This window comes from Ornithinibacillus bavariensis (assembly GCF_018333235.1).
Lineage (GTDB): Bacteria > Bacillota > Bacilli > Bacillales > Amphibacillaceae > Ornithinibacillus > Ornithinibacillus bavariensis.
The window spans coordinates 173,015-230,685 of record NZ_BORP01000004.1; the positions used below are offsets into that span (position 1 = coordinate 173,015).

60 protein-coding genes and 2 other annotated features (2 of these 62 running past the window's edge) are annotated in these 57,671 nt (G+C 35.9%); of the genes, 8 read left to right on the top strand and 52 right to left on the bottom strand.

The features are described 5' to 3' along the window. The 17 genes from KI338_RS11485 to KI338_RS11565 form a co-directional block, all read right to left on the bottom strand. Positions 1 to 329, bottom strand: the 5' portion of a protein-coding gene (locus tag KI338_RS11485; RefSeq protein WP_212921143.1) for a Spo0B domain-containing protein. The gene continues 202 nt to the left of window position 1, outside the view; 329 of the gene's 531 nt are visible here — the first part of the coding sequence; the start codon lies at positions 327 to 329; its stop codon lies beyond the left edge, outside the window. 76 nt (positions 330 to 405) lie between these two features. Beyond that, positions 406 to 696 (bottom strand): 50S ribosomal protein L27, encoded by a 291-nt coding sequence (rpmA, locus tag KI338_RS11490; protein WP_010098994.1) that lies wholly within the window; start codon positions 694 to 696, stop codon positions 406 to 408. A gap of 11 nt (positions 697 to 707) precedes the next feature. Further along, positions 708 to 1,037, bottom strand: coding sequence for a ribosomal-processing cysteine protease Prp (locus tag KI338_RS11495; RefSeq protein ID WP_212921144.1), 330 nt, complete (start codon positions 1,035 to 1,037; stop codon positions 708 to 710). A gap of 11 nt (positions 1,038 to 1,048) precedes the next feature. Further along, positions 1,049 to 1,357, bottom strand: coding sequence for a 50S ribosomal protein L21 (gene rplU, locus KI338_RS11500; RefSeq protein ID WP_212921145.1), 309 nt, complete (start codon positions 1,355 to 1,357; stop codon positions 1,049 to 1,051). Positions 1,358 to 1,370: 13 nt separating this feature from the next. Beyond that, positions 1,371 to 1,445, bottom strand: a sequence feature (ribosomal protein L21 leader region). A 69-nt stretch (positions 1,446 to 1,514) separates the two neighbouring features. Further along, positions 1,515 to 2,381: a M50 family metallopeptidase gene (locus KI338_RS11505; RefSeq protein ID WP_212921146.1), complete on the bottom strand. Its 867-nt coding sequence runs from the start codon at positions 2,379 to 2,381 to the stop codon at positions 1,515 to 1,517. Continuing rightward, a complete protein-coding gene (locus KI338_RS11510; protein WP_212921147.1) occupies positions 2,368 to 3,141 on the bottom strand; it encodes a M23 family metallopeptidase in 774 nt (257 codons plus the stop codon). The genes KI338_RS11505 and KI338_RS11510 overlap by 14 nt, the downstream gene beginning before the upstream one ends. A gap of 140 nt (positions 3,142 to 3,281) precedes the next feature. Next, positions 3,282 to 3,506 (bottom strand): hypothetical protein, encoded by a 225-nt coding sequence (locus KI338_RS11515; RefSeq protein ID WP_212921148.1) that lies wholly within the window; start codon positions 3,504 to 3,506, stop codon positions 3,282 to 3,284. 100 nt (positions 3,507 to 3,606) lie between these two features. Continuing rightward, positions 3,607 to 3,978 carry a GNAT family N-acetyltransferase gene (locus KI338_RS11520; RefSeq protein ID WP_212921302.1) on the bottom strand — a complete coding sequence of 124 codons (372 nt, stop codon included), beginning with the start codon at positions 3,976 to 3,978 and terminating at the stop codon, positions 3,607 to 3,609. Positions 3,979 to 4,056: 78 nt separating this feature from the next. Further along, the gene (locus KI338_RS11525) at positions 4,057 to 4,479 is read right to left on the bottom strand and encodes a VOC family protein (protein ID WP_212921149.1); all 423 of its coding nucleotides are present in this window, start codon (positions 4,477 to 4,479) and stop codon (positions 4,057 to 4,059) included. A 1,220-nt stretch (positions 4,480 to 5,699) separates the two neighbouring features. Then, positions 5,700 to 6,497 carry a septum site-determining protein MinD gene (minD, locus tag KI338_RS11530; RefSeq protein WP_212921150.1) on the bottom strand — a complete coding sequence of 266 codons (798 nt, stop codon included), beginning with the start codon at positions 6,495 to 6,497 and terminating at the stop codon, positions 5,700 to 5,702. Next, on the bottom strand, positions 6,490 to 7,182 hold the full coding sequence (gene minC, locus KI338_RS11535) for a septum site-determining protein MinC (protein WP_212921151.1): 693 nt from the start codon (positions 7,180 to 7,182) through the stop codon (positions 6,490 to 6,492). Before minC ends, minD begins: the two co-directional genes overlap by 8 nt. A gap of 50 nt (positions 7,183 to 7,232) precedes the next feature. After that, positions 7,233 to 7,757, bottom strand: coding sequence for a rod shape-determining protein MreD (gene mreD / locus KI338_RS11540; protein WP_212921152.1), 525 nt, complete (start codon positions 7,755 to 7,757; stop codon positions 7,233 to 7,235). Then, positions 7,754 to 8,617: a rod shape-determining protein MreC gene (gene mreC, locus KI338_RS11545; protein WP_212921153.1), complete on the bottom strand. Its 864-nt coding sequence runs from the start codon at positions 8,615 to 8,617 to the stop codon at positions 7,754 to 7,756. The genes mreD and mreC overlap by 4 nt, the downstream gene beginning before the upstream one ends. A gap of 12 nt (positions 8,618 to 8,629) precedes the next feature. Then, positions 8,630 to 9,673, bottom strand: a complete 1,044-nt coding sequence (locus KI338_RS11550; protein WP_280530747.1) for a rod shape-determining protein — start codon at positions 9,671 to 9,673, stop codon at positions 8,630 to 8,632. A 234-nt stretch (positions 9,674 to 9,907) separates the two neighbouring features. Then, complete coding sequence (gene radC / locus KI338_RS11555; protein ID WP_212921304.1) at positions 9,908 to 10,579, bottom strand: RadC family protein; 672 nt, start codon at positions 10,577 to 10,579, stop codon at positions 9,908 to 9,910. A 181-nt stretch (positions 10,580 to 10,760) separates the two neighbouring features. Then, positions 10,761 to 11,681 carry a hypothetical protein gene (locus tag KI338_RS11560; protein ID WP_212921154.1) on the bottom strand — a complete coding sequence of 307 codons (921 nt, stop codon included), beginning with the start codon at positions 11,679 to 11,681 and terminating at the stop codon, positions 10,761 to 10,763. A 97-nt stretch (positions 11,682 to 11,778) separates the two neighbouring features. Next, complete coding sequence (locus KI338_RS11565; protein ID WP_212921155.1) at positions 11,779 to 13,092, bottom strand: bifunctional folylpolyglutamate synthase/dihydrofolate synthase; 1,314 nt, start codon at positions 13,090 to 13,092, stop codon at positions 11,779 to 11,781. A 62-nt stretch (positions 13,093 to 13,154) separates the two neighbouring features. Between KI338_RS11565 and KI338_RS11570 the strand changes: the two genes are divergently transcribed. Continuing rightward, positions 13,155 to 14,054 (top strand): ATP-grasp domain-containing protein, encoded by a 900-nt coding sequence (locus tag KI338_RS11570; RefSeq protein WP_212921156.1) that lies wholly within the window; start codon positions 13,155 to 13,157, stop codon positions 14,052 to 14,054. After that, positions 14,047 to 14,910 carry an ATP-grasp domain-containing protein gene (locus tag KI338_RS11575; RefSeq protein ID WP_212921157.1) on the top strand — a complete coding sequence of 288 codons (864 nt, stop codon included), beginning with the start codon at positions 14,047 to 14,049 and terminating at the stop codon, positions 14,908 to 14,910. The genes KI338_RS11570 and KI338_RS11575 overlap by 8 nt, the downstream gene beginning before the upstream one ends. Before the next feature lie 38 nt (positions 14,911 to 14,948). On the opposite strand, the gene KI338_RS11580 is transcribed toward KI338_RS11575, so the two are convergent. Continuing rightward, a complete protein-coding gene (locus KI338_RS11580) occupies positions 14,949 to 17,591 on the bottom strand; it encodes a valine--tRNA ligase (RefSeq protein WP_212921158.1) in 2,643 nt (880 codons plus the stop codon). Positions 17,592 to 17,638: 47 nt separating this feature from the next. Further along, positions 17,639 to 17,869: a binding site (T-box leader), on the bottom strand. Between the two features lie 161 nt (positions 17,870 to 18,030). On the opposite strand from KI338_RS11580, the gene KI338_RS11585 reads away from it, so the two are divergent. Beyond that, the gene (locus KI338_RS11585; protein ID WP_212921159.1) at positions 18,031 to 18,219 is read left to right on the top strand and encodes a YszA family small membrane protein; all 189 of its coding nucleotides are present in this window, start codon (positions 18,031 to 18,033) and stop codon (positions 18,217 to 18,219) included. Here KI338_RS11585 and KI338_RS11590 read toward each other — a convergent pair. The 8 genes from KI338_RS11590 to hemA all read right to left on the bottom strand — a co-directional run bounded on the left by KI338_RS11590 (position 18,216) and on the right by hemA (position 26,909). Continuing rightward, positions 18,216 to 19,232 (bottom strand): phosphotransferase, encoded by a 1,017-nt coding sequence (locus tag KI338_RS11590; protein WP_212921160.1) that lies wholly within the window; start codon positions 19,230 to 19,232, stop codon positions 18,216 to 18,218. The genes KI338_RS11585 and KI338_RS11590 overlap by 4 nt on opposite strands. 76 nt (positions 19,233 to 19,308) lie before the next feature. Then, entirely contained in the window at positions 19,309 to 20,304 is a 996-nt protein-coding gene (gene spoVID, locus KI338_RS11595; protein WP_212921161.1) for a stage VI sporulation protein D, read from the bottom strand. 376 nt (positions 20,305 to 20,680) lie between these two features. After that, entirely contained in the window at positions 20,681 to 22,015 is a 1,335-nt protein-coding gene (hemL, locus tag KI338_RS11600) for a glutamate-1-semialdehyde 2,1-aminomutase (protein WP_212921162.1), read from the bottom strand. After that, complete coding sequence (hemB, locus tag KI338_RS11605) at positions 21,984 to 22,970, bottom strand: porphobilinogen synthase (protein WP_212921163.1); 987 nt, start codon at positions 22,968 to 22,970, stop codon at positions 21,984 to 21,986. Before hemB ends, hemL begins: the two co-directional genes overlap by 32 nt. Before the next feature lie 15 nt (positions 22,971 to 22,985). Further along, positions 22,986 to 23,744, bottom strand: a complete 759-nt coding sequence (locus KI338_RS11610) for a uroporphyrinogen-III synthase (RefSeq protein WP_212921164.1) — start codon at positions 23,742 to 23,744, stop codon at positions 22,986 to 22,988. After that, entirely contained in the window at positions 23,744 to 24,673 is a 930-nt protein-coding gene (gene hemC / locus KI338_RS11615) for a hydroxymethylbilane synthase (protein WP_212921165.1), read from the bottom strand. Before hemC ends, KI338_RS11610 begins: the two co-directional genes overlap by 1 nt. Before the next feature lie 20 nt (positions 24,674 to 24,693). Then, positions 24,694 to 25,515 (bottom strand): cytochrome C assembly family protein, encoded by an 822-nt coding sequence (locus KI338_RS11620; RefSeq protein WP_212921166.1) that lies wholly within the window; start codon positions 25,513 to 25,515, stop codon positions 24,694 to 24,696. Between the two features lie 23 nt (positions 25,516 to 25,538). Beyond that, positions 25,539 to 26,909 (bottom strand): glutamyl-tRNA reductase, encoded by a 1,371-nt coding sequence (gene hemA / locus KI338_RS11625; protein WP_212921167.1) that lies wholly within the window; start codon positions 26,907 to 26,909, stop codon positions 25,539 to 25,541. A 241-nt stretch (positions 26,910 to 27,150) separates the two neighbouring features. Here hemA and KI338_RS11630 point away from each other — a divergent pair, with 241 nt between their 5' ends. Together KI338_RS11630 and KI338_RS11635 are read left to right on the top strand one after the other, a co-directional pair. After that, positions 27,151 to 27,630 (top strand): LiaI-LiaF-like domain-containing protein, encoded by a 480-nt coding sequence (locus KI338_RS11630; RefSeq protein ID WP_212921168.1) that lies wholly within the window; start codon positions 27,151 to 27,153, stop codon positions 27,628 to 27,630. Positions 27,631 to 28,072: 442 nt separating this feature from the next. Next, entirely contained in the window at positions 28,073 to 28,756 is a 684-nt protein-coding gene (locus KI338_RS11635) for a hypothetical protein (RefSeq protein ID WP_212921169.1), read from the top strand. 187 nt (positions 28,757 to 28,943) lie between these two features. Here KI338_RS11635 and yihA read toward each other — a convergent pair whose 3' ends face one another. The 7 genes from yihA to KI338_RS11670 form a co-directional block, all read right to left on the bottom strand. Further along, positions 28,944 to 29,525, bottom strand: coding sequence for a ribosome biogenesis GTP-binding protein YihA/YsxC (gene yihA, locus KI338_RS11640; protein WP_212921170.1), 582 nt, complete (start codon positions 29,523 to 29,525; stop codon positions 28,944 to 28,946). After that, a complete protein-coding gene (gene lon, locus KI338_RS11645) occupies positions 29,494 to 31,842 on the bottom strand; it encodes an endopeptidase La (protein WP_212921171.1) in 2,349 nt (782 codons plus the stop codon). The genes yihA and lon overlap by 32 nt, the downstream gene beginning before the upstream one ends. A gap of 250 nt (positions 31,843 to 32,092) precedes the next feature. Then, a complete protein-coding gene (gene clpX, locus KI338_RS11650; RefSeq protein ID WP_212921172.1) occupies positions 32,093 to 33,370 on the bottom strand; it encodes an ATP-dependent protease ATP-binding subunit ClpX in 1,278 nt (425 codons plus the stop codon). A gap of 349 nt (positions 33,371 to 33,719) precedes the next feature. Further along, complete coding sequence (gene tig, locus KI338_RS11655) at positions 33,720 to 35,009, bottom strand: trigger factor (protein WP_212921173.1); 1,290 nt, start codon at positions 35,007 to 35,009, stop codon at positions 33,720 to 33,722. A 157-nt stretch (positions 35,010 to 35,166) separates the two neighbouring features. Continuing rightward, entirely contained in the window at positions 35,167 to 36,150 is a 984-nt protein-coding gene (locus KI338_RS11660) for a tetratricopeptide repeat protein (protein ID WP_212921174.1), read from the bottom strand. Between the two features lie 196 nt (positions 36,151 to 36,346). Beyond that, positions 36,347 to 37,849 (bottom strand): pyruvate kinase, encoded by a 1,503-nt coding sequence (locus KI338_RS11665; protein ID WP_212921175.1) that lies wholly within the window; start codon positions 37,847 to 37,849, stop codon positions 36,347 to 36,349. A gap of 171 nt (positions 37,850 to 38,020) precedes the next feature. Next, positions 38,021 to 39,034, bottom strand: a complete 1,014-nt coding sequence (locus tag KI338_RS11670; RefSeq protein WP_212921176.1) for a S66 family peptidase — start codon at positions 39,032 to 39,034, stop codon at positions 38,021 to 38,023. Positions 39,035 to 39,414: 380 nt separating this feature from the next. On the opposite strand from KI338_RS11670, the gene KI338_RS11675 reads away from it, so the two are divergent. Together KI338_RS11675 and KI338_RS11680 are read left to right on the top strand one after the other, a co-directional pair. After that, positions 39,415 to 40,191 carry a hypothetical protein gene (locus tag KI338_RS11675; RefSeq protein WP_212921177.1) on the top strand — a complete coding sequence of 259 codons (777 nt, stop codon included), beginning with the start codon at positions 39,415 to 39,417 and terminating at the stop codon, positions 40,189 to 40,191. A gap of 14 nt (positions 40,192 to 40,205) precedes the next feature. After that, positions 40,206 to 40,685, top strand: coding sequence for a hypothetical protein (locus tag KI338_RS11680; protein ID WP_212921178.1), 480 nt, complete (start codon positions 40,206 to 40,208; stop codon positions 40,683 to 40,685). A 407-nt stretch (positions 40,686 to 41,092) separates the two neighbouring features. Here the strand turns inward: KI338_RS11680 and KI338_RS17775 are convergent, their stop codons facing one another. Both KI338_RS17775 and KI338_RS17780 read right to left on the bottom strand, forming a co-directional pair. Continuing rightward, positions 41,093 to 41,614, bottom strand: coding sequence for a DUF3231 family protein (locus tag KI338_RS17775; RefSeq protein WP_306345312.1), 522 nt, complete (start codon positions 41,612 to 41,614; stop codon positions 41,093 to 41,095). Next, positions 41,572 to 42,075, bottom strand: coding sequence for a DUF3231 family protein (locus KI338_RS17780; protein WP_244853573.1), 504 nt, complete (start codon positions 42,073 to 42,075; stop codon positions 41,572 to 41,574). Before KI338_RS17780 ends, KI338_RS17775 begins: the two co-directional genes overlap by 43 nt. A gap of 539 nt (positions 42,076 to 42,614) precedes the next feature. Here KI338_RS17780 and KI338_RS11690 point away from each other — a divergent pair. Further along, positions 42,615 to 43,151 (top strand): phosphotransferase-like protein, encoded by a 537-nt coding sequence (locus KI338_RS11690; protein ID WP_244853576.1) that lies wholly within the window; start codon positions 42,615 to 42,617, stop codon positions 43,149 to 43,151. 267 nt (positions 43,152 to 43,418) lie between these two features. Here KI338_RS11690 and KI338_RS11695 read toward each other — a convergent pair whose 3' ends face one another. The 17 genes from KI338_RS11695 to KI338_RS11775 all read right to left on the bottom strand — a co-directional run. Continuing rightward, positions 43,419 to 44,270, bottom strand: a complete 852-nt coding sequence (locus KI338_RS11695) for a peptidoglycan DD-metalloendopeptidase family protein (RefSeq protein ID WP_212921179.1) — start codon at positions 44,268 to 44,270, stop codon at positions 43,419 to 43,421. A 25-nt stretch (positions 44,271 to 44,295) separates the two neighbouring features. Beyond that, entirely contained in the window at positions 44,296 to 44,523 is a 228-nt protein-coding gene (locus tag KI338_RS11700) for a holin (RefSeq protein ID WP_212921180.1), read from the bottom strand. Positions 44,524 to 44,598: 75 nt separating this feature from the next. Next, positions 44,599 to 44,817 (bottom strand): BhlA/UviB family holin-like peptide, encoded by a 219-nt coding sequence (locus KI338_RS11705; protein WP_212921181.1) that lies wholly within the window; start codon positions 44,815 to 44,817, stop codon positions 44,599 to 44,601. Positions 44,818 to 45,175: 358 nt separating this feature from the next. Further along, positions 45,176 to 46,318: a siphovirus ReqiPepy6 Gp37-like family protein gene (locus KI338_RS11710; RefSeq protein WP_212921182.1), complete on the bottom strand. Its 1,143-nt coding sequence runs from the start codon at positions 46,316 to 46,318 to the stop codon at positions 45,176 to 45,178. Beyond that, entirely contained in the window at positions 46,305 to 46,451 is a 147-nt protein-coding gene (locus KI338_RS11715; RefSeq protein WP_212921183.1) for an XkdX family protein, read from the bottom strand. The genes KI338_RS11710 and KI338_RS11715 overlap by 14 nt, the downstream gene beginning before the upstream one ends. Position 46,452: 1 nt before the next feature. Next, complete coding sequence (locus KI338_RS11720; protein ID WP_212921184.1) at positions 46,453 to 46,629, bottom strand: hypothetical protein; 177 nt, start codon at positions 46,627 to 46,629, stop codon at positions 46,453 to 46,455. Next, positions 46,622 to 46,924, bottom strand: a complete 303-nt coding sequence (locus KI338_RS11725; RefSeq protein WP_212921185.1) for a hypothetical protein — start codon at positions 46,922 to 46,924, stop codon at positions 46,622 to 46,624. Before KI338_RS11725 ends, KI338_RS11720 begins: the two co-directional genes overlap by 8 nt. Then, on the bottom strand, positions 46,924 to 49,548 hold the full coding sequence (locus KI338_RS11730; protein WP_212921186.1) for a hypothetical protein: 2,625 nt from the start codon (positions 49,546 to 49,548) through the stop codon (positions 46,924 to 46,926). The genes KI338_RS11725 and KI338_RS11730 overlap by 1 nt, the downstream gene beginning before the upstream one ends. A gap of 4 nt (positions 49,549 to 49,552) precedes the next feature. After that, complete coding sequence (locus KI338_RS11735; protein ID WP_212921187.1) at positions 49,553 to 50,404, bottom strand: phage tail family protein; 852 nt, start codon at positions 50,402 to 50,404, stop codon at positions 49,553 to 49,555. Positions 50,405 to 50,407: 3 nt separating this feature from the next. Then, entirely contained in the window at positions 50,408 to 52,828 is a 2,421-nt protein-coding gene (locus KI338_RS11740) for a phage tail protein (RefSeq protein WP_212921188.1), read from the bottom strand. Continuing rightward, the gene (locus tag KI338_RS17925) at positions 52,829 to 53,050 is read right to left on the bottom strand and encodes a hypothetical protein (RefSeq protein WP_373306341.1); all 222 of its coding nucleotides are present in this window, start codon (positions 53,048 to 53,050) and stop codon (positions 52,829 to 52,831) included. Between the two features lie 227 nt (positions 53,051 to 53,277). Beyond that, positions 53,278 to 53,580 (bottom strand): segregation and condensation protein B, encoded by a 303-nt coding sequence (locus tag KI338_RS11750; protein ID WP_212921189.1) that lies wholly within the window; start codon positions 53,578 to 53,580, stop codon positions 53,278 to 53,280. A gap of 16 nt (positions 53,581 to 53,596) precedes the next feature. Beyond that, positions 53,597 to 54,076 (bottom strand): phage major tail protein, TP901-1 family, encoded by a 480-nt coding sequence (locus tag KI338_RS11755; RefSeq protein WP_212921190.1) that lies wholly within the window; start codon positions 54,074 to 54,076, stop codon positions 53,597 to 53,599. A 6-nt stretch (positions 54,077 to 54,082) separates the two neighbouring features. Next, positions 54,083 to 54,502, bottom strand: a complete 420-nt coding sequence (locus KI338_RS11760) for a DUF5072 family protein (RefSeq protein ID WP_212921191.1) — start codon at positions 54,500 to 54,502, stop codon at positions 54,083 to 54,085. Between the two features lie 29 nt (positions 54,503 to 54,531). Next, entirely contained in the window at positions 54,532 to 55,101 is a 570-nt protein-coding gene (locus tag KI338_RS11765; RefSeq protein ID WP_212921192.1) for a DUF4355 domain-containing protein, read from the bottom strand. 250 nt (positions 55,102 to 55,351) lie between these two features. Further along, a complete protein-coding gene (locus KI338_RS11770) occupies positions 55,352 to 56,479 on the bottom strand; it encodes a phage portal protein (RefSeq protein ID WP_212921193.1) in 1,128 nt (375 codons plus the stop codon). 101 nt (positions 56,480 to 56,580) lie between these two features. Then, positions 56,581 to 57,671, bottom strand: partial view of a phage tail spike protein gene (locus KI338_RS11775; RefSeq protein WP_306345315.1) — the 3' portion only. The gene runs 748 nt beyond the window's last position; the window shows 1,091 of its 1,839 coding nt (coding positions 749-1,839); its start codon lies off the right edge, out of view — the gene reads right to left on this strand; the stop codon is at positions 56,581 to 56,583.

Genomic DNA, 57,671 nt, shown 5'->3' on the forward strand with positions numbered 1-57,671 from the left:
ACTGCCATTGTTAGTATATCAATAAATGTCATACCAACTGAAGTCAATGTATTGTCAATATGAGATAAATCTAGATTTATACTATGTAAAAGATAATTAAAACGTATGTTGGGTTGTTTCCAGTTTAATTGCAAAAGCCATAATGCAAAATTGGGACAGTTCATATTCATAAGTAATCTTTCTTGATGAAAAGCTTCCAAAATATCATTTACCTTCATCTTAACTTTATCAATTTTACCCATACTTAAATAGCCATGAACTATTTGCAAATCATTCATTAAATCATGTCGTTGTAAACGTAATAGTTGAATGATATCTTTACTCTCCACAATATCCCCCCATTACCATGAATTATATCAAAAAAACTCCAACCACTAAATTGATTGGAGTTTTTGTTCGGTAATATTATGCTTCTTGAGCAACTGGGTAAACACTAACTTTTTTGCGGTCACGACCATAGCGTTCAAATTTTACAACACCGTCGATTTTTGCATAAAGCGTGTCATCTCCACCACGGCCAACGTTTTCACCTGGATAGATTTTAGTACCGCGTTGACGATATAAAATAGATCCACCAGTTACAAATTGTCCATCAGCACGTTTAGCACCAAGACGTTTGGACTCTGAGTCACGACCGTTCTTTGTACTACCAACACCTTTTTTAGATGCGAAGAACTGTAAATCTAGACGTAGCATAAGAGCACCTCCTATTTACTTTGAATTGTAATAAATTGATTATAGTCACGTTCAATAGTTTCCAGTGAAACAATCATACCCTCGAACAAGAGCTGTGCTTTTTCCATTAATCCTTCATCTACAGAATCTGGAATAGACACACGAAGATAACCACCCTCATGACCTTGTTCGATTTCTAATTCAATATCCGTCATCTTAAGTACAGCATTTACTGCGCCAAAGGAAACTGCGGATACTCCAGCACAAACTAAGTCATATCCATAGGGACCACTTTCTGCATGTCCAGATAACTCAAAGGACTTTATTTGATTATTATCTCGGTATACAGTAACCTTAATCATGGTTTAAACCCTTATTGGTTGATTTTTTCAATCACTAGTTTTGTGTATGGTTGACGATGACCTTGTTTCTTGTGGTAGTTTTTCTTAGCTTTAAACTTGAATACAGTAACTTTCTTTTGACGGCCGTGTTTTTCAACTTTAGCCGTAACAGTAGCACCTTCCACATAAGGAGAACCAACTTTAACGTCTGCTCCACCTACGAAAAGAACTTTGTCAAAAGTAACAGTTTCATTCACGTCAGCTGTAACTTTTTCCACGTAAACTACTTGGCCTTCTTCAACTTTAACTTGCTTACCACCTGTTTCGATAATAGCGTACATAACTGCACCTCCTTAATTAACTCAGACTCGCCATACAGGTAACTAACTTAGAGTTTTAAAAACCTGTTCTGTGCGGTTGTAGCACGGGTGCTACGATGAATAACATACAAATGTTATCATGTTCGATTACTATTTGTCAAGCTTCCTTGCTATTTTTCTAGCTAGCATGAAACATAGCAATCTCGCCGATTGTCAAATCATAATTTTTATCATAAAAATAGCTTTGCAAGCAATCCGCTTCATCAATGTAAAGACGTGTATTATTAGGCATTTGAACATAAATTGGGTGTTTATAATCCCGTTTAAATTGGATGAAAACATCCATGAGAGAATATTGTGCAGGTACCGTTATCGGTCTTACGTCTTTTATCCACTGTTCCCCCTTATATCTATTAAGCAGAAATCGAATAAAAACATAGTGCTTTTTTTTCCATTCTGAACGATTTTCCAATAACAAAAAGATCATCAACAAGAAAGCACTCAATGTGAATGAATAGAAAACGAACTGCAACAAAATAACAACTAATGTTAATACGATAGAAAGCATAATCATAATGTGATATGCCTTTCGAAATGGTAATTTAATTGAAAGCAAAAAAAATAACAGTTTTCCACCGTCTAATGGCCATATTGGCAGCAAATTAAATACCAAAATGATTGTATTATAAAATAATATCTTCTCCACCATTGTGGCTGGAACAAACGCTAGAGCTGAACCAATTAATACCATTCCATATATAACGAAATGCTGAAGAGGTCCTGCAATAGTTACGAAAAACTCTTCCTTTAGTGGCCTTGTTCCGTGTTCATCCGTGTCCATGACTCCACCAAAGATCCAAAGCATTACCTTTCTAATTCGCCATTTGAATAGAGCTGCTGCTATATAATGCCCAAGCTCATGGATTAGAACTATGGCTAGAATGATGAATAATTCTACAAAGGTACCCGTAAAAAACGAGATAACCATAAAAATAAGCAGGATTGGATGGATATGTATCGGTGGTAGCAGTTTACGGATTGTCATCGACTTCAACCACCTGAACTGGATCGATATATTCATTGTCTTTCTCAATTGCAAAATAAAGGGTTTCATTATCCTCAGATGGTGCAAATTCACCGATTCGCTGTTGCGCATCAATTATTTGATATAAATGAACATCAATGGAGCTTAAGTACCCATAGGTTGAAGTGGTTCCATCCGCATGTTGAACTACAACTGTTTTCTTGGTATTGCGATCCTTTCCTGCAAAAATAACAACACCATCCCTTAATGCAGAAACTGGAGCAGTATCAGCAGGAGCAATCTTAATCCCTCTCCCATTTGTTTGGAATGTCTCTGTAACATTACCTGATACTGGTAATACTAAAGCTACTTTCTCTGCTTCTTGCTTTTCATTATTTGGTGAAAATGCCAGCGGTGTTCCAAATGCATCCTTGTACCATTCATAAGTGGATGCAAATGGGAATTCTTCAGTTAGTGCGTGATATGCCCACTTCTTTGGCTTTGAAAGAAAATCCGCATCGTTTTGGAGAACAATTGCAACGGAAAAGAATAACATAACCGATAATATCCCTTTAAAAATAATACCAGTTACTACTTTACTATTTCTTTGATTAGATGCGGATGGATCAAGAAAGTCAGGATAATACCCATGTTTTTCTTCATCCTGCGGTAAAACTGGCATGATGGTACTAAAATTTTTATGTCTTGTTTTATTTGGTAGCCCGCGTGACTTCTTCCGTTCACTTATGGCACGGCGAACATCCTTAATATCTTTCTTCATACGCCCTCACATTCCTTCATTAAACGTTTATACAATTGTATGAAGAAAGCGGACAAGATATGTATTTAGTAGTATGAGAATAGTTAATAAACAATTAAACTTCATTTAATAAGAGGGCCCTTACTAACTTCTATCATTATTCAGTTAAATAACCAACTGTAAATAACTTGAAAAACAACAATTGTAACTGCTAATCCAGGACCTACAATACATACTCCTATTAACAAAGACCTTATAATTTCCCATAAATTAAAGGCTGGTTTACCGCCCTTATCAATAGCATCGATTTTCTCATTCATCGTATGTAATGATTTATTTATATTCTTTAGCTCACTTATTATTTGATGCTCTGTATTATATTCCATAATAGTTACTCCAATCAGAATTTAGATTTAGAATTCATTAAAAAAATATTTTCATTTAACGATTTACTTTTGTTTTTTAAAAGCTCCACCTTTTCAGAGTCTACTCGTTATTCCCCATGACGGTTAATGAGGCATTTCTATGCATGACAACTTGAGAATTGCTAAATTTAAACTGATTTTTCTCGTAAAACGGGATTAAATCCGCTTCACAAAACAAACTAATTACATCAATATGAGAAAGTTCCTTTAACAATTGCAATATTAACTTCTTACCAATACCAAGCTTTTGATATTCTGTTTGTATAACAACATCTTCAACATAAGCCCTAAATTTACCGTCCGAAATAGACCTGGCAAAACCCACTAGAACATCATCTTCCCATGCACCAACAGTTATTTCTCGTTTTAACATTTGTTCAATATCGTGTTCATTTCTATTTTCCCACCAACCAACATCTCGATAAAGTCTCATTAACTCTATTGCTTTTATTGGTCTATCTGTAGAAGTCTTAATTTCCACGCTCAAATGGAATCCCCCTTAATACTTTTCTCACTCAGTAATTTCCCAAGCTGGATTCCAAACTACTTCCCATAAATGTCCGTCAGGGTCTTGGAAATATCCAGAATATCCTCCCCAAAAGGTATCATGTGCTGGAACTGTAATATCTGCACCAGCCTTTCTAGCCTGTTCCATTACTAGATCAACCTCTTCTTTACTACCCACATTATGACCAATCGTAAATTCAGTTGGACTTTTCAGTGACTGATTTATACTTGTATCATGGGCTATGTCCTTACGCTTCCATATAGCTAGTTTTAGCCCTGATTGTAATTCAAAAAAAGCTACTGCACCGTGTTCAAACTCTTGACCTACTATCCCCTCTGTAGGTAATCCAAGTCCATCCTTGTAGAATTTCAATGACCTTTCTAAATCATCTACACCTAAAGTTAAAACTGAGATTCGCGGTTCCATTACATACCTCCTAATAATAATTTTATGTATCCCAAATAAGAAACCAATCAGAGACAAGCCAAGTAAAGCATTATACTTATGAACTCATTTATATAAATGGTATAAGGATTGCTTCATTCATGACTGGTTTTATAAAACTTATAATTAAAGATAAGACTAATAAACAGCAAAACTACTAAAAACAACAGCAATTCTTTTCTGTCTTTACTCGTTTATTCACCTTCTTTTGTGGAATAATCATTAGTTCCATTATATTACATAACGCCTAGTTATTTAACAATCTAGGCATTATGTTACAATTTTTGGAGTAAATGTAAAAAATGGTTCAGAAGTTTACTTTTAGGTGATAGCGATATCGAAGAAGAGCATGTTCGACTTTACAGATAATGATATGTTAAATAATTAAATGAAATAACTTGCCATTAAATATCTATAAGATAAAATAAAGACAAGCATGGTAGAGTTGTACGGGTGGGGTATATCGCTTCCCTCTGGAAACCGATTATGGTGAAAGGAGGGATGCCAATGGAGATAGAATTAGTATTGTTACTATTAACAGTACTTTTCGCAGCTGGAGGATTTTTGTTAAAGCTGTTAGACTTCATTAGACAATTAGTAAAAGACTTTACTGATAAACGATGAACCCCACCCTTTTGACCGCTAAATCAAAATAAGGGTGGGGTTCTTTCTGCTTCGTCCAGAGGGAAATCCACCTGAACATCTACTATCATGCTAACCGAGAATGTTGCTGCATTCTCGGTTATTTAATTAGTATGGCTTGTCTACTTTTATTATACCTATTCCATAAAAAAATGTCTATTGACTTTTCCTAGTTTGGTCATTGACCTATTTATATTTTACCCATAAAGTCAGTATAGTTAACCCTAATAATTGTAGTGTTGCAAGTAGTCTTAGAAGCAGCTAAAGCAATGTACATAGACAGCGATAAGGCCAATTCTAAATCCATCTGATTTCTTCATTTTTGCCCCTAGCTTGTTCTCTGCAGTCTGGACGATAGTGCTGGTGTAAGCACTATCGTATTTTGTAAGACTAATACATATCTCGTAATACATATACAAAAAAGCAGAAAACCGAAATATCCTCTTGTTAACAAACAAAAAACAGAGTTCTAAATCAATATCGTTTAGAACTCTGTTCATATAGTAATTTCTAATTATATCCAATAAAACGAAACTGTTAAGAAATACGCTATAATCCAACTAACTCCTAATCCCAAAAAATCTCTTAACCTTTTGGAACATACCAGTTTCGTCATCTAGAGACTGTAATGGCACGGATTCACCGAGGATTCTTCTAGCGATATTTCGGTAAGCAATGGATGCTTTCGTATTTGGTTGAAAGGCAACAGGCTCACCATGATTAGATGCTTTAATAACTTCATCATCGTCTAATACAATACCAATTAGGTCAATCGAAAGGATTTGAACGATTTCATCAATCTCTAACATATCCCCATTTTTCATCATATGCTTACGAATTCGGTTAATTATTAAAGTAGGTGCATCCATATCTTCCTTTTCTAATAAACCGATAATTCGATCGGCATCACGAACACTAGATTTCTCTGGGGTGGTAACTACGATTGCTTTATCTGCCCCTGCGACTGCATTTTGAAATCCCTGTTCAATACCAGCAGGACAATCGATAATAATATAATCATACTCTGTTTTCAACTCTTTTATGATTTCGCGCATTCCTTCTGGTGTAACAGCTGATTTATCACTTGTTTGCGCAGCAGGAAGCAGGGATAAATATTCAAAGCGCTTGTCCTTAATTAAGGCTTGCTTTAATTTGCAACGACCTTGTACTACGTCGACAATGTCGTATACAATACGGTTTTCTAGACCCATTACAACATCAAGATTTCGAAGACCGATATCTGTATCAATCAAACAAACCTTTTTATCCATTAAAGCTAATGAAGTTCCAATATTAGCAGTGGTAGTTGTTTTACCAACCCCGCCTTTACCTGATGTTATAACAATTGCCTCACCCATTGATTAGTCTCCTTTCAAACCGATTTAAGCTCTTACGCTTATGTGCCAAAACTTGTATTCTATCAATCACTATTTTATCTTTTTCATCATCAATGAGACCGCATTCCATATATACTCCATCAGACTCATAATCTGGTGCACGACTAATATGATCTGCAATTCGAAGCTGACTAGGATTCATATAGGAAGCAGCTATAATCGCGTTTCGGTCACCATTTACACCGGCATGAGCAACGCCATGTAAACTCCCCATAATATAAATGTTTCCTGTAGAAACTACGTTTCCACCAGGATTCACATCACCTATTAATAGCAAATCTCCCTTGATTTCTAATACTTGGCCAGAGCGAACTATACGGGTTATTACTTTAACTTCTGTGTCATCTAAAAAGGCTAGTGCCTCGTCACGTAATATAACATTTGAATCTAATGATTGGACGGTAAAATGATTATCTTTGGTGATAATTTCCTCTAATTGTTTCTTTTGATCTTCATATATAAAGCGATTACCAAGCTTCACGGTAACTGGCACAACGGGCTCGTCCTTTTGTACAATATTGACGGAAAGTTTATCAACTAATTCCCTACACGCATCTGTAAATGAACAGCGATCATCGATAAAAAGTGTAAGTCCATCTCTAGTTCCTTTAATCGTCACATAGTTTTTTTGTTTTGTTTCTTGCAATATGTTCACCTCATTAGTGCTAATTTCAGCGTGCAGGGTTGCTATTACTTTTACTTTATCTGCGTATTTTTCCACTTTTCTAATCGTTTTGCAAATATTGGATATAAAATAAGTATGAATATCGCATTAGCTAGAACCGACGGGATTAAACGATATATAAAATAATCTGTCCAGGTAGTATTCATAATTCCTACCACATAGTAAATAACATTTATGATTAACTCAGCAATCGTTATACTTATTATACCAAACAATAACGCGGAATAAATATTACTATGTAACATCTTCCTCAATTCAAGAATCACGTAAATAACTACAGCGTATGTAAACATATATACACCTAGAATCCCCGTGTAGGCGATATCAATCAATAATCCAAAAATAAAGGCATACATGATGGCATAGTAGGAATTTTGTCGATCATAGAAAATCGCAATTAATACCAGAAACATAAGGACCCAATGTGGAGTTATCATTAGATTACTGTCCAGCAGACTGCTCGGAAGAATATCTAAAGCTACCCCTTCTAGAGCAACAAGAATTAGCAGAATAAGGGGGAGGAATACATGCCTCATTCCTCATCCCCCTCTTCACCGCTTAAAACTCTATCAACTACAACAACGTTATTTATATCATACAGATTAGCTGCTGGCTCGACCAGTGCAGTTCTTGTTAGTCCGTATTGGTCTGGAATAACCTCTTTCACCTTTCCAATTGGTAATCCTGCTGGGAATACCCCACCCATTCCAGAGGAGACAACTAGCTCACCTTTCTTCAGATCTTGATCAGAGTCTTCTATTATTCGAAGAATAAGAGAATTAGATTCCCTGTCATATGCCTCGATCAAACCAAAAATATCATTTCCTTTTTCTCGAGAAATTGTTGCTGATATTCGGTTAAATTCATCAAAACCTGTTAATAGTTGAACAGTTGAGGTTTGTTGTGAAGCACGTTGGATTTTTCCAATCATTCCATCTGCGGTGATAACTGCCATATTCTCTTTTACCCCATCAAGCTTACCCTTATTAATGGTTACCTGTTCAATCCAACGCTCTGGTGACCTTGCTGTAACAGTCGCATGAATTGGATTATAGGAGCGTATAGAATCTGCTTTATCTAAAAGCTTTCTTAACTCTTCATTTTCTTCTTTAATTTCCTGTACTTCATAGATTAAACCTTTGTATTGTGCAAGCTTTTCTCGTAATACTTCATTTTCTTCGTATGTATCACGAACATCGCCTATATTCCCCACGATATTGGTAACAAATTTAACAGGAGCTGAAATGACATTTTGAACAGTTCCAATAACGTCGCTGACAAATTGTTCACCTATCGACAATTTAGAACGATTTCCTAGGGAATATCCTATCAGAACAACAAGTACAATAATCCCAATTAATATAATAAATAACCTCTTTTTACGAAATAAAGACATCAAAACACCCACTTATTCTACGGTTGGACGAGTAGATACATTCGGCTGCGCTTTGAAATGCTGAATATATTCCAAAGACTTGCCTGTTCCAATAACAACACTGTCCAGCGGACTTTCAGTTATAAAAACTGGCATTTTCGTCTCATCACTTAATACTCGATCAAGATTACGTAATAATGAACCACCACCAGATAAGACGATTCCACGATCCATTATATCAGCAGCTAACTCTGGTGGTGTTTTTTCTAAAGTTATCTTAACCGCATACACAATTGCATCTACTGTATCCTTTAGTGCCGTAGCTATTTCATTTTCATCTATTGCTATTGTTTTTGGTAGTCCAGTTAGTAAGTCCCGCCCACGAATCTCCATTGATAAATTTTCAATATTGGTATCACTGGCTGTTCCTATTTCCATTTTAATCTGTTCTGCAGTTCTTTCGCCAATTAATAAGTTATAGTTTTTGCGAATATGTTGAATAATGGCCTCGTCCATATCATCACCAGCAACACGAATTGACTCACTCGTTACAATACCACCTAGTGAAATGACTGCGACCTCTGTAGTGCCACCGCCAATATCAACAATCATGCTTCCAGTTGGCTCCCAAACCGGTAGACCAGCACCAATTGCTGCAGCAAAAGGCTCTGCTATAGGAAATGCATCCTTTGCTCCCGCTTGTTTCGTGGCGTCAATAACTGCTCGTTCTTCAACCATTGTAATTCCAGATGGTACACAGATCATAACATTTGGTTTTTTTGCAAAATAAGACCGATTACGCATCGCCCGTTTAATATAATATTGCATCATTGATGCTGTTGTATCATAATCTGCAATTACCCCATCTCTCATTGGGCGAATAACAGAAATATTCCCAGGGCTTCTGCCAATCATATTCTTAGCTGCGCTTCCGACCGCTTCAATTTCTCCAGTCTCCATATTCTTTGCAACAACAGAGGGTTCTCTTAATACCACACCCTTGCCTTTAATAAAAACCAATGTATTTGCAGTTCCTAAATCAATTCCCAAATCCTGAGATAGTCCAATAATCCCCAATAAAATCTCCCTCTCCAACACCAATTCGGTATTCATTAACAGTAGCATAACTAACTTCTATATATTTTATGTGAAGCCCTTCATAATATAATTCGAATAGTAATTGATTAAAAAACGATATGTATGGAAAGAACCTTTCCAATTCTAAGAGCGCCACCTTCAAGATGATATGAAAATGGCGCTAGCTTTTCATCTATACATAATTATACGAGAAAACCAAAAAAATTGATAGTACTATAGGTATCCTTTTTCCTTTAATGATACAAATTTACGATCACCAATAACTAAATGATCTAATAATTCTATTCCAATCATTTTACCTGATTCCGCTAAGCGCCTTGTAACGTGGATATCTTCTTGTGATGGTGTGGGGTCTCCTGAGGGGTGATTATGTGCAACAATGATTGATGCCGCGGAGCGCTTGACCGCTTCACGGAACACTTCTCTTGGATGAACAATCGAAGCATTTAGGCTACCAATGAAAATAGTTTGCCTGTGGATAATTTGATTTTTTGTATTTAAAAAAAGAACGACAAAATGCTCCTGATTCAAATTACGAAGTTCTTCCATAATATAATCAGCACCATCCTCTGGTGAACGTATGACGTATTTTTCACTTGCCTTGTATTGACTTAATCGTTTACCCAGTTCTAAGGCGGATAAAATTAATACTCCCTTCGCACTTCCTATTCCTTTAATTGCTGTAAGCTCCTCAATGGTAGCATCCTTCAATAGCTTGAGACCTTCAAAATGCATTAATAAGCGATTAGCAAGTGCCATAACGGATTCATCTTTTGTTCCACTGCCTAACAAAATGGCTAATAATTCTTGATTTGATAAATGACTTGCTCCTAAGCTTAACAGTCTTTCTCTCGGACGATCTTCCTTTGGAACATCCTTTATCATGATTGTTGAAGATTTCAATTGGTTTTCCTCCCTTCATTTTCTAAATAGAATAGCTTAGACTCAAGGGCGTGACAAATTGAAATAAAATTATTTTCTTTTCTTAAACGAACCATAAAATTCAAGAGACAGTATGAAAAATAATATTTTTCATACTGTCTCTACAATAAAAATAAAAAAATTACTACTCTTCTAATTTTATTTTTCCAGATTGTAACCAATCCTCATATGCACTCGCCATTTCCATTAATAATGTACCTGTTCCTTTCCCCTCTTGCTTTAATACCTCACGTAAACTTGCTGTAAAACTAGTTAAATGCTCTGTTTTGTTTGGTGCATCATCAATAAGTTTTTTCCAGGTTTCCTTATTGATACCGCCGTGTTTCAATGCATTATTCCAATCCTTTTGGAAAATAGTAATCCAGTTATACTCCTCTTCCGTAAGCTCAAGCTTTGACTCACTAATTTGCCATTCTTTCACATATACTTCAATATTGTTGTTTGCTAGTGATAATGCATCCTCTTGTAGGGAAACTTTGGAATCCGCGATATTAACTAGTAAATAAAATTGATTATCACGTTGCCATATAATTGGCGCATATCCTAAATCTGTATATTTACCTAATTCTGTTTCAGCATTTGCAGATTCAGAATATACCCCGCCCTGCAAGACATATGCAGATAATGCATCAAGTGTAAAAGAGGATAATTCAACAGAATCAGCCTTCTTATTTTCTTTACTGTCATCATCCTCTGCTGGTAAAACGTTTCCTGGTGTTGGGTTCAGCTCATTATCAAAGTTTACAATTATTTTGAGCATGACAAAACCCATGATAGAGCCTATTGCCAAAGCAGAAATGATTGCAATAAGTATTGGCTTAAACATGGAAAAGGTACTTTGTTTTTTCGTCTTAGATTTAGATATCATCAGTGACTTGTCATACTCTCTAGCAAAAGTATGAATGCGATCACTTGATTCTTCAGCAGCTGCTGCTTCTGTGTGAGCCAATGTTTCCATTTTTTTACGACCGTCATCACCCTTAGCAGAATTTATTTTCTTTTTGTGTCCATCAATCCTTACAACTATTGGTCCTTTAGCAGACATTTGCTGTTCCCCTCACTTTGCTAGATTAGTTTGTTTTACTCTAGCATAATTCTATTAAAAAGTAAGAGGAATATTGTCAGTCCTAAAATGTTTTTTTCTACATATACCGCGATAGTTTATCTCCTTTTGCACTATTAATAAATGATCTAATTAATCCTATAAAGTGTAATGATCCAGCGAAAAAGTATGCACTATTGCTCTCTTTATCCGAAAGAACCACCTTCTCGACAAGCTCTTTCCAATTTGAATTGATTTTTACATTATTAGCTTGAATCTGTCTTCCTAACTCATCTGCTTCTTCCGCTCTCGGACTATCAAAAGTTGTAAGAAATACAGTCTGAAAATAAGGAATTGCTTCCAGTATCATTTGCTTTAACTCTTTATCCCGGAAGCCTGCGAATATTAATATTTTCTCTCTATCTCCATATTCAGATTGAACGGTTTGTAAAAATGCATCCATTCCAGCTGGATTGTGAGCACCATCTACGATAATAGAAGGCTGTTCCATTAGCCTTTCAAACCTACCCTCAAGCTTAGCAAGTTGAAATGCCTTTTGTACCTTTACCCAATCTAAAGAAAATCCGGCATCTATTAATTGGTGAATAGCCATTAAGGCTGTTGAGGCATTTTCGATTTGATGGCGTCCCTTCATGTTTATTGTGATAGGAAGAGAGAAATCGTTATACTCCCATTGGAAGCTCTGCGAATTTTGTTGAATCATGATTTCACTAGCCTTATATTCCTGACTATACTGATATATTGTCGAATTTTTGGAGGTTGCCTCCTTTACAATAATTTCTAGAGAGGCATTATCTACTTTTCCTACAACAGTAGGTATTTGATCCTTGATAATTCCCGCTTTATGATAAGCAATTTTTTCTATGGTATCACCCAAAAAATAAGCATGGTCCATAGCAATATTTGTTATAATGGACAAAATAGGAGAGATACAGTTTGTAGCATCCTCTCTACCTCCCATACCACATTCAATAAGGGCAATATCAACAGATTCTGCAAAATACATAAAGGCGATTACCGTAATAATTTCAAACTCTGTTGGATACATTTCTTTTGTATCTAATCGTTCTATGGTAGGTAATAGCCTATTTAGGTAGGTTAAGAAGGACTCGGCACCAATAGGCATTTCGTTAATGTACATATGGCCAGTTATGCCTGTTAAACTAGGTGAGGTAAAAACACCGACTGTATAGTTATTCTGAATGAATGCTTCTTTTATATATGTTAGTGTTGAACCTTTTCCGTTTGTTCCTGCAATATGAATTGCTTTTATTTTATCTTGAGGATTGTTCTGTGATTCTAGTAACTGATACATGCGGTCAAGTCCAGGTTTAATCCCATAGTTTTTTCTATCCCGAAAGAACTGATTAACCTGCTCTATACTAGTAAACATTGCTTCACCATCTTTCTATTAATCGAAAAAATTATAGCACAAATAAGAAAGGAAAAGGTCAATTGAGTAAAACAGGTTGGATTATATACAATGGAAATTTGCCTGGTAATAAGTTTTTGGATTTTGCTGAAATGATTCGAGATGCTGCAAATAGACTTGGTTCAAATGCTCAAATTATTAAAAACAATGATCTCCTCACATTATTCGGAGACAAACAAATCGGCCTATTATCCGAAAGTGAATTACCGGATTATATTGTATTTACAGATAAAGATATCTATTTAGCTAGACAACTAGAATTATTAGGCGTTCCAGTTTTTAATTCTTCACATGTGATTGAGACTAGTGATGATAAAATTGCTACCTATCAGATTTTGGCAAAGCATCAGCTACCAATTCCAAAAACAATAGTAGCTCCTAAGGTTTTTTATAGTCGTAAAGAAAAGTATTTACCAGATCTTGACACAATTATTGAGCAGCTTGGTCTACCTATGATTGTGAAAGAAGCATTTGGATCATTTGGAGAACAGGTATACCTCGTCCATTCCAAGGAGGAGCTTAAAGAAAAAGTAATCGAGCTTTACGGAAAACCGTTTATGTTTCAAGAATTTGTCCATTCAAGCTTTGGAAAGGATCTTCGAATACAAGTGGTTGGTAATCGAGTAGTTGCTGCGATGAAACGTACTGCAAATCATGATTTTCGAGCTAATGTAACAGCTGGGGGAAATATAGAGGCATTCGAACCCTCTGAACAAGCAAAAAAGGTTGCCATTTCAGCAGCAAAAGCGATCGGGGCTGATTTTTGCGGAGTAGATTTACTTTATGGTTCTGACGGTGATTTTATCATTTGTGAAATTAATTCTAATGCACATATTCGTAATCTATATAACTGTTCAGGAATTAATGCAGCAGATGCAATAATGGAGCATATATTAAAAGCAGTGAGGGATAAAAATGATTAATGGTTGGCTTATTTATAATGGTCGAGATGCACTAGAAAATAAAGCTTATATCGAATGGTTTATCGAGGAAGGTAAAAAACAATCCTTACACATAGCGTTAATTCTTCGGGAACATCTATCCATAGGAATATACCAAAATATGCATTCTGTTTTTTATCATGGAGTTCAAGTTGATTTACCCAGATTTGCTATTGTTCGGACAGTAGAGCCTATGATGAATCGAATACTAGAGGAATTAGGTGTACCTGTCTTTAATTCCTCTACTTTATCAGAGATATGTAATGATAAAGCAAGAACCTATTTCGAAGTGGCAAAGCTTGGAATTCCAATGGTCGATACTGTCTTTATAAACAGAGAGAATATACTGGAGACACCTCCTATGTCTTATCCATTTGTTATAAAAGAAGTCACTGGTAGAGGTGGGAAAAACGTCTTTTTAATCAAGAATTTTGAGGAATGGGTTGCATATACCCAACAGCTAACCGCTTCAGATTATGTTATACAATCAACAGAAGTACAGCTAGGTAAAGATCTACGGGTTTTTGTTGTCGGTAGTGAGATTGTTGGAGCAGTTATGCGTATGAGTCAATCCGACTTTCGTGCTAATTATAAGCTTGGTGGTACGGCAACTTGGTATCCATTAAATAGCGATGAGAAGAAATTAATATTAAAAATAATTTCACAATTTGATTTTGGGATGGTTGGCATCGATTTTTTAATTGGACATCAAGGTGAATTATTATTTAATGAAATTGAAGATGTTGTTGGATCTAGAACACTTAGTGCTGTAAGTGATGTGAATATTTTAGAAAAATATGTCACATTCATAAAAGAAAGAGTAGCAAAGGATATATAGTGGTATATATCCCCTGCTACTCTTGATTCTATCTTAACCTATCCTTTTAACTCTTCAAGTCGTGCCTTTACAGCAGCTTGTTTTTCTAAATAGTCTTGTTCTTTTTTCTTTTCTTCATCAATTACGGCTTGTGGAGCTTTTGATATAAAGCCTTGATTTTGAAGCTTCTTCTGAACTCGTTCAACTTCTTTATTCCACTTATCAAGCTCTTTCTCTAAACGAGCAATCTCCTTATCAAAATCAATTAATCCCTCTAGCGGTAAGAAAATTTCAGCACCCGTTACGACAGCTGACATCGCCTTATCAGGAGCATCAATTGCAGTAGATATCGTTAATTCGCTTGGATTACAGAAGCGTTCCACATAATGACGATTGTTTTCAAGCTCAGCAACGATAGACTCATCCTTTGCTTGAATCAATAAGTTAATTTGCTTCGACATTGGTGTATCCACTTCAGCGCGAATATTTCTTACTGACTTGATAATAGCAACTAACCGTTTCATTTCTTCTGAAGCTTTTTCATCATGGAAATTAATATTAACTTCCGGCCATTTGGCAATAGTGATTGATTCACCTTCATGAGGAAGCTTTTGCCAGATTTCCTCTGTAACAAATGGCATAAATGGATGTAAGAGCCTCATGGTTTGATCTAGTACATGAGCAAGTACAGAGCGTGTAGTCTTTTTCGCATGTTCGTCTTCACCATATAGCGGAATCTTCGCCATCTCAATATACCAATCACATAATTCATCCCAAATGAAATTATGCAAATGACGACCTGCTTCACCAAATTCATATTTATTCGTATTTCTTGTTACTTGTTCAATCGTTTCATTTAATTGCGTTAATATCCATTTATCTGCGAGCGAGAGTTCACCTGTTAAATCAATGTCCTCATACGTAAAGCCTTCCATATTCATTAAAGAGAATCGTGAAGCATTCCAAATTTTATTAACAAAGTTCCAGGTGGATTCTACCTTTTCCCAATGGAAACGCATATCCTGACCTGGAGAAGTGCCGGTTAATAAGAAATATCGTAAAGAATCAGCACCATATTTTTCAATCACGTCCATAGGGTCAACACCATTACCTAGGGATTTACTAAATTTTCTTCCTTGCTCATCTCGAATTAATCCATGAAGTAATACGTCTTTAAAAGGTCGTTTTCCTGTAAATTCCTTTGATTGGAAGATCATTCGAGCTACCCAGAAGAAGATAATGTCATATCCAGTAATTAATACATCTGTAGGGAAGTAGCGTTTTAAGTCCTTTGAGTCTTCATTTGGCCAGCCCATCGTGGAAAATGGCCACAGTGCACTTGAGAACCATGTGTCTAATACATCCTCATCCTGATTCCAATTTTCAATATCTGCAGGTGCTTCTTTTCCTACATATATTTCCCCAGTCTCTTTATGATACCAAGCTGGAATACGGTGACCCCACCATAGTTGACGACTGATGCACCAATCTCGGATGTTCTCCATCCAGTTAAAATACGTATTCTCGAATCGTTTTGGAACAAAATTGATTTTATCATCTGTATCCTGCAATGCTAAAGCTGCATCAGCAAGTGGCTGCATTTTCACAAACCATTGTGTTGATAAATACGGTTCAACAACTGCCCCACTTCGCTCAGAATGTCCTACTTGGTGAATATGCTCTTCAATCTTAAATAAAACACCAAGCTCCTGAAGATCTTTAACGATTTGCTTTCGGCACTCAAATCTGTCCATATCCTTGTACTTACCTGCGTTATGATTCATTGTGCCGTCTTCATTCATAACTAAAACACGTTCTAAATCATGACGATTGCCAATCTCAAAGTCATTTGGATCATGTGCTGGGGTAATTTTCACTGCTCCAGATCCAAATTCCATATCAACATAGTCATCAGCAACAATCGGAATTTCACGTCCAGTTATTGGAAGAACAACCGTTTTACCTATCAAATGCTGATAGCGCTCGTCTTTTGGGTGTACTGCAACAGCAGTATCCCCTAGCATAGTTTCTGGTCTTGTCGTAGCAATCTCAATTGTTTCATCACTATCTTTAATTGGATATTTCATATGATAGAAATTGCCTTTAATTTCTTTGTAAATTACCTCAATATCCGATAATGCTGTTTTTGTTTCAGGATCCCAGTTGATGATGTATTCACCACGGTAAATTAACCCTTTTTCATATAGCGTTACAAAGACCTCTTTTACGGCTTCTGATAAACCTTCATCAAGCGTAAACCGCTCTCTGGAGTAATCTAACCCCAAACCAAGCTTTTCCCATTGTGAACGGATAAAATCTGCATACTCTTCCTTCCATTCCCAAGCTTTTTCAAGAAACTTATCTCTACCCAACTCGTAGCGGTTAGTACCTTCTTCTCTTAATCTTGCTTCAACTTTAGCCTGTGTTGCAATACCAGCATGGTCCATTCCTGGAAGCCACAATACATCATAGCCCTGCATCCGCTTCATTCGAGATACAGTATCCTGCATTGTAGTGTCCCAAGCGTGGCCGAGGTGAAGACGTCCAGTTACATTTGGTGGTGGAATAACGATAGAGAACGGCTCCTTATCTGGGTCACCTGTTGCTTCAAAGTACTTACCTTCTAGCCAGAATTTGTAGCGATTTTGTTCAACTGCATGATGATTATACTTCGGTGGAAGTGAATTGTTATTTTCCTGCATTTTTATCAGCCTCCTTATTAAATACAAAAAGCCCTTCTCATCCTTAATTAAAGGACGAAAAGGGCATTATTCCGTGGTACCACCTTTGTTTACAGGTCTTAAAAAACCTATACACTCATTACTTGATAACGGTCATTAACCGGCATACTCTTACTCTTAAATTCGGAGTAGCTGCATCAAGGGCGACCTTCCAAAAGGTAATTCCGAGAAAACTTTCACCAAATGTTTTCCTCTCTAAACGGTTACGCTTCTGTACTCTTCCCAATCATTTGCTTCATTTATAGTTTTATTTTCTTATTTTAGTCAATTTCTGTTCATAAATCAACTATTAAATGAATCATTGCACAAATCACCTTTGTTTATACATATAGTATTAAGAAAAGCGATGCTAAGTGAATACCAAATCATATAACGTGTTACCTTACGGAGGTGAATTTGCATGAGTAGATATTATCGATATCGATTACCACCTTGGGCATTAAAATGTTTAATTGTTGTTGAAAGCGTGACCTTACCAATACTAATCTTCCAGCTTATTCGGACTATTATTTTCCCAACTTCATTTGACGTATTGCTTACTCTGTTTTTAGCGTTTATATTTATTTCATTTTATCTTAAATGGATTTAAATTTCACTACTCTCATCAAGTGAAACCATTTCATACTCTGCCTCAATAAATTCAGAAAAACGGATACCAAATAATAGTTGTCGATGAAGCCTCTGAAGCTGGATTACCTGATTTATCGTACTGTCCTCGGAACTATCATTGACATATCGTTCAATTGCTTGGAGATATTGCGATGGATCCATTAAATAAATACAAAGTAGAATCAACTCATGAATTAAAAGCTTGTTCTCGTCCATGTAGTTGTGAAATTTACTCAGTAATGCTTCACCTTCATTGTCATAATGAAGCGTCCTATCCTTTAGAAAATGGGACAAATCTATAATAGGATTATCATACTTGGAACGCTCCCAATTGATGAAAAATGTTCGTTCCCCATGAAGGATATGGCTACCCGATAAGTTACCATGGCAGAGACAAACTTGCCACTCTGAAATAGTAGATTGATTCTCTAGATACTGCTCTAGCCTTCTATCCATTAAAAAGAAAGCCTTCAGTATATCACGGTATTGCGTGCAGACTAGTAGTTCTACCGGTGACATAAAATGTCTAGACTCGAATAATTCTACATGACCCAATAGTGCTTTTCGTAAATCATATATTTGTTTTTGGTAGATTAAAAAGCTTTCTCTTGATTGTTCTCGTGACGACTCTGTCAATGTATGGATTTTCCTTGTTTTAGCATGAATATAGCCTAAGGTTTGATAGACTTTATCAATAAATAATGACCTATGGTGAGATTCAATCCATGGTGTTAAGTAATATACCTCATTCTCATTCCCTGCATATAAATCTCCTCTATGGTTTATATACACAGGTATTATGTGCTGTAGATTCTCAGCTTGAGCAACACGATATACATCATGCCAGAATGGAAGTGTATCGTTATTAAGGATACTTTTCTTTAACGCATAGGTCTGATTATTACTTTTAACGTAATAAACTCTATCTGTGTACTTTTCAATTTCAACAGGATAGACACGAAAGGCTTCTAAAATACCTCGTACATTTTCCAAGCTACTCACCACCTAAAATAAGCTCCATTAATATACCCCTTGGCAAAAAAGACAAGGGGTTTCTAATTCGTTCCATTTACTTTTTTATGGGAATATAAAGTAGTTGACCTTCTGTTACATCATCTTCCTCTAATTGATTATAATTTCGAATTTGGAGGGTTGATGTTTCATATTTTTCAGCAATAGACTCTAATGTATCTCTATCCTGTACAATGCAGAGCTTCAGTTTAAAATATTCCTCTTCAGAACTTCGGAATATATCAGATAGATAAGTTAAATCAGTCTTTTCCTCCCTACTTTCATGACTTTCCATTTTGGAGCTAGAGCTAGAACTAGATTCCTTTATGGATGAAGATTCCTCCAAAACCTCTACTTCTGGCACTTTATTTTTGTTGAAAAATTGTTCGAAGGTCTGAGATTCCTTCTTAAACTTCCAGCGATCACTTTCCATTTCATCATCGAGCTCATTTTTTACATCTTCTTCTAATCCGACAGGCTCCTCAAAACTGGAAGACTCTAGCTCTGGCTTTACATCAAATTCAAAGGTATTACCAGAGTCTCTTGATTCGATTAGTTCCTCTTCTGATTCCTCAACTACGGATTCTGGATCCTCGTCCTCTACTTCTTCAACTCGATTATTTATACCATGAATTTCAATCGTGGATCGTAAGTTGAGATGGTTTGGTTCTGGTAATTCATAATCAAACTCTGAAATCGTAACTAACACATCATTCAAATTTTCAACACGGTAGGATGGAACCGTTATCTCAACTGGAAAACGATGCATAAATTCGGCACTCCCATAGGATGTATCAGTTACACGTTCCATATAACGCCTCGAATCATAGGATTCAAAATAGGAATCGGCTTCATCCTCCTCATCGAATAGTTCAAGCTTTTGATAGGAACCTTGTAATTCTACTACTCCCCTAATGGAGATATAATCCGTAAACTCTTGAATTGAAATCTCTGGGTCCAAGGATATCCCCATAATCTCTTCGACTTCTTGGCCCTTCTCAAAATACAGTGATTCATTTAAATCAAAGCGGAATACTGATTGTTCATTTGCCAAGTTGTTTCCTCCCTTCAACACATACATACCATATGCTCTATCTTTAATTATCTATATGAGTCAAGGTATAAGGATATGCTAACTAGGTAAAAAGTGTTTTGAGATAACGTACATGATAGTGGTATAGATAAACATCATATAGACTTGTGATAATAGATAAAATGAAGTACACGATAAGCTTCATTTTGATTATCTATGTGGTAATGAAATGATGTTTAGCGTTGCTCTAAACGTCATTTTAACGCATAAATGCTAAAACATTGATGCATAGAAACGTTATAGACATCATTTTTATATGTATTCGGATGTGAAATGATGTGTAAAAATGCTAAGAAAAGAAAAAGGCTATTCCAATTTTATTGGAACAGCCCTCCTATTATTTTAAGGTAGAAAAAGCTTTTCTCGCTGCTTTTATTGTTTTATCAATATCTTCTTCTGTATGTGCAGTTGATAAGAATAATCCCTCGAATTGTGACGGTGGTAAGAATACGCCCTCTTCAGCCATTGTTCGGTAGTATTTCTTGAAGTACTCCAAATTCGATTTTGATGCTGTTTCAAAGTTGACTACTGGGTCCTCAGCAAAGAATATGCCAACCATTGATCCTGCACGATTAATTTGAAGTGGTATTTCATAATCTTCTGCTGCTTGTTTATAGCCTTCAACAAGTTGATCTACTCGTTTATTAATATTTGAGTAGGACTCTTTCGTTAAAGCATGTAGTGTTTCATAGCCTGCTGTCATCGCTAATGGATTACCAGATAATGTACCTGCCTGATAGATTGGGCCTGATGGTGCAACTTGTTGCATAATTTCCCGTTTGCCACCATAAGCTCCAACTGGTAATCCCCCTCCAATAACTTTTCCTAAACAGGTCAAGTCTGGTGTTATGCCAAAATAACCCTGTGCACAATTATAGTCAACACGGAAACCAGTCATCACCTCGTCAAAAATAAGTAATGACCCATATTCTTCCGTAATCTTTCTTAAAAAGCTTAAGAAGTCATTTGTTGGTGGAACAACACCCATATTTCCACATACAGGTTCGGCTATAACAGCAGCAATGTTTTCACCATATCGTTCAAATGCTGCACGGACACCATCCTGGTCGTTATATGCTACAGTAATAGTATTTTGAGCAATTGATTTTGGTACACCAGGACTATCTGGTAAGCCTAATGTCGCGACTCCCGATCCCGCTTTAATTAATAATGAATCACCATGACCATGGTAGCTTCCTTCAAATTTCAAGATAATATCTCTACCAGTATATCCTCGTGCAAGTCTTAGTGCACTCATCGTTGCCTCTGTACCAGAGTTAACCATCCTCACAACCTCTATAGATGGTACACGCTCAATTACTAGTTTAGCAAGTTTATTTTCCAAAAGCGTAGGTGCTCCGAAGCTAGTCCCATTCGCTATCACTTCATGAAGCCCTTGAACAACTCTTTCATCCGCATGACCCAAAATTAATGGTCCCCAGCTTAACACATAATCAATGTACTCATTACCATCGATATCCTTTATTTTAGAACCTTTTCCACTTTCCATAAAAATCGGATCCATTCCGACTGACTTAAATGCACGTACAGGTGAATTCACCCCTCCAGGCATTAAATCTACTGCTTCTTTGTAAGCATCAATTGATCGATCATAACGATTCACACCAGTCACCTCACCATTAATTAGTTTCTTTAAGCCAAGCTGCTGCATCCTTTGCAAAATATGTGATGATTAAATCTGCTCCAGCACGTTTCATTGAGGTTAGCATTTCTAACACTAATTCTTTCTCATTAATCCATCCATTTTGTGCTGCTGCTTTTACCATCGAATACTCTCCACTTACATTGTATCCAACCACTGGAAGATTGAAGTTATTACGAACGTCACGTACAATGTCAAGGTATGAAAGTGTAGGCTTGACTATAAGAAAATCTGCGCCCTCTTCGACATCTGATTCAGCCTCTCTTAGTGCCTCAAGACGATTTGCCGGATCCATTTGATATGACCTACGATCCCCAAATTGTGGAGTACTATCGGCTGCATCACGGAATGGACCATAGAATGCTGATGCGTATTTTACTGCATATGACATAATTGGAATATTCGTAAAACCAGCTTCATCCAACGCCTGTCTGATTACCTTTACAAAACCATCCATCATGTTTGAAGGAGCAATAATATCTGCACCTGCTTTTGCCTGGGAAACAGCGGTTTTTGCTAATAATTCAAGTGATTCATCATTATCAACATCATGATTATGAATGACACCACAGTGACCATGTGAGGTGTACTCACATAGACAAGTATCTGCAACTATAAGTAGCTCAGGATATTCGCGTTTAATAAGTCTCGTTGCCTCTTGTACAATTCCTGTTTCGATATAAGCGCCTGTTCCAACCTCATCCTTTTCATTTGGAACACCAAAGAGAATGACAGATTTAATCCCAAGTTCATAGACTTCTTTAACTTCATTAGAAAGTAAATCAAGAGAAACTTGAAATACTCCTGGCATAGAAGGTACTTCCTTCTTCATATTACTTCCTTCTACTACAAACATAGGATAAATAAAATCATCTACTCGTAAATGATTTTCTCTTACCATATCTCGCATAGCCTTTGATGAACGTAAACGGCGATGACGTTTAAAATCAGTAACATATTCCATAAAACTTCAGTCCTCTCATTTCGTTGTCTCACACATAGCCTGTACCATTCCTTCAATCGTGTACATGCTTGGTGAAATAGTATTTGTTAGTCCCAGTTCCTTTGCTTTATCTTCTGTTGTCTTACCGATACAAACGAAAACAGGGTTAGTTTGTAACCGCAAGACTCCATCTTGATACATCATGAAAGCCTCCACAGAGGAAGGGCTCGTAAAAGTAATATAGTCAAAATGCTTTGTACGTAATAGCCTTTTCAGCGTCACTTTTGCATCATCATTAAAGGTATTTTCATAAACAATAATTACTTCATATGGTATTCCTGCTTCCTTAAGACCAAGTGCAATAATATCTCTCGCACGGCTTCCTTGGACTAATAAAACCTTACCATTTACCTTATATTTTGCTAGAAATTCTTGAACTAAATTTTCTCCATCGTAAATTTCTGGTACAAGTTCAGCATGGTAACCATATTGTTTTAAGGCTTCCTCTGTCTTATGACCTACAACTGCAATATGAAGATTCGGTAGTTCCAAGTTACATTGTGAAAGAAGTTTAAAAAAACAATGAACACCATTAGAGCTCGTGAATAATATCCATTCAAACCTGCTTAAATTCTGAATAAAGCTTTTGTTTTCATTGGTAATTTTACAAGAGATTTTAAGTAATGGTACTTCAAAAACTGCCCCACCGGACTCCTCTAGCATTTTAGTAAGTTTTCCGGCCTGTAACGCTTCTCTTGTATTTAATATTTTTTTACCGGAAAGTGGGAGTTGCATTACTTATCTAGCTCCTCTTTTACTTGCTCAATAATTTCTTTTGCACCTTGACCGAGAAGTTTTTCAGCGGCATCTTTTCCTACTTGTACAGGATCTATACCTCGAACAATCTCTTTTAATATCGTTTTCCCATCAGGTGTACCAACTAATGCAGTTAAAATAACTTCATCGTCTTCTAATTGTGCAAATCCACCTATAGGAATCTGACAGCCACCTTCAAGCAAGTTCAAATACGTTCTCTCAGCAGTAACAGTTTTCGTTGTATAAGCATCATTAATCTTAGCTAAAATGTTGTGAAGCTCTTGATCATCTTCGCGGCATTCAATTGCCAAAGCACCCTGCCCTACAGCAGGGACACAGACATCGATATCAAGATATTCAGTAATCAAGTCCTCACTAAGTCCTACACGTTTAAGCCCAGAAACAGCTAATATGATTGCATCATAATCCTCTTCCTGCAATTTTCGTATTCTTGTCTCAATATTTCCCCTAATCCACTTAATTTGGATATCAGGCCTTTCTGCTAAGAGCTGTGCAGCACGGCGAAGACTACTTGTTCCAACGATAGCTCCATGTGGTAAATCCTTAAAATTAATATTGTTTTTGGAAATTAGAGCATCACGGTGATCCTCTCTGATAGGAATAGCAGAGATAGCTAAACCATCCGGTAGAACTGCTGGCATATCCTTCATACTATGGACAGCAAAGTCGATTTCCTTATCATATAGAGCTTGTTCAATTTCTTTTACAAACAAACCCTTTCCTCCGACTTTTGATAGAGTCACATCCAGTATGCGGTCACCTTTGGTAACAATTTTTTTTACTTCAAAATCATTTTCAACTCCAGCTTTTTTTAGTTCATTGATTACCCAATTTGTTTGTGTAAGAGCTAGGTTACTCTGTCTCGATCCAACTATGATTTTTCGCATGTCGTATTCCTCCCACTGGTTCATAATAGATGAAAGCTTGAATAATGACTAAAGATAAAGAAATTCAAAAGCAGAAATAAAAAGGCCCATGTGTTATAGGTAGCCAAAGCTTTTCCCGAATAACGCTTCACAGTTCGTAAGCATAAATAACTAATATAAACAGATAGTACCACTAAAGATCCTATTGTCTTTAAATCATACCAATAGAATGTAGCATTTTCCGTATATGCCCATACAAAACCTAAAATAATGCCAATAAGTAAAGTTGGAACACCTATCGTTATCGTACGGAAGGTCATTAGCTCCAATCGTTCCAAATCACCAAGTCTCCATATCCATTTTATAGCTTTTTTCTCTTTTAAGAAATAATATTGGACCATGTACATAATAGATAAGAGAAAAGCAATAGTAAAAAACCCATATGAAATAATTGCTAAGGAAATATGCGCAATTAATATTTCGTTCACCAATTGGATTCCACTTGTTACCATATTGGTTTGCGCTATATGTGAAATATGCATAAGAAAGATTAAAAAACTAAATAGATTAATAAAAAATACGATAAACGATATTTTAAACAGCCAGTTCATTAGTATAGAAAATGTCACTAATATCCATGCATAGAAAAAGAAACTATCTGTCAAAGTGGCAATAGGAAAACGCCCTTCTGTTAGAACCCGATGAAACAAAAAAAAGGTTTGCAAGAGCCAAACCATACAAAGTAACCAGAAGGCTAATGTATTAGCCCTCCGGTTTTGCTGTACAAAATCAATGAAATAACCTATCAAACTCAATACATATAGAGATACTATTCCTTCATAAAGCCATCGTAAATCGACCATATGGATAGTTTCCTTTACCTTTACTAAATGAATTCACCTTTAAGCTTATCTGCTCTTGGGAATTCCTTTTGCAGTATTCGTATGAATCCTTCACTTTTTTCTGCTTGTTTTTCAAATTCTTTCTTTACTTCATTTTCAATACCGAAAATATCCACAAAAAGTTGTAATGCTTCAGTGGCTTTGTCTGTACCGGCTAATTCTTTCGCCTGGGTAATAGGCTCTTTTAACATTTGATTAATAATACTTTTCGTATGCTTACTTAGAACCTTTTTCTCCCGTTCTGTTAAATCAGGCATTTTTCTCTCTATACTCTTCATGGTTTCAGCTTGAATTGCTAAAGCTTTTTGTCTTAAAGCAGAAATTACTGGTACAACACCTAATGTGCGTAGCCACTCTTTGAATAGCATTATTTCCTTCTCTATTTCGATTTCGATTTGTTCAGCTGCCTTTTTACGTGCTTCTAAATTTTCATCTACAATATGTTGTAAATCATCGATATCATATAAAAAGACATTTTCTAATTTAGCTATTTCTGGATCCAGATCCCTAGGTACTGCAATATCCACTAAGAATAGTGGTTTGCCTTTTCGTGACTTTTGGACTTTTTCAACCATTTCCTTTGTTAATACAAAGCTATTTGAACCGGTTGAGCTTATGAGTATATCTGCATCCTTTAAACAATTCGCTAAATTTTCCATTTGTTCTGCAGTTGCTTGAAACTGTGCTGCTAATGCCTTTGCTTTCTCCAGTGTTCGGTTAACCACGGTAATTTTCGTAGCACCAGATCCCTGTAAGTTTTTAACTGCAAGTTCACCCATCTTACCAGCACCTAATATGACAACATGCTTATTGGATAAAGAGCCAAAAATTTTCTTAGAGAGTTCTACAGCTGCATAACTTACAGATACAGCATTTTCTCCAATACTTGTCTCATGTTGTGCTCTTTTTGCAAACGTAATGGCTTGCTTAAATAGTTCATTAAAAATAGTTCCTGTTGCTTGGACTTCTTGTGATGTTAGGAATGCTTGTTTTACTTGACCTAATATTTGTGTTTCCCCAAGAACCATAGAGTCAATTCCAGAAGAGACCTTAAATAAATGCTCTAAAGCCCCATCATCCTCACTAATTCGTAAAAACGAAGTAAATTCGTCCTTATCGATTTGAAACCAATCAGCCAGGAATTGTTTTATATAGTAACGCCCTGTATGTGCCTGATCAACTACTGCATAAATTTCAGTACGGTTACAGGTAGAAACGATAACATTTTCTAATATGCTTTTTTGTTTTTTTAGAGCTAACATGGCATCCTGAAGAGAGCTTTCAGCAAATGTAAGCTTTTCTCTGATTTCTACAGGAGCTGTCTTATAATTTAAACCTACTTTTAAAATGTGCACTTTTTTCTCTCCTCCATAATAAGAGGTTCAAATTGTCGCATTGAACTTATTTTTTCATACATTTTTTATTATATCATAGGAATTAAGTCATAAATTCTTGCTTTGTGAACAGTTTTTGAAACTATATGTGCTATGATAAAAACACGATAATATTAAACTCAGATGTACTCTAACACATCAAAAGTTCATAAGCAAGGAATCAACATTATATTCACCTAGTATGAGAAAGCGAGGTAATTCCATGAAAAAGAAAAATACATTCACAGCTTATGTGGTTATTGGAATAGGACTATTTTTCTTATTTAAGCAATTAAAGCTACCAATCTTCACAGACTTTTACTCGTGGCCTACTTTATTAATTATTATTGGCATTGCATTCTTAATCTATAGCTTCCAGGTTAAGGACTTTAATCAGCTATTTCCAGGTACATTGATCCTAGGTCTTGGCATCCATTTTCACGGAATGGAGCACTATACCTTCTGGATTGATCACTGGGCAATGTACCCACTAATTGTAGGAATAGCTTTTCTAGTACGTTACTTGAAAACAAAGGAAGGATTAATACCAGGACTAGTACTTATCATACTTTCTTGCGTATTCATCTTTTCCATTCAAATCCCGCATGAGCTTAACTGGATAAATGATGTATTTAATTTTATTAATATGTATTGGCCACTTGTCTTAATCGTAATTGGGGTTTATTTGTTAAAAAAGAAATGAGAAGATAGAGACTCCTTATCCTAAATATAGAAGAGAGTCTCTATTTTCATTTTCTAAAAATCTCCCTTGTTTTTGTGTACGTGGAATTAATTTACACCTAGTATTCAGTTATTTAGGGATGATGCATCGTAAATAGTAACGATAAAGAATTTCACAGGCTAATGCGCTTCCTTAGATGTAACAATCATTTTTATTATTTCCTCCAACGACTATTTTATTGTTAATTCATACTTCTCCACTCTATTTGGGTAATTTACTGAGGGTTTCTAGGGTAAATAGCATCGTGTCGAGGTTTTTGGTCTGTAATCCTTTTACAGCACCACTCCATTTGCGCTACTCATAGTACTGTTTTGGAAATTACTCGATATATGATAGGATTTTGACTTCAAGATTAGGTTAATTTCTAAATAATGAGGGGCAATATAAGTTTGGTTACCGTCTTTTGCTTTTCCTCGAAGATTTGGTAAGCAATACTGGTTTTAGTTACCGTTTTTTACTTTTCATCAAAGATTTGGTAAGCAATACTGGTTTTGGTTACCGTTTGTTACTTTTCATCGGAGATTTGGGAGCCAATACAGGGTTTGGTGACCGTTTTTTGCTTTTCATCGGAGATTTGGTAAGCAATACTGGTTTTAGTTACCGTTTTTTAGTGTCCATCAAAGATTTGGTAAGCAATACAGACTTTGATGACCGTTTTTTGCTTTTCATCGGAGATTTGGTAAGCAATACTGGTTTTAGTTACCGTTTTTTACTTTTCACCGGAGATTTGGTAAGCAATACAGACTTTGGTTACCGTTTTTTGCTTTTCATCGGAGATTTGGTAAGCAATACTGGCTTTGGTTACCGTTTTTTGCTTTTCATCGGAGATTTGGTAAGCAATACTGGCTTTGGTTACCGTTTTTTACTGTTCATCGGAGATCTGGGAGCCAAAACGAGGTTTGATGACCGTTTTTTAATTCTCCTCGGAGATTTGGTAAGCAATACTGGCTTTGGTGACTGTTTTTTGATTCTCCTCGGAGATTTGGTAAGCAATACTGGCTTTGATGACCGTTTTTTGCTCTACCTCGGAATTTCGGGAAGCTATATATGCCTTGGTTACTGGTCTTTATTTATTTCCGAAATATAAAGCAATATTGGTTTTGAGCAACTATTAAATATTGCTCAAAGTAGTAGTTCTAATATGACTCTGACTGCTGCTCCTTGGTGTTTTTCATAATAGACTAGTATTTGGGGACATCCTCAAGTCAGTGTATTGTTAACCAAAGCAGACAAAAAAAAGACCAAATCATTATTTGATCTGGTCTCCGTGTGACTTATAAAAAATTGTTTAATATTCCCCAAGCTTCATCTTTACCTTCACCAGTTTCTGATGAGAATGGTAAAATGATGTCACCTTTTTCTAGTTGTAATGTATTAATGGTTCTTTTTAGATGCTGGGCACGTTTTCCTTTTGGAATTTTATCTAACTTTGTTGCCACGACAATGACTGGTAATTCGTAGTATTTTAGGAACTCATACATCTGAATATCATCTTTCGTTGGCTCATGCCTGATGTCCGTTATGAGTAAGACAGCCTTTAATGTTTCACGAGTTTGGAAATATTCTTCCATCATCTTGCCCCATTTTTCACGCTCTGTCTTAGACACTTTCGCGTAGCCGTAGCCCGGAACATCCACGAAATAAAATGCATCATTAATACGATAGAAATTGAGTGTTTGTGTTTTACCAGGTTTTGATGATGTCCTTGCAAGGCTTTTACGGGCAATTAACTTATTGATAAATGATGATTTTCCCACATTGGACCTGCCCGCTAAAGCAATCTCTGGTAATTGATCATTGGGATATTGTTTTTTACTTACAGCACTAATTACGATCTCCGCGTTTGTTACTTTCATGTTTCTCCTCCACTAGGGCATGCTTTAATACTTGATCAAGATGGTTTACTGGAATGAATGTTAGTTGCTCTCGTACACTTTCCGGAATATCATCTAAATCTTTTTTATTATCCTCTGGAAAAATAATAGTTGTAATTCCTGCACGATGTGCACTTAATGTTTTTTCCTTTAGTCCTCCAATAGGGAGAACACGCCCTCTTAACGTTATTTCACCTGTCATGGCTACTTCTTTTTTTACTGCACGATTTGATAATGCTGAAACTAAAGCTGTAGCCATCGTTATTCCTGCAGAAGGGCCATCCTTAGGAGTTGCACCTTCTGGAACGTGAATATGGATATCATATTTCTCATGAAAATCCGATTCAATGCCGAGCTCTTCAGCTCTAGAACGAATATAGCTAAAAGCTGCCTGAGCTGATTCACGCATAACCTCTCCTAGTTTTCCAGTTAACGTTAATTTACCTTTACCTGGAAAATGCGTTACCTCAATCGATAAGGTATCACCACCAGCAGTCGTGTATGCTAAACCAGTCGCTGCACCGATTTGATCTTCTATTTCCATTTGTCCATATCGGAATATAGGTTTTCCTAGTAATTCTTCCAAACTCTTTTCAGTTACAATTACTCGTTTCTTCTCATTTGCTACAATCATTTTCGCTGCTTTTCTGCAGAGCTTGGCAATTTGTCTTTCAAGTGTACGAACGCCAGCTTCCCTTGTATAAACTCTTATTAAACGAAGTAATGCATCATCACGAATTTGTAGATTACTTTTCTTCAAGCCATTTTCTTTCATTTGTTTTGGTACTAAATGTTCTTTTGCAATATGCAACTTTTCTAGCTCTGTATATCCTGAGAGTGATATCAATTCCATTCTGTCCAATAGTGGTCCAGGAATGTTGTTCACATAGTTTGCAGTTGCAATAAATAGGACATTGGAAAGGTCATATGCTTCTTCAATAAAGTGGTCACTAAAATTGCTATTCTGCTCAGGGTCGAGCACCTCTAACATGGCGGAAGACGGATCTCCACGAAAATCATTAGACATTTTATCGATTTCATCTAATAAGAAGACTGGGTTAATCGTCTTCGCCTTTTTCATTCCTTGAATAATTCTGCCTGGCATTGCACCAATATAGGTACGACGGTGTCCACGGATTTCCGCTTCGTCTCTAACTCCACCAAGCGAGATTCGAACAAAATTTCGATTTACTGATTTAGCTATTGATTTTGCAAGGGATGTTTTACCAACACCTGGAGGACCTACTAAACATAAGATTGGACCTCTTAGTGACTTTGTCAATTTTTGTACAGCTAGGTACTCTAAAATTCGTTCTTTTACCTTGTCAAGACCATAATGTTCCTTATCTAAAATTTCTTTTGCACGTTCAATCTGAATGGCATCCTGAGACTTCTCGGTCCAAGGTAAGGCAAGTAGCCATTCGATATAATTCCGTATAACAGAGCTTTCCGCAGAGGACTGTGGAATCTTTTCGTATCGGTCTAATTCTTTAAGAGCAACTTCCATCACTCTCTCTGGCATACCGGACTTCTCAATTTTTGTTCTTAAATCGAGGACTTCTCCGGATTTCCCTTCTTTCTCACCTAGCTCTTTCTGAATGGCTTTTAACTGCTCCCGGAGATAGTATTCCTTTTGTGTTTTTTCCATGGAGGACTTAACTCGTTCCCCAATTTTCTTTTCTAAGTCTAAGACTTTCTTCTCATTAGAGATTAACTCCATTAAATGTTCTAATCTCTCTTGAGTATTTACTATTTCTAGCAGTTCTTGTTTGTCCTTTATTTTTAATGCTAAATGCGAAGTAATGATGTCGGCAAGTCTTCCTGACTCTTCTATATCCAAAACCGTATTTAGGGTTTCCTTGGATATTTTGCGTGAAACTTTAACATATTGTTCAAATTGTGTCAGCAAATTTCGCTTTAATGCTTCTTCCTCAACAGAATCACCAGGAACCTCTTCTAGCTCCTGTATTTCTACAACAAATTCTTCTTCTTCTTCAACAAAACGAATGATTTCACAACGATAGAGACCCTCTACCAGTACTCGAAATGTACCATTAGGAAGTTTTAGCATTTGATTAATTTTTGCTAATGTACCGATTCGATAAATTTCCTCTGGCTTTGGTTCGTCAATACTTACCATTTTCTGTGCAGCTAGGAATATCAGCTGATCATCAACCATCGCTTTTTCTAATGCTGCGACAGATTTATCACGTCCTACATCCAAGTGAAGAACCATAGTAGGAAACACTAATAAACCACGTAGCGGAAGGAGGGGAACTTGTTTTGTATCATGGGTCATTATGTAAAAACCTCCATTATTTCAGTAATAAATTATCCTATGTATTTAGTTCTCTTAAAGTTTATATAATATAAGGTCATTTTGTAAAATGATTGAGCATGGCTTTTCTTAGTTTACCCGCTAGATAATAACTAATTCTTTTAGATAATAGAATAAATAAAAAGCTGACTGAGAATGCTGGCACAGATTAATCAAACTCATTTAGTGCTACGCATCCCAGTCAGCTGTTTATAACAAATTGTTTTTTCACTTACGCACTTTCTTTTGGAAGTTTTTTAATACCTTCTGTTACCGTCCCATCCTTGTAAACGAGCTTAGGACTGCCATTTTCATTTATGATGGTATCTTTCGTAATGATACATTTTTGAATATCATCTCGAGAAGGCAGTTCAAACATAACTTCTAGCATGATCGTTTCTAGAATAGAACGTAATCCACGGGCACCAGTTTTTCTTTCAATCGCTTTTTTGGCAATTTCAATTAAGGCATTATCTTCGAATTCTAGTTCCACATTATCCATCTGGAATAGCTTCTCATATTGCTTCACAAGAGCATTCTTAGGCTTTGTAAGAATATCTACAAGTGCATCCTCATCTAGTGGTTCAAGACTACCAATTACAGGTAATCTTCCAATAAATTCTGGAATTAAGCCATAACGATGTAAATCCTCCGGTAATACCCTAGCAAGTAGTTTACCTTTATCAAGATCGTCATGTTTATCATTAATTCCAAAGCCAATTACTTTCTTACCAAGTCTTCTTTTAATAACTTGTTCAATTCCATCGAAAGCACCACCACAGATAAATAAGATATTCGTTGTATCAATTTGAATAAACTCTTGATGAGGATGTTTTCTTCCGCCCTGTGGAGGAACACTTGCAACTGTACCTTCTAATATTTTTAGAAGTGCTTGTTGTACACCTTCACCAGAAACATCTCGTGTAATGGATGGATTCTCAGATTTACGAGCAACCTTGTCTATTTCGTCAATATAGATAATTCCTTTTTCGGCTTTTTCGATATCATAATCGGCTGCTTGAATAAGCTTCAGTAGAATATTTTCTACATCCTCCCCGACATATCCAGCTTCTGTTAAGGAAGTTGCATCTGCCATTGCAAATGGAACATTCAAGATTCGCGCCAATGTTTGAGCTAGTAAAGTTTTACCGCTACCAGTTGGTCCAATCATCGCAATATTACTCTTTGATAATTCCACATCATCATTTGATTTTGGAGTATTAATACGTTTGTAATGATTATAAACAGCTACTGATAAATTCTTTTTAGCCTTCTCTTGACCAATAACATAGTCGTCTAAAATAGCACAAATTTCTTTTGGTTTTGGAATTTCCTTAAATTCCAACTCCTCTTCTGTTCCTAGCTCTTCTTCCACTATTTCCGTACATAATTCGATACACTCGTCACATATATAAACGCCAGGACCTGCAACTAACTTGCGAACTTGCTCTTGGCTTTTTCCACAAAATGAGCATTTTAGTTGCCCTTTTTCATCATTAAATTTAAACATTAAAATTTTCACCCCTAAAGTTTCAAATCACAACGCAAAACATTTAGTTATAGTAGTTATCATATCAGAACCCGTTTTGAAAACAAAATGATATACCTTTTCCATTCTCAAAATCACTATAACAATTTCATATTTACAGTTCTTCCCTTTTCCTAATTTGAACATCATCCATTTTAGTATATGTTACAACCCTATATATAATTGACTAAAAATCGATGACAAGGGTAGGTTATTTAATCATACTAGAAAATCATATAAATTACTAAAAAAAACCCTTTCCCTGAAAGAAGATATAAAAATACAAGGTACGAATATCGCACCTTGTATCCTAGTTTTCATTTACCTTATCTTATGCAACTACTTTACTGTTATCCACTAAATAATCAATTGCTTTTCTGAACAATAAATCTTCCTTGATTGCATCAGTATTTCCACCAAGCATTTGTGTTAACTGCTCAACATCAGTTCCATACATTGTTGCCATATTTTCAAGCTCAGCAGTTATATCTTCTTCAGATACTTCTAAACTCTCAGCTTTAATAATTGCTTCTAGTGTAAGGTTAGTTTTAACTCGTTTACCAGCATCTTCACGCATTTGCTCTTTTAATGCATCTTCATCCTGACCAGAGAATTGATAGTAAAGGTCTAATGTCATACCTTGCATTTGTAGACGCTGTTCAAATTCACGCATCATACGATCTAATTCAGTTTTTACCATTACATCAGGAATTTCAACTTCAGCATTTTCAGTTACTTTGTTAATTAATTCCTCACGTTTGGCATTTTCTGCATTTTGTTTTTTCTCAGTCTCAAGTTCTTCTCTTAATTTAGCTTTCAATGCGTCTAATGTTTCCACTTCATCATCAACATCTTTAGCAAATTCGTCATCTAGCTCAGGAAGTTCTTTTGATTTTATTTCATGAATTGTTACTTTAAATGTTGCCTCTTTACCAGCTAATTCTTCAGCATGGTAATCTTCAGGGAACGTAACATTAATTTCAGTTTCTACTCCAGCTTCTTTTCCTACAAGTTGTTCTTCAAATCCTGGAATGAACTGGCCAGAACCAATTTCTAATGAATGGTTCTCTCCTTTACCACCATCAAATGCTTCACCGTCAAGAAAACCTTCGAAATCCATTACAACAGTGTCACCTTCTTGGACTGTACCTTCTTCTTTCACAACTAATTCAGCATGACGCTCTCTTAATTGTTCAAGTTCTTTTTCAACATCTTCGTCTGAAACTGTACTGTCTTGTTCTTCCACTTCTAAACCTTTATAGTCTCCAAGTTTTACTTCTGGTTTAACAGTAACCTCTGCAGTGAAAATTAAAGTATTTCCTCTTTCAATTTGCTCAATATCAATACTTGGTTGATCAATTGGCTCAATACCAGTATCTTCTACAGCTTTTACGTAAGCATCTGGTAAAACAATGTCCACTGCATCTTGATATAATGCTTCAACACCGAAACGTTTTTCAAAAAGAGCACGTGGCATTTTACCTTTACGGAAGCCTGGAACTTGAACTGTTTTTACAACTTTTTTGAAGGCTTTATCTAATGCAGTTTCAAAATCCTCTGCAGAAACTTCAAATGTTAATACACCTTCATTACCTTCTTTTTTTTCCCATTTTGCTGACATAATTGTTCCCTCCAAAATCTATTATTTCCATTAACTACTTAATTTCATTAATAAGATTCATTTTTTACGTATTTGTTTAATGCCAATTCAAAATTGCAACCATCTTATTATACCATAATTACTAGCCCTTTCAAGGGTAAAGCATAAATGTTACTAGCTAATCTTCAATGATAGATAAGTATAGCTGCTCACATTGTACGATGTCTTCCATGAAGTGTAATACCTTCTCTATATTGGTATCTTCTTCTACTTCAAGCCTATGTGTTATCTGATTACTAATTTTTTGAAGACTTTTAGCAAGAAAAATACTGTCCTCCATAGGAGGAAGTATTGGGTATTTCACATAAAAATAGCGATACAGCGTTTTTTCTAGAAAAAGAAACAATGTTGGGTTTTCTTGTTCTAAATCGCTAAGATTCTGTATTGTTTTTACATACACAGGGTGAACAGTAATTTCGGAAACATCTATTGGAATTACTTGCATGTCTATCCCAAGCTTGACTATATGAACGCTACCAGAATATTTTTGATCCTGGAGCCAATGAAAAATATTTGTTTTGACAACCGGATGAACATCTTGGTTGGAAAGCAATTCAATAATAGTGTTATCAATCGCAATATTCATAGAACGAAGCTTAGAAATCGTTCTCCATTGTTTAAAGTTATCTCGATCTATGACCGATTGCTTTAATTCTTTACAATAAATATCGGAGTTCTTTCCAACGATATCCGACTCTAATTTAATGCTTAATTCGTATAATTGTTCGAACTGTTCCCTCATCACTAATGGTAATTCAGGAGATATCATTTCTTCTTCAATTCTTTCCATTAGTAAGCTGTATTTATTCGTTTGGAAGAGGATGGTTAAATAGATATGAAGGTATTGATAGTAGTTCTCATCCTGTCTATTTATAAGTACTTCCTCACAAACCTCTTCAGCTTCTTCAAATCGCCCTAACTCCATTAAACACATTATTTTACCTACGATAATTTCATGATCCTTCACATGATAATGAAGTAATCTATTTATTTTATCTAACGCAACCTCATAACGCCTTTCTTGAATTGCTTGAAGGCTTTCATTTTTTAACGTGTTTTGCCATCTGGGGAAGAGAATTATATTTTCATCATTTTGTTGCATATCTTCCCTCCTTTTAAAAGAGTAATATTTTTCATTATAGGGGCATTTTATTTTTTTTCCAAATTTATCAACAGAGTGGTTGAACGAAATTAGAAACCGATAAGCTGTGTTCCGAAAAAATATGTTATTTGTCTCGTAATCTATGTAATACTAAAAGACCTTGCTAAATAACTTAGCTCAATCTTTTAGTAGAGTATTAATCGAATTTAAAGCCATATTGAACAAAAGGAAGTAAGGAATCTCTGGATTGGAACATATTGTCCTTATTTATTTGATCAAGTTGGTGGATAAATTCGATAGAATACGGCACATAGGGACCTTTATTCAGCATTATACAGTCAGCTCTTAATCCCCAGTAGGCATCGGTAATTTCAGAAATAGATGGGATATTCTTTTTATTCATTCTGTCTAATACCCCAGTTGCCCATATAATCGGAACATGGCCTGCATCACATATTTCCATTATTCCCTCCTGAGCACTTGCTAACTGCTCCTTTCCAATTTCAACAGCTAAGTCTCCCCTAGCAATCATAACTCCAAAAGGCTGATGGTTTAGCCCCTCAAGAATAATTTGTGACAATGAAAATAGTGCTTGCTTTGTCTCGATTTTAGCAATTATCCCTATTTTTCCTGATGTTAGTTGTTCTATTTTTTCCTTAACGATCTGAATATCTTTTGGCTGATTAATGAAAGAAATACCAACCATATCAATTTCTTGATGCATGTTTTCCAGAATAGTTAAATCTTTTTCTGTTACAGTAGGTACACTTAAATGAACTAAAGAGTCCGGAAAGTTAATGCCTTTATTCGGTTTTAGCTTTTCTACTTTGTTTCTCGCTAAAACAATTTCAGAATCAATGTATTCCTTCTGTACCGACGTAACCTTTGCGAAAATCTTACCGTCATCAATAGATACTCGATCCCCGACACGTACATTTCGTAGAGCTTTTGGAATTGTTATCCCAATAGAAGCAGGTGTTTCATTAGAACTCGGGCTGCCTAAATAATGACAGTCTCGATAAATTCGAAGTGTATCTCCTTTTTTAACCTTTATATACTCTCCCTTTTGTTTACTCACTTTTAATTTCCCTATCCGTATTTTTGGACCTGGTAAATCAATATAAATTTTGCAAGATGAAATCGTAGCATCAGCTGTGTTATTCATTCTCTCTTCCGTGGCTCTTAACGTGTGAATTAAGGATTTCCATATGTCTAAATTATCATGTGCACAATTTATTCTTGCAATAGTCATGCCTCCAAGAATTAATTCTTCGAAGACCTTTGGATTCTCAAGCATTGAAGCATCCAATGTTACCATGATATTTGGGATGTTATCATTTCCACGACCAAATAATTCGATGGAACGCATTTCTCTGCGAACTATTGAATCCTTGACAGTGAGATAATCATTTTTATGACTATTGCCGCTTCCTTCAAGATGTTCAATAATTTTATTTATGGTATACATGATATGTGAGCTGCTCTTATTTAACGGTAAAAATCCTTCCTCGACTAAGATCGAATTAATTTCTGGTTTAACTATTGAATTCAAGGCTAGATAGGAACAGAGATTTTTTATGCTGGGATTAGCCCCATTAATTTGCTGTAATATCCTTTTCTGGATGCTATCTCGAATAGTGATCATATAATCTTTCAAGTCGAATTCATTCATATCGTGCCGTTCTCGCATAAATCCCATCACACCCCTTCCTAACTAATAGCATATGAAAAAGAGCTTATTGTGAGAGTTGTATAGATTATTTTAATGAAAGAAATAAAACCAAACACCTTAAAACCAGGCATTTGGTTTATCAATCTGTATTTACTACTATCCTCTATACGATTTAACAGACTTTATTCATTTATCAGTTTATCTAAATGTCTGAAGGAAATTCCAGCTTCCATCTCTTTTCTCCACTTCTGCATATGCTCCATTAATGAAAGTTATTTGCGGAGGTACGTGTCCACAATCAATATCATACACAACAGGAATACCTAGTTCATTTGAAAGGTCTTTATATACATCCACTATTTCATATCCTTCAATTGTGTGATTTGCAGCACTTCTACCAAATAAAATACCAGAACAGTTGTCAAACCAGCCAGCAAGCTTCATCTGAACAAGAGACCGACGTAAATCTGTTGTAGATAGTTCACAGTTTTCGAAATACCAAAGAATCGGTTCGTTTGCTATATAATGTTGTTGAAATGTCGCTACGTCACCATAAGGTGTTCCAATTAAATGACGGATGACATCTACACATCCACCCAATAATCTCCCTTTTATAGGTGAAATACCTTTTGGTACTGATTTCCATTCTGTTGGTTCTGTTAAATGGAATACCCATGGGGACGGATTGTCATGCTGCCATGCTTTTTGGTATAAAATAGAGGATTGTTGTAGTATAGATTCATCTGATTTAGTTGCTAGTACATTTCGCCACATGGCTGTTGTCTCGTCACTTTTCTCCCCTCGTAAATCCATTAGATTAACGCCATGTGCTGTAGCTATTCCTGTTTTTAATGTAAGTGCAAGCAGCAACACACTTGTGTCTGAATAGCCCATAATCCATTTTGGTTTAACCTCACTGTAATCGATATACTCTATCATTTCGATTAGGAGTTCTCCACCCCAAGGAGGGAAGATTAAATCAACCTTATCGTTTTGAAGCAACGCATTTAGTTCGTTTGCTCTTACTTGTGCAGGTGCAGATTTTGCCTTTTTTTGCGTCCAAACCGTATCTCCTACAATAGTTTGAAACCCCATGGACTCCATTCGGTGAATAGATTGTTTTACTAGATCATGTAATTCAGGTTCAACACCTGAAGACGGTGCCGTAATACCAATAATGCCACCTTCCGATAGATAAGGATAGCGAATCATAAAAAACCTCTCCCTCTTAACCAATTTTTTAACATACGTTTTCTCATAACAATTGATCAATTTTGGAAATTACATCGAAGTTATACTATTAGCGGGAAAAATCTATAGAAGTAGAACCAATATAATATAAATAGTTAAAAAGAAAAAGTGCTAAATTACTTTTTTAACAAGATTTAGCACTTTTTCGTTTACTTCCTGGAAAATCCGTGCTCCCCACTCTAAGCTAAAATAGCTGTTTAAATGCAAAAACATCATTAATAAACACAATTCAAACTACCATTTTTGTTATTTGGATATTCCATATGATAAATGTAAAACCTAAAGAAAGAGCCAATTATCAAATGAAATTTTAATGGAGTTCATTTATGTGGGATATCCGTATGAATAATTATGATAATAACAATACAGCAAGAAGATATGTTGGATACGTTAGTCAGCTGGGGACGACACAACTGCACTTACGTAACCCAATTATAATTGCATGGTGGTCTATTGCTTATCCAGGATTTGGTCATCTTTTGCTTTCGAAATATTTAAGAGGAATGGCGTTATTTATATGGGAAATGGTCATTAATTTAAATGCGCATTTAAATGAAGCGATAATTTATACATTCATAGGAGATTTTGAACAAGCGAAAGCCGTCTTGGATACTAGATGGCTCATGTTATATCTTCCTACCTACTTTTTTGCTACTTGGGATAGTTATCGAACAGCTGTTGATATGAATAAGATAACACTTTTAGCACAACGAGAAAAACATCGTTTCAACTCCTTTGTTCTTGGTGCGTTTGAAATTAACTATTTAGATAAGAGGAATCCCATAACTGCATTATTATGGTCTTTTATCATGCCGGGCTTGGGGCAACTGTATATTCATCGTATAGTTTTAGCAGGCTTTATTTTAATATGGATGGTAGTGATTACTTATTATTCCCATTTTGTAGAAGGGTTAAATTACATATTCATGGGGGAGATTCAAAAAGCAACCGAGGTATTCAATAAAGAATGGCTTTTATTCTTACCTTCGATTTATGGATTTTCTATGTATGATGCTTATGTGAATACAGTTGAAAATAATAAACTTTATATCAGAGAACAGCGATACTATCTTCAAGAAACTTATCAACACCCTAGTTTTAGGGTACGGAAAGAATAAGGTGGTAATAAACAATGCAGGTATTTTCTATTTTTGAACATTCTCCATCACTTGAGTTAGCAATCACAAAATTAGAACAAGAAGGAGTGACAAAGAAGAACATATTTGCTATCCCTATCAATGAATCAGATGAGACATTAAAAATTTTCGATTCGATTCATGATGCAGATGGTTTTTCATTTTTAGATAAATCACTAGCATTGGCAGTTGCTACTGGAGTTGTGGGAACTAGTTTAGGGTTTAATCTTACATGGGGGCCAATTATATGGGGGTTAATAGCAGCATTTATCGGATTCTCTATTGGCTTCTTATGGAATATATGTGTTATCAAGCTTACTAAAAATAGTCGACGAACAGAAAGGAAAATACTCCCTTTAGTAATTTTAGTAGTTGAGTGCGAGAAAGAAAATGTTAAAAGCGTCGAGTTTATTTTAAAAGAACATAAAGCATTAGGAGTTAATACTCCTCATTTAAACGATGATGAAAATTTTTGATTTTTTTGTTTTTCAAAAGTTAACATATTATTAAAGTAATTCTATTCAAGCTTCTACACTCTTTGTAGGGTTTACATCAGATAAATAATTTGAGATGTTTATTCGTTAGCAACCAATACCAAGGAGTGGAAAAAAGAACGTTCTTGGAAACATCCAAACTATTTTTTCTCTCCTACTGATCGAAAAAAGCGAATCCATTCAGATTCGCTCTCAGATTTGAATATAGAATAATATTGCCGCCCACCTATAATGGTAATCATTAATTCTGTGCAATTATATAGGACTACATTTCCGGATCTCGATGATAACCAAGATGTTCCTTTCCTAGTCGCGAAATCTATTAGGATGACATCGTTAAAGCTTATATAAAATTCTAACTCCGAATTCCAACTGGGAGGGTATATCGCTCAAAGATCCATTTTAGGTGGTTCCTCAATCCATCCTTTAGACATCAAGAGGGCAGCTCCTTCTCGTGTGTATTCAAATATATCTTTGGCTTGTACACCTATTTTTGTGATTAAGTCATTTCTCCACAAGAAAGTTGCACTAAATCCTTGACCTCCCAGACTAAAACTACCTAACAGATAATTGCAAAACAGCATAAGCCTATCAGAAAATGGAGCAATGGTTGAAGACGTAACTGTTCCACCAGGTGTTGAAGGAGGTTGAATATTACTTTCTATTAGTATACCTTCATTTTCAAGTATAATTTCTTTTGAAAGCTCCAAACCTTTTGAAAAGTACTTTTGCACATCCTTATCCTTTGCACATTGTGCAAAACCCTTCATTAATTGCATCCCTGTAATGTTGCTTTCGAACGCACGATATAATACACCGAATTCGATGGTATTTAATAATCTTTTTTGCCCTAAAATAGTACTGCCCTTCATGTACTGTTTATCATGTATAAAATCAATTGAACTTGGCATATTGACATAGTTTGGACGTGAAAGAATAGACTTTCCAAGAAGATATTGTGAAATTTATCATAATAATTCTCTGTTATTTCAGTAAGTTGCTTATAAAGTTTTATGATGTCTTCTCTATATGAAATGGTTAAATGCAATGCATACATTCCTGTACTTATTTCCTTTAAAATCCTGCTAAACATAATATCAAAACCATTTTCCCATAGCTTTGGTGCTTCTAAATTGACATCCACTTTTGTAAAGCCTTTTGGAGGTACTGCACCTTCATTTATAAACATAGACTCCATTTCAATAATCTTTGGATGAAGCTGCTCCCACAAGCCTGACATTAGATTTTTAGCTTCTTCATCATCAGCTTTTTCAATAAAGTACTCTAATATTCTCAAAATCATTGTCTTTTTATGATATGTCATCCATAATGCACCTAGTTCTGTGGAGCTCATTTTATATTTATTAGACATATATAAACCTCCAATTAATAATTCTAGACATATTCTTTCCTACCAGATGACAAATATGTATCTTTCAATCAATAATATAGACATTTGTATAGAAGAGGATGCCCATTTTCTTTCTAGGACTTTTCTTCTGTATAGTGAAGTGCTATTTTCGGTTTAATATGCCATAAACTTATAGGCTGAACTGATTATTCTTATGTTTAAGTTTTTTATTTGCTCCTCGAAAGTTTACGTTTTATAATTTCAATAATATTTAAAGCTAGATTTGAATCGAAAAACAAAATGTAAATGGTGGAAATTAATATGAACGTGGTAAAATCGAATGGACACTTGCTTTATCCATATTCGTGACTGAAAGAAAACCGTACTATTTATGAAGGATAAAGATGTGAATCAAGCACGGGTTGAGAGAATAGTTTGTCATAAGTATTATCCAACTCTATTCTTTCAATAAAAGTACTTTACAAAATACATGCAGTTAGCTTTTAAGATATCTGTTTTTAAATTGTAAAAGCTTGAGTAGGCGATTGGAGGGTAGAACTGTGACGCTTGAAAGAGGAATTTATATTATAACTGGAGTAATGGCATCTGGAAAATCCACAATTTCCCAAATGTTAGCAGAGAAATTTGAGAAAGGAGTTCATGTGCGTGGAGATGTTTTTCGAAAAATGATTGTAAAAGGAAACATTGATATGACTCCAAATTATTCCCAAAGTGCGTTAGAGCAATTAAGACTACGTTTTAAGATTGCAGCAAAAGTAGTAGAGATGTATTACAATGCAGGATTTTCTGTCGTGGTTCAAGATAATTATTTAGGAAAAGAGGTCATGGGCTTTCTAGATGAATTCAAATCCAAGCCAATTTACTTCATTACACTTCATCCAAATGTTAATTCAATAATTAATAGAGAGCAAAAACGAAATAAGTCTGGGTATACGGCATGGCAAGTAGAAACGCTTAATAACGTACTATTACATGAAAACCCTAAAATAGGACTTTGGATTGATTCTTCCTATATGACTCCTGAGGAAACGCTATCGGAAATTATTAAGCGTAAAAAAGAAGCCCGTATTAAATAATTATTAGTTGTGAGAGTATATTCTCTAATCCGCTAAAGAAGATTCATTTAAATAAACTAATCTCAAAAAGTCGAATCCTAAGGAATTCGACTCATGAGGTTAAAAATACTTACTAGTTTAGGAAACGTAGTGACCTTCAAAGAAATAGTGATAAAAAAGTGTACCCTTGTATCTAAAATAATGAGAAAATAGAAATTAATACAGCTTTTTAAGTAACAAAAACAATTTCCTCAGGTAGTCCAATAGAATAAGAAAATAGTTAGTTTCTTAAATTTTCTTTAATATTGCACCTGATTCTGGCCCTACGTAAATATTTACTTTACCAAAATCCCTTGTCTGGATAGTGACAACGTTAGCCTGAGGCCTACCAAGCACCTCATATTGTAATCCACCAAATTTCCTTGGATTTAAGAAGCCTTTTTCGTTACCTTTAACCGGCGCAACCGTGGTTGAATAAACTCGCCAACTAAAAGCTGTTTTTGGTAGGTAAAGAATTTCTTTTTTATTTGTCTTACCAGGTAACTTAATCTTTTGCCCGATTAATATGAGATGTTTATTATCGATACCATTAAGTTTAACAAGTGCATCCACTGTTGTATTGTAGGCATTAGCAATCTTTGTAAGATTATCTCCAGCCTTTACTACATAAATATTATTCCCAGTTCCATTTTCTGCCGCAAAGTAATCCTTAACATACTGAGTGGGATCCAGTGTTTTGGCTTTTGGATCATCAATCCAACCAAGAGATGGACTAGACTTTTTTCGCACCTCGTAATGCAAATGCGAACCAGTTACTCTTGCACCCGTAGCACCCTGTTTACCGATAATGTCACCCTGTTTAACTGTTTGTCCTTTTTTTACTGTCACACTAGAAAGATGAGCATAGACATGAGCCCGATTGTATTTATCTTGAATAACGACTACATTACCGTAGCCTCCGACACCGGTACCACTTACTCCATTTCCAGCGTACAATACTTTACCCGGTATGAATGCACCAACCGGTGCTTGATGACCCTTAACTAGATCAATCCCATCATGAAACGTATTCCTTTGACCAGTAATCGGATCTGTACGGTACCCATACGGACTTGTAACTCTATAACCTTCGAATGGCATTACTAACACACCTCCTTACTTCATACTATTTTTTAGTAACAATTTTTGATTGATCAAACAAACCAGCTGCAGACAATCCAATCATTAATCCATACATAATTTGCTCTTTCAAAGTACCACCAACATAAAAAATACCTGCTAGTAGCCCTAAAACCAGAGATGCCACAGGTAAGTACCTATTAGATAATCCTAGGTGTTTAATTAATTCAGTAAAAGCTAAGACAACTGTGATAATTAATGCTATTTCAAACATGATTTACACCTCTTTTCATATAAAAATGGCATATTGGTTTAATCTTTTTTACTTTATTTCGACCCTGATAGTAAATTACCTCGGCGGTAAGCGCTCTTCAATATCGTCTAGTTTTGTAATGACAATATCGTATTTTGTACTAAATCCTTTAAGAATTTCGTTCTGATCATCTATAGTTTGATAGAGTTTTTTTTCTCTCTCCTGAGATTCTTTTCTACTAGAATAAAAAAGCCATACAAAAAGGACCGCGAATGGCCCTTGTGTGAGGAAATATTGAATTAATGTTTCGTCCATAGCGAACCCCCATATTCATTACTTAAAAATAAAAAGCACCACTAAGGGTGCTTTCATAAGTTAATGATCTTTTTTAAATGTGTTCCCAAATACATCCCTAAATATGATTTCTAAATGAGAATCATCTAAAATAGTTATTTTTTACCAATAAATCATTGTAAATCTGATGCCATAATTATCTTCCAGGTGATTGTTTAATTCACTTTCCTCTATATCTCTTTATAAAGTAAGCCTCATATCATCGATTGACAAGGTGTTTACCTTCTTTTTGACAGATACTCATTAACATGTCAACTATGCATAATAAAAATTAAGAGATAACAACTCTTATAATAAGAATATGCCTTAAATTGGTAATTTACTTCAACAATTCATTATCCATCTTTTTAAAGCCTTTTTTAATCTTATCAATAAGCGTTGGTCTGTCATTCCCAAAGACTGCTTCAATTTGAAAACCACTAGCTTCATATACCTCTTTTATTTCCGTAATAGGAGCATCCATTGTAACACCCCAGTCCATATTTTGAATGGTTACGGAATCTCCTAAATCATAGTCGATTTCATACTTTAAAGGTGACTTTGTAAGTACTTGTCCCTCCAGATAGTTTTCTTGCAGCAGCTTTTCCAGTTCTAATTGTCCTTGTGCTGTTAGATCGTTTATAATATCCTGACTCGGTCTTGCTACACCATCAACTTCCTCCTCGATGTCACGAGCATCTACAAAGATTTCATGACGATTGATTCCTGTTGCATCACCTAATTCCACTATCCTGCGATCCATTCCCTCGCCTTGCCCTGCTATATACGCTACATTTCGATAGTTTAATTCGCTTTCAGAGTACTTAAGATTCTTTAAAGAATCGAAATTAGGACTGAATATAACTGGAGGTAAGCTGTTCTGTGTTGCAATCAGATTACGACCTTCCTTCACATCAAAAACATACTTCTTATTAGTTAAATCTATTGTAATATCCCACCCTAAACCGCTTGCTAAAGACTGTTCTGTTACTTCTTCAGCTAAGTTTTTATACCGTGATTGCCAAGTTAAAACCCCACCTCGGTTTAGGTTGTTAGCAATCACTAAATTAGGAATAATTCGTTTTGGATTAACTGGATTTACTGCGTTTACATTCACATAATGCTTCATGACTTCCTCTGCTGAACCCTGCTTATTATCGTACGCAGAATGACTAGGAGGTATAGTTATCCGGGATGCTAATATAGACTTAAAGGATGGAGCTTTAATAATCCAGTTTTCAGTAATCTTTCCATTCTCATCAAGTTCAATTTCACGGTGTTTGATGATGAAGATTTTATGCAATTGCCCCCCCAATATTAAAAGGACACCCTTTTGTAACAAATGGGCGTCCTTCATATATCGATTTATTCTCAAGTCAAGACTTCCTACTTCACTCCAGCTTCTAGTTACTACAGCAGATTCATAGCTATCTATTTCGGTTAGCAGCTCGAAATCTGGTGTCATAACTCTAATTGGTTTCATCAGAATATTCCTCGCCTGTCATATCCTTGTATTCATCCGCTGTTAGGACTTCTAGACCTACCAAAGTTCTCAACTGAATCTTAGTAGTCCAGTGCTTAATGTATCGATCTCTCCATTTTTCAAACTCGGTCATTCTATAACCCTCCCATCAGTAAACGAATTTCCATATCAGACAATTGTCTTCCAAGAATAATCTCTTGAATTTCTCTTTCTGATTGGTTGATTCCTAATATTTCAATATCAGTTAATGGTCTTGGGGCGTTTTTTTCGGCTTCGATTTCCTTTTGAGTTTTCCATTTAATTTTAGCCATGATATACACCAACCTTTAACTCAGAATGTTCTTTCCATTCAGGGAATTTTTCTGCGTGTGTTGCATTACTTCCATAAAAATACAATAATTGTACGTAAAGTTCCCCGTTAACACGCTTAGCTGATCGAATAGGAGAGTCAGGTAGAATCGTTTCAATGCTGTCCAGTTCACCATCGGCATATTCCGTAAAGTCGAACAAGTCTTCCTCTCCATTATAATGTACTATAATTTTGTCATTATCGAATTGATATAGTATCACATCGCTAGACCTATATGGACTGAAGAGTACCTTCATTATTTCCACCTTCCTATAGCAAATAGATTAACACTTATCGATTGGTAGTTTGGATCAGAATTTGCTGAAACACTGTGTGTTCGTATAATCCATGAGGAGCTTTGTGCACCTGATACGGTATCCTTAAGTGCATCCATTACAATAGTACTCATAGAATTACTTGCCCAACTACCACCATATACTTCGGTAAATCTTGCAGGATAATCAAATTGTTGTGGACTAGTAGTTTTTACATTAAAAGGAATATTTCTAAATACCATTTGCAAACCATTTGCCCAACGAATATACGATCCATTTGCATTTTTACCTTCTTCAACAATTACACTATCTTCAATTAGCGACATGTTCGTTAGCTGCATTGCCTCTTTATTTTCTGTGTTCATTTCTATTAACTCATCTACAATACTACCAATATTATTCGGGTATTTTATCTTAACAGACTCTGTTAAAGCAGAGTTATTCGGCATAATTAGATAGTCTACAGTATATTGTGCTTTTGGATCATAATTCTTCCGTGCAATCGTTAGTCTTTCATTTCCCAAAGCATCATCATCAAATACTCGGTACCAACCATTATGTGATGCATCTTCACCAATTGTCTCCGATATGCCATCTTTATAGATTGCGATAATTCTGAATACCTTGTTCTTTAAAAGTGAGTTAGGATAAGTCAACCGATTCAGATAAACAAACTCACTCATGACGTGTGGTGTAGTAATCTCCCTAGTAACCATGCCCTCCGATAGTCTAATATGATTCACACCCTTGTTCAATTTAAGTTCACTAAAAAATTGAACTGGTATTACTGATTGTTCTCCAAGTTGGTAAATGAAACGATAGGGTTGCCACTTAGAGTTATTTGGAGCTGGAAGAGACGGAAGAATTGCACCAGTTCCTGAATTAATAAGTTTTCCGGTAGAATCTCGATATGCCCACCGTTTATTTAACCCGTCTGTACGATTGTATACCCCATTTATCGATTGCCCGCTCGAACCATCATACATTCTCCAACCGTTAAAGAATGCTTTAACCTCGTCTATAGTTGGTTTATAACCTTGACCCCAGCCAGAGTCTTGATTTAATACAGACACATAAAGATTTCTATTGTTTGAGCCTATTTGAATAGCGTCAGCAGTCCAAGATTCGCCTCTTGGGTTTAAGATTTCACCATTGTATTTTACAACACAACCAATATTTGCATTATCATAGGCAGTTGTATCAATCATATTAGTAACTGCTAAAACTTTATATCCATTTTGGTCTCCACTCCCTACACTGTGGTACCAATCTAGCTCTCCATTTAGTATTATTTCTGTTTGGTTAGTAATCTTAAAAGGCTTCCCATTTCGCCACTCCAATCTATCCCCCTCGTAGAAATAGCTTTGAATAGACTGTTGTGAAATAAGATTATCTTCTTCATCTTTTACTTGAATAGCTGGAAAACGAATTGGTTGTATGCTCTCAACTAGTGATGGCTCTTGCCCACTTTTTGCCAAAAGGAGCCTATTAATCGAAAAACTATAAGCTTGGTCATCAGACAAATTAAAAGAAACCCTTGTTGTATTAGAGCTAGTTGTAAATGAAAATACACCCGATGATTCTGTTACATCATGCTGTGTATGTGGTATAGAATCGCCTTCGCTATACTCTGACACACGAAATCGTAGTGTTGCAGAGGACGGTAGGGTAAAATCATAATGAACATCATATGTCTTACCAGTTTCCACAGGAATTAATCCAAAACCAGTTTGTCCATACGCAGCCTGAAAAGTCACCTCTGCTTTTCTGTTGTCGTTCTCGTTAACTGATATTCTTGCATTATGGGCAAACCATGCACTAGAATCAAACGGTGGCACTAGCTGGATTTCTGTTCTACCCTCTAGTAATACTAACCTCGCAGGTGTATCCCTATTGGCTTTTACAACATTTTCTCTATACTGTAATGTAACTGTCTCAATATTTCCACCTTTTAATTCATCTTGCATCACGAATCCTTCTGTTTGCTGATTCTCAAACCATTCTTTCCACTCTTGCTCATATTGTGACTTTGTATTGTCAGTTTCTAATGAAATAGTTGCAAAAAAATTATCCCATTCCTCTTGGAATTGATTAGTAGGTAATGTAATTAATGATTGTACTAATCCACATAGATTCTCATTTAAACGTTCATCTACTAAATCTTGAGCCTGTAATGAACTTGTATTTGCCCTTACTCTGATTTGAGCTAATGACAATTCATATATAAATTCATCTCGTGTCAATTCTGGCGGTAATGGGTTTTCGGATGCTTCACCTTGCAAAACAAAAAGTTTAATATATCTCGATTGATTCCGCTTATCTAAGCGTAGGACAATACGATCAATTCGGTCCAGCATAATTTCTGGCAAACTATGCTCCAACGTTAACATAGTTGTATTTTCATAAGCATATCCTTGCATGATTGCTTTACCTGGGCTTACTACTGTATTTAAACCAGTTCCAACAGATACTTGCATTCCAGGTAGCTCATTGGTATGGAGTAAACCTGTGCTTAATACATTACCAAAATAATCCGCAAAATCAGCAGATTGATATTTTCTTGGGTCTCCTGGAGCGCTATTAAAAAATTTACTTATTTCAGCCATTTCATCACACTCCTACATATTGTTTACTATAATAAATGTTAAAAATAGCGCCTTGTATATCACTATCAGCACTATACTCTATTTCGTTTTCTCCAATCTGCAAGAGGAAAAATGTACTTTCTAAATCAATCCAATTAAATACATTTCTCTCTGTTCCATCTGGAGAAACAAAAAACACCGATTTATCACCCGGTGTTGTATCAATTCTCATATATTCGCCCTCTTGTAATCTCTGGTTCACTTTAATAAACTCTCCAGTCGTGTTGTTTATCACGATAGGATTAGTTGCAGGACCGTAGAACTCAATCTGAATCGGAGTTGGGGCATCACCATCATTAATGATTGTTCTTAAATCGCGTTGAATTCCCATTTCAAACGCCCCTTCGAACGGAAATTCAAATAAAGCTTCAAAGGTTGGGGCTTCTGTAATTTGTTCGGATTTCCAGTAAGGGTTGGGGCATATTAGACTCAACATACCCCTTTGGAAACGAGATGTTTCATTAGTAGATCCCCCTGGAAAATTGGGCCCTGATTCAGCTGTAGCTTCTATTTCAAAACTAACACCTCCATAATTTAAAAAAAGTGTTCCGATCCCAAATTTCGGATTAAATACTTCACTAATATATCGCCTTAATTCGTATATCTCTTTTTTGTTATTCGCGAATATGCCAAATTCTATTGAAATTGAACGGGGTTCTAGAATGCTATCTATATGAGTTGCCCCATCTTGATATGGAGCTGATTGAAGCTGGACATCAACATCAGATCCACCAACCCCATCAATATTAAAGATTCGAAATTGGCAGCCTTCCTTAAATTCAATTGATTGACCTCTACTATTCGAGAATCGTATCATTCCTTAACCACTCCACTCCATAGCCAATTGGCGACTTGCTTGTTTCATCCTACGTGCGTTTTCAGATGGACTTGTAGGATGTGGGCTATTAATTGTAATATGCTGTGTTATTCCCTCAATTCCTGTATTTCCACCTGAATATTCAAGTGTCTGCCTACCACTCATGCGACCAGCTTCCCTTGCATAGCGCATGGAAACGTCATGCGGGATAACTTGTGAACCAGTTGGAAGCAAAGCAAGTTCTCCACGACCACCTTCATTCATATAGGCAAATCCACCAATCCAGTCATTTGTACCGTGATACAATTGTGGGATATTGGATATGTTCACACCAGGTATTTTATTGATTAATCCAATAGCTAAATTGATTCCACCGATTACCCCATTGATGAAGCCCTTTACATGACCAACTAGTTTTTCAACACTACTGGAAATCCCACTGAATATATTTGATACTATCCCTGTTAATCCTTTCCAAGCACCTTGGATAGCTGAAAATACACCAGAAATTATTGAACTTACCGTGCCCATAACTCTTGAGACAATTCCAGAAATGGTATTAAATACTCCGGAAACGATACTACTTAATTTGGCTATGATTTCAGATATTTTTGCTATTGCATTGCTTATATATAGCATAATCCCTTGCCAAATTTCTGAAATGATCGAGAAAACAGTAGTAAATACGCCGGTCACAAAATATATGATTGGAGTTATCACACTAAAAATTATTGAAATTATACTCGCTATATATGTGACAATTGGAGCGATAATACTGATAATGGTTGTAATTATTGCTGCAATAAAGGCAATAATTGGCATAATAGCTGCTATTATATTAGCTATTACTTGTATAACCACAGTTAGTATAGAGATGACGACTGGAATTATTGCCTCGAATATGGCTATCACAGCCCCGATAATGGCAATTAAGGCTGGAGCTACAGCAGTAACGATGTTCGAAATTGTATCGATTAGAAGTAGGATAACAGGTAATAGTGCATCAAGCACTACAGAAACTAATGGAAGTAGTTGTGATACCAACCCTATTACTGTAAGAACTAAAGACATTACCACAGGAACTAATTGAATAAATAAATCTAATAGAATAGGCAGTACAGCCATAACAATACTCATGATTGTTGTTCCTAGCTGTACTATAAAAGGAATAAGCATACTAACAGCACTGATTACCACTGGGATAATTGCCGTCGCAAATTGCCCAAAGGCATCAAAGACCTTATTTCTGAATTCCTCATTGTTCGCCATTGCAATACCGAATGCGATACCCAACCCAATTATCGCTCCAGCAATTAATCCAATAGGACTAAATAGAAATGAGAAGAGCGTAGAAAGAGTTCCCACTCCTGTAGCTAAAGTTCCTATTATTTTCAACGCAGGACCAATCCCTACTAAAATAGATGCACCAATTCCCACGGAATTCAAAATGACGCCTTGCATAGACGGGGATAGTCCATCAAATTTAGCCTTTAGCTCTAACATTTTTGTTATAAAACTACTAAAAGCTTCACCAAACTTCACCCCTAGTTCAGCTGCCTTTTCCTCTATTACTCCTAAATAGTTATTAAAATCGGCTAGCATTGGTTTAATAATGGAGAAAAATCCACCACCCTTGCCTCCAGCATCTAAGAAGTTGGCTCCTATTCTTGAAATAGAATTTCCTATATTAGCAACTGATCCGCTGAAAGAGGAGTCCCCCATAATCTTTGCTGCACCACCAATATTGGTTTCAATCGCATTCAGAAACATTTCCGAAGAGATCCCACCAGATGATGCCATTTCCATAATCTTATCTGTTGATACTCCTGCTTCATCCGCTAACCATTGGAATATAGGTATGCCCGTACTAGCAAGCATATTCAGTTCACCAGTATAGGCTTTCTGGGAAGTCTGAACTTTATTTAAAATGGATCCCATTTCAGACATTGAAGTTCCGGCGATCGCTGCCGCATCTCCTGTTAGGGATAAATATCTTGATAACTCTTTTCCCGGCTTTATTCCAGCAGCAACTGCACTAGATGCGGCAGTAGCTGCTTCATCCATTCCAAAAGAAGTACCTCTTACTGAATCAAGAGCCGAGTTCATTATCCCTTCTACACTCTTTGCATCAAGTCCAAGAGCTTTAAGCTTCGCTTGTGCTGTATCAATCCCTGTTAATTGGTTAAATCCTTTAACAAGAGTCATTCCAGTCAATGCCTTTGTTGCGGCAAGTGCTGGAGTAGTTATTTGTCTTGACAGTGTATCTCCTACACCGCTTATGGACTTTCCAATATCTTTTAATCCTTTTCCAAAAGATGCGGTTTTTTCTTGCATATTAGCCAAGACTTCCTGTGCTTGTTTGAAACCTTTCATCAATCCTTTAGAATCTACGGTTAATTTTGCCGTAAGTGTATTATCTGCCATCTACTCACCCACTTTCTCTTGTGGCTTTTTAACACCTGTAGCTTGATAAACACGATCCACCCAAGACTTACCTTTACGTTCCTCAATTTCTAAAATTACTTTAATTGCATTTTCGTTATATTCCTTGTCTGCTTTTTCCTGTTTCTTCTTATATAGCTCTATGAACCTTTTATTCTTTTTCCGAAGGGCATTATTAACTGCGTTTAGGACAGCATTCCTCAAATGAGTCATCTCACTTATTAACCTTGTTTCATATGCCTTGTAAATAAAGCGTTTTTCTAATTCGGTAAGCTCGTTATAATCCCGTTTGGAATAACCGAAATTAACTGCAAAAAAAGCAAAGTCCCGTTCTTTCTCATAGGACTTTGCAATTGCTTCTAGTTTTTTTTGCTTATTAGTTATCGGTTCGTTTGCCTGACTAGTATCGAAATATTCATAATCAATTAGCTCTAGCGGAACAAAAAACCCAAATCTTCTTGAAGTTTACCAACTACGGCAGCATTAATGTTTCCGTAACCTTCCTCTTTTAATAAACTTTCAAAAATATCTTGTGCTTTTTTCCCAGCTATAGTTGTTTCTTTTGTCGTGTTATACAGACCAACTGTGAATAAGGCTTCGAGTAAGCTAAAGGATAAGATTCCCTGGGACTGACTTAATTCTGACATCATTGAGACCTTATGCATTGTTTCAACCGTTTTAATTTTATTCATGTTAAATCTTAATTCAAGATTATCTCCATCTACTACAAACATTCAACATTCCCCTTTCTTATTCTCCAGCTGGAGCTTGTGGTGCATCTTCTAAATCAACTAAAGCACCTGTGCCTTGTAATGTTATGCTATAAGTTACTGCATCATCATATGGTGCTTCAATCGGGTAACTAGTAAGAATAGCCAGTCCACCAAACATGTCTGTTTTCGCTTTTTGGTTAGTAACTTTAATAAGAACAGCATCATCACCTTCATATAAAGCGAGTAATTGTTTATGTGAATCATGATTGCGCACATAAACACCGTCATTATCAATCGACCATTCTTTTGTTCCGCCTAGAAATTCCTTCCATCCACCTTCTGTGTCTTTTGAGGTAACCTCAATTGTATCCTTGTCACGATTGATGGTTAAGCCTTGCTGCCCTGCAATAGCTAGCAACTTTGTTCCCGTATGATCCCATAACGATAATAAAATATCTTTACCTGCAATTGCTTTCTGTAATTTACCTGTTAACTCTGAATATAGTTCTGTACTCACTAAGAATCACTCCTCAATTTTTAATTTAAATCCGTATGATACCTTAAATACAAATGATAATACGGCATGTTTTTCTTCCGTTTCAGGTTCCTTATAGTTAGAAACCAATCCACTCTCTACCTGATCCCATACTTCATATCCTTCTGGTAGATTGATATATTCCGTTAATGCTTCATCAACTGCCTGGATATTTTTATAATGCTCTACATTGTTATTAGCCGCCTCTGATAAAACATGAACATGGATAACATATTCATGGATAAACATGGTTTTTGTATTCCTTGGTTTAGAATTAACAAACTCAAGAAACGCATAAGGTAAAGGCTCATTTATCGGGTTACCATCCAGGCATTTCAATCCAGTTCCTTCATGAATACGCTCTTGAATGGACTTGTGTAAGTCTAATAGAGATAATTTTTTTAGCATTACATTTCCTCATTTCGCCATTTCAACAATCAAGCCTTAGGCGGTTTTCCTTTCAGCTTTTCTTTCATTTTTTCATTAGAAATCTTTTCTACTAATTCACTAAATACTTTTACAGCTTCGCCTGTTTTTTCAACATCTTCACGTACGACAAATTCAAGAATTTCTTCTGTTGCCGTAATACCGGATGCAGATAAGGCCGTTGAAGCTTGCCTTCCAAGTTCATATTTATTTTGGGCTGCCTTCAGCTCTTCGTTTTCACGCTTTAGCCTCTTCAATTCGTTTTCCCATTTGTTCTCTGCATTTATCTTGGAAAGCCTTTTTGCTTCTTTAACTGCCTCTTCCTTGTCGATGATTGCCCGTGCTACACGAGCTTGGATTATCCTATTAACTTGTTCTTGGGTGAAAGTATTTTCTTCGTTTTTATCGTTTTCAGGGTTTTTACTATCCCCTCTATACGGATCTTTGTCTTCACCATTATCTTCGGATTTGTCCTTATCATCAGCAAAGAATTGCAAATCAAGTTTTAAGAGCTGACTACTTGATCCGCCGATATCATTTCGTTTAAAAAACGGTAAAGTTAAATGTAATAAAAATGACATAGATATTCTCCTTTTTATAGTCTTGTTCGACTTTTGATTCCTTGCATCTTTTATTGCCATAAGCATGTTTTGGGCATAATAAAAGCACTATAGTGTTAGTGCTAGACAAGAATTCTAGATTTCCTTACCCCTTGGGAGGCATTCTCTTTTCTTTCTTTAGCTCATCTAATAATTTCAACAATCTACTTAATTGATATTTGATAATGTTTCGAAGCACTTCCAACTAGTTTTTATCCCTTATAGGCTTCTCCTACAAAATTTTGTTTCGGGTGAACACATAATCAATATTCAAATATTCTTCTCGATCCACGCCAAAATTAGTAGGAATGGCAAACATCATTTTAAATCGTTTGACCATACCGTTATGGAATTTACGCTCTTTCAACCGTGCTACATTTTCCAAAGTTTGCAGTGTAGACTTTGGGACTGAAGAGTTTCCAAAGTTCTGATCTGAAGTACTCGGTACCATCGAAATTTGGAAAATTAGTTTTTCCAATCTATCCAATAAGTATTCTCTTGCCTCGACTTCATACGGTTTATCAAAAAAATGGACTACTTTACTCTCACTATCTTTATTAGCTAAACTTATCATCCGTTTATTTTTGATCGAAACCTCATCTAAATCTAGACCGAAAACTGAAAGGTTAGCATCTGCAAAATACTCAATTTCAAGTACTTCGTTGGATAGCGCCTTCTCATAGGTATTAATTAATGTTTCCACATCTTCGAACGCTGATTTCCTTTCCTCATTCTCCACATATTCAATAATCGGGACATCACCAAAGAAATGCTGCTCTGCATCATCCTCAATAATTATTCCTCCAGAATCCGTTGTATAGAATTTCCGCTGCTCTTCTTTTGAATAAATAGTTCCAAAGGTATTGCCATCTGAGTCGTATAATACCCGTACCCCATATAATGGTTCCTGGGAAATGGTATTCTCGTAGATAACAAAAGCACTCTGAGGCTGTAAGTAGGTAACCCTTGTAGTTGCATCAACATCCTGGTAAAGAAACTCATAAGCATGTCCATAAATCGAACACATCTTTGAAAGCTCGGCATTTTTATCATTCAGTCTATTTCTCTTGGCAATCACTTTCAACTTTTCGTCCACTTTCTTATCTTCATGAATTGTTTTTATAGAATTTCCAAGAAAATAACCGTTCAATGTATCAACAATATACTTCGCATAGTTGACCACTAAACGGTTATCCGATTTACCCACATTTATTTCATCTTCATATGAAATGTCGTGTTTTCTTTTATACATATTCATCAGCCTATTATATCTTGGGATTCTTGCTGCATGGTTATCAAGATAACCTTTCAATTTCTTACTTGTTAAGTACTCTTCAGGGTCCATTGTGAAAAATTCCAATTACAGCCCTCCTTTAATAGTTAAAGTTTGTTTGTTTCGGGATAGATTCTTTATATCCTTACCTACGTGAATATAGGAAAAGGTATCATTATTTTAATGTTTTAAAGTTGTTGTCCTACATGCGACTGACAGAAGAAGCGATTAATTAACACTAAATCAATTCGTGCTAAATCATTTGGTATAACTTCTACAGTATGCCAATCCCTTGTGACCTTTCCACCCTCTTTACGAAGGTATTTTGTAAGGTCTATTTCTCCGTCTAACATATTAAATGGAACCTCAACCCCGTCAATTTTAACTACTAGCTTAGTTGGAAGTTTATCATATTCATAAATACCATATTCCATAGGGTGTGTATGAGCCGGGATGTTAAGGGCTGGAATGGTGACACTAAAGTCATGTGTATGATTAGGCACTTGATGTGTGTGATTAGATACTGTGTGTGTATGTGGTTGCAATGTTAAAGTATGCCTATGTTGTAAGTGAATTGTGTTTAGTCTATGGAAATGATAATCGTAATTCGGACCTTCCGGATCCTCAGTTAATACAAATGCGCCAGGTTGAAAGTCACCTACGCCACTTGATGTATTAACTCCACCGCCAGCAGAAGTAGTTTGACCTCCTCCAGCACTTGTGGTAACTCCTCCTCCCGCTGCCGTAGTTTTCGCCTCAACTATACTTTCACGCAAATACTGACCACCTGCTCTAGTAGCCCTTACGTGGGTACGAAACGGACTAGTTCTTATACGTAATTTTGATTCATTAACATATACCATATCAGCTGGAAACGGAAATTCAATAATCGCAGGAAAATTTGGATCGCAGTTCTCGTTATATGGGATAACGTTAATATTCGTAGCACCTTGCGAATACGCATCGTTAATCTGCTGTTTACGTTCGATATCCGCCTGTATAGTCGTAATATCATCAAGTCTATTTGCGATTTTATAATCGACGTTATATTCCTCGGATAAGTCCGGAATGTTCTCTTCAATAATACGTCCATAATACGTTTTATTTTCGACTATTATCCGCGTAACTCCGTTTAATACTCGCCGTTCATGCGCATATTCCGGTAGGACGGATAAGTCCGCTGCATTAGCCGTAAAAGAAATCGTCGGCTCTTTCCATTTGTCGAGGAGAGCTTGCGCTGACGCTTTTAAGGACTCTGCGTCCTCAAACCGCCGGTCAA

Bases quoted from the DNA above. Each gene is read 5' to 3' on its own strand.
- KI338_RS11700 (WP_212921180.1), bottom strand. From the start codon at position 44,523: ATGTTTGAAATAGCATTAATTATCACAGTTGTCTTAGCTTTTACTGAA.
- KI338_RS11695 (WP_212921179.1), bottom strand. From the start codon at position 44,270: ATGCCATTCGAAGGTTATAGAGTTACAAGTCCGTATGGGTACCGTACA.
- KI338_RS11675 (WP_212921177.1), top strand. From the start codon at position 39,415: ATGAATAATTATGATAATAACAATACAGCAAGAAGATATGTTGGATAC.
- rpmA (WP_010098994.1), bottom strand. From the start codon at position 696: ATGCTACGTCTAGATTTACAGTTCTTCGCATCTAAAAAAGGTGTTGGT.
- KI338_RS11715 (WP_212921183.1), bottom strand. From the start codon at position 46,451: ATGACCGAGTTTGAAAAATGGAGAGATCGATACATTAAGCACTGGACT.
- hemL (WP_212921162.1), bottom strand. From the start codon at position 22,015: ATGCAGCAGCTTGGCTTAAAGAAACTAATTAATGGTGAGGTGACTGGT.
- KI338_RS11610 (WP_212921164.1), bottom strand. From the start codon at position 23,744: ATGCAACTCCCACTTTCCGGTAAAAAAATATTAAATACAAGAGAAGCG.
- radC (WP_212921304.1), bottom strand. From the start codon at position 10,579: ATGATAAAGGATGTTCCAAAGGAAGATCGTCCGAGAGAAAGACTGTTA.
- lon (WP_212921171.1), bottom strand. From the start codon at position 31,842: ATGACCCATGATACAAAACAAGTTCCCCTCCTTCCGCTACGTGGTTTA.
- clpX (WP_212921172.1), bottom strand. From the start codon at position 33,370: ATGTTTAAATTTAATGATGAAAAAGGGCAACTAAAATGCTCATTTTGT.
- KI338_RS17775 (WP_306345312.1), bottom strand. From the start codon at position 41,614: ATGCCAAGTTCAATTGATTTTATACATGATAAACAGTACATGAAGGGC.
- yihA (WP_212921170.1), bottom strand. From the start codon at position 29,525: ATGAAAGTAACAAACGCGGAGATCGTAATTAGTGCTGTAAGTAAAAAA.
- KI338_RS11520 (WP_212921302.1), bottom strand. From the start codon at position 3,978: ATGAGACTTTATCGAGATGTTGGTTGGTGGGAAAATAGAAATGAACAC.
- KI338_RS11495 (WP_212921144.1), bottom strand. From the start codon at position 1,037: ATGATTAAGGTTACTGTATACCGAGATAATAATCAAATAAAGTCCTTT.
- KI338_RS11725 (WP_212921185.1), bottom strand. From the start codon at position 46,924: ATGAAGGTACTCTTCAGTCCATATAGGTCTAGCGATGTGATACTATAT.
- KI338_RS11720 (WP_212921184.1), bottom strand. From the start codon at position 46,629: ATGGCTAAAATTAAATGGAAAACTCAAAAGGAAATCGAAGCCGAAAAA.
- KI338_RS11680 (WP_212921178.1), top strand. From the start codon at position 40,206: ATGCAGGTATTTTCTATTTTTGAACATTCTCCATCACTTGAGTTAGCA.
- KI338_RS11510 (WP_212921147.1), bottom strand. From the start codon at position 3,141: ATGAAGAAAGATATTAAGGATGTTCGCCGTGCCATAAGTGAACGGAAG.
- KI338_RS11565 (WP_212921155.1), bottom strand. From the start codon at position 13,092: ATGTTTACTAGTATAGAGCAGGTTAATCAGTTCTTTCGGGATAGAAAA.
- KI338_RS11765 (WP_212921192.1), bottom strand. From the start codon at position 55,101: ATGTCATTTTTATTACATTTAACTTTACCGTTTTTTAAACGAAATGAT.
- KI338_RS11760 (WP_212921191.1), bottom strand. From the start codon at position 54,502: ATGCTAAAAAAATTATCTCTATTAGACTTACACAAGTCCATTCAAGAG.
- KI338_RS11705 (WP_212921181.1), bottom strand. From the start codon at position 44,817: ATGGACGAAACATTAATTCAATATTTCCTCACACAAGGGCCATTCGCG.
- rplU (WP_212921145.1), bottom strand. From the start codon at position 1,357: ATGTACGCTATTATCGAAACAGGTGGTAAGCAAGTTAAAGTTGAAGAA.
- KI338_RS11710 (WP_212921182.1), bottom strand. From the start codon at position 46,318: ATGAAACCAATTAGAGTTATGACACCAGATTTCGAGCTGCTAACCGAA.
- tig (WP_212921173.1), bottom strand. From the start codon at position 35,009: ATGTCAGCAAAATGGGAAAAAAAAGAAGGTAATGAAGGTGTATTAACA.
- KI338_RS11515 (WP_212921148.1), bottom strand. From the start codon at position 3,506: ATGGAATATAATACAGAGCATCAAATAATAAGTGAGCTAAAGAATATA.
- hemB (WP_212921163.1), bottom strand. From the start codon at position 22,970: ATGGAATATGTTACTGATTTTAAACGTCATCGCCGTTTACGTTCATCA.
- KI338_RS11525 (WP_212921149.1), bottom strand. From the start codon at position 4,479: ATGGAACCGCGAATCTCAGTTTTAACTTTAGGTGTAGATGATTTAGAA.
- KI338_RS11630 (WP_212921168.1), top strand. From the start codon at position 27,151: ATGAAAAAGAAAAATACATTCACAGCTTATGTGGTTATTGGAATAGGA.
- KI338_RS11730 (WP_212921186.1), bottom strand. From the start codon at position 49,548: ATGGCTGAAATAAGTAAATTTTTTAATAGCGCTCCAGGAGACCCAAGA.
- KI338_RS11575 (WP_212921157.1), top strand. From the start codon at position 14,047: ATGATTAATGGTTGGCTTATTTATAATGGTCGAGATGCACTAGAAAAT.
- KI338_RS11580 (WP_212921158.1), bottom strand. From the start codon at position 17,591: ATGCAGGAAAATAACAATTCACTTCCACCGAAGTATAATCATCATGCA.
- mreD (WP_212921152.1), bottom strand. From the start codon at position 7,757: ATGAGGCATGTATTCCTCCCCCTTATTCTGCTAATTCTTGTTGCTCTA.
- KI338_RS11505 (WP_212921146.1), bottom strand. From the start codon at position 2,381: ATGACAATCCGTAAACTGCTACCACCGATACATATCCATCCAATCCTG.
- hemC (WP_212921165.1), bottom strand. From the start codon at position 24,673: ATGCGAAAAATCATAGTTGGATCGAGACAGAGTAACCTAGCTCTTACA.
- KI338_RS11670 (WP_212921176.1), bottom strand. From the start codon at position 39,034: ATGATTCGCTATCCTTATCTATCGGAAGGTGGCATTATTGGTATTACG.
- KI338_RS11660 (WP_212921174.1), bottom strand. From the start codon at position 36,150: ATGCAACAAAATGATGAAAATATAATTCTCTTCCCCAGATGGCAAAAC.
- KI338_RS11560 (WP_212921154.1), bottom strand. From the start codon at position 11,681: ATGTCTGCTAAAGGACCAATAGTTGTAAGGATTGATGGACACAAAAAG.
- KI338_RS11620 (WP_212921166.1), bottom strand. From the start codon at position 25,515: ATGGTCGATTTACGATGGCTTTATGAAGGAATAGTATCTCTATATGTA.
- KI338_RS11740 (WP_212921188.1), bottom strand. From the start codon at position 52,828: ATGGCAGATAATACACTTACGGCAAAATTAACCGTAGATTCTAAAGGA.
- KI338_RS11585 (WP_212921159.1), top strand. From the start codon at position 18,031: ATGAGTAGATATTATCGATATCGATTACCACCTTGGGCATTAAAATGT.
- mreC (WP_212921153.1), bottom strand. From the start codon at position 8,617: ATGTCTTTATTTCGTAAAAAGAGGTTATTTATTATATTAATTGGGATT.
- KI338_RS17780 (WP_244853573.1), bottom strand. From the start codon at position 42,075: ATGTCTAATAAATATAAAATGAGCTCCACAGAACTAGGTGCATTATGG.
- minD (WP_212921150.1), bottom strand. From the start codon at position 6,497: ATGGGTGAGGCAATTGTTATAACATCAGGTAAAGGCGGGGTTGGTAAA.
- KI338_RS11750 (WP_212921189.1), bottom strand. From the start codon at position 53,580: ATGTTTGTAGTAGATGGAGATAATCTTGAATTAAGATTTAACATGAAT.
- KI338_RS11665 (WP_212921175.1), bottom strand. From the start codon at position 37,849: ATGGGATTTATGCGAGAACGGCACGATATGAATGAATTCGACTTGAAA.
- KI338_RS11735 (WP_212921187.1), bottom strand. From the start codon at position 50,404: ATGATACGATTCTCGAATAGTAGAGGTCAATCAATTGAATTTAAGGAA.